This window comes from Pseudomonas sp. SH10-3B (genome assembly GCF_019891415.1).
Classification (GTDB): domain Bacteria; phylum Pseudomonadota; class Gammaproteobacteria; order Pseudomonadales; family Pseudomonadaceae; genus Aquipseudomonas.
This window is the reverse complement of sequence record NZ_JAFLXD010000010.1, coordinates 113,284-164,960: the sequence shown is the minus strand read 5'-3', so window position 1 is coordinate 164,960 and position 51,677 is coordinate 113,284. Positions and strand designations below refer to the sequence as shown.

Genomic DNA, 51,677 nt, shown 5'->3' with positions numbered 1-51,677 from the left:
CGTTTGTCGCGCTGATCATCATCAGCCTGCTGCTGGATGAGGCCGGGTTCTTTGCCTGGACGGCGCTGCATGTGGCGCGCTGGGGGCGCGGGCGTGGCCGGCGATTGTTTGCCTATATGGTGCTGCTCGGGGCGTTGGTGTCGGCGCTGTTTGCCAACGACGGCGCGGCGCTGATTCTCACGCCCATCGTGATGTCGATGCTGCTGGCGCTGCGTTTTTCCCCGGCGGCGACCCTGGCCTTTGTGATGGGCGCGGGGTTTATCGCCGACACGGCGAGCCTGCCGCTGGTGGTGTCGAACCTGGTGAATATCGTCTCGGCGGACTACTTCAAGATCGGCTTCAACGAATATGCCGCGGTCATGGTGCCGGTCAACTTCGTCAGCGTCGCCGCCACCTTGGCGATATTGCTGTGGTTCTTCCGCCGCGATATTCCGCAGACCTACGACCCGGCCGACCTCGCAGACCCCGCCAGCGCGGTCCACGACCGCGCCACTTTCCGCGCCGGCTGGTGGGTGCTGGGCATCCTGCTGATCGGCTGCTTTGCTTTAGAACCGCTGGGCATTCCCATCAGCGCGATTTCCGCGGTGTGCGCCGTGCTCCTGCTGGTGATCGCCGCCAAGGGCCATAAGATCTCCACGCGCAAGGTGCTGAAGGAAGCGCCGTGGCAGATCGTGATCTTTTCCTTAGGGATGTACCTGGTGGTCTATGGCTTGCGTAACGCCGGCCTCACCACCTACCTGGCGACCTGGCTCGATACCTTCGCCACTTACGGCGTGTGGGGTGCGGCCATGGGCACCGGCGTGCTGACGGCATTGTTGTCGTCGGCGATGAACAACCTGCCGACCGTCTTGATCGGCGCGCTGTCCATCGAGTCCAGCCATGCCGTAGGCGTAGTCAAGGACGCAATGATCTACGCCAACGTGATCGGCAGCGACCTGGGCCCGAAAATCACCCCGATCGGCAGCCTGGCCACCCTGCTGTGGCTGCATATCCTGGCGCGCAAAGGCATCACCATCACCTGGGGTTACTACTTCAAGGTCGGGATCGTGCTGACCCTGCCGGTGCTGCTGATCACCCTCGCCGCCCTCGCGTTGCGCCTGAGCATCTAACGGAGAGACCGCAATGAAAGTCCTGTTCATGTGCACCGCCAACAGCTGTCGCAGCATCTTGTCCGAGGCGATGTTCAACCACCTGGCCCCGCAGGGTTTTGCCGCGGTCAGCTCCGGCAGCTTTCCCAAGGGCCAGGTCCTGCCGCGCAGCCTGAGCACGTTGCAGGCGGCGGGCATCCGCACCGAGGGGTTGTACAGCAAGGGCAATGACGCATTTGAAGGCAGCCCGCCGGATGTGGTCATCACCGTCTGCGACAAGGCGGCGGGTGAAGCCTGCCCGGTGTATTTCGGGCCGGCGGTGAAGGCGCATTGGGGCTTGGAAGATCCTTCGGATGTGCAGGGCGATGAAACCAATATCCAAGCCGCATTCGACGCAACGCTGGCGACCATCGCCACCCGTTGCCGGGCGTTTTTCGCCCTGCCCTTTGCCCACCTCAGCCCTGGCGAGCTGAAGGCCGAGCTCGACCGCATTGCGCGGCTGTAAATGACCACGCCCTGACGGCATGTTGAATCCCCCTGTGGCAAGCGGGCTTGCCACAACAGCGTGTGCAGATATGGATCGCCAACCCTCTGCCAGCGTATGCTCTCGCACTTTCCTGAAAGGACGCGGGCATGCTGACGATCTTCTTTTACGCGCTGGTTTTTGGTTTCGTGTTTTGCCTCTCCCCCGGCGCCGTACTGGCAGAGACGTTGCGCCGTGGCTTGCTCCACGGTTTCACACCCGCCTTGCTGGTGCAGTTTGGCTCGCTGGTAGGCGACGCCGTCTGGGCAGTGATTGGCCTCACCGGCATCGCGCTGTTGATCCAGCATGACGCGGTGCGCGTACCGCTGACGATCATCTGCGCGGTGTACCTCGCCTGGTTGGGCGTGCGCAGCCTGATCGACGCCTGGCACTTGCCCGAGGCGGACAGCGCGCCTGCCAGCACCCGGCAGAATGCGCTGGCCGTGGGCGCGGCGATCTCCCTGGCCAACCCGAAAAACATTGTCTACTGGGGCGCGCTGGGCAGCGCGCTGTCCGGCATCGTCGGCGCCACCCCGAGCCATGGGCAGACGCTGATGTTTTTCGCCGGGTTCATGCTGGCTTCGGTGCTGTCGTGCTTTCTGATCGCATCACTGGTGAACCTGCTGCGCAAGAATGCCTCGCCGACTTGGCAGCGCATCAGTTATGGCACCTGCGGGTTGGTATTGATTTATCTGGCCGTGCTCGCCGCACGCGGCATATGAAGTTATATATCAAGTAACTTTCGAACGCCTCTTGTCTGAATGAACTCTGAACGCCGGGCTATTTAATTAATCATGCGTTGACATTTTGTAACTGTCTGAGTAGATTGCCCGTGCCCGCAACTGGGGCCTTTTTTAACCCTCACAAAAGAAGCCAATGGACACAGTATCTAGTCGCTGTCCGAGCACCGCCCTGGCGGGCATCGGGCGCCCAACCCAGAATATGACAGGACTCGCCTCCCCGGTCCGGTAAGCTGCGCTAGAGCTTGATGCTCCACCGTAACTGCCTCGCCGGTCGCCCGTCCGGTCCCGAGGTGTGTTATGACCTTCACAACCCTTGTTTTACCCGATGTACGTAAGCCCGTCGCAACCCTGCGAACCAGGCTCTACCGTGCCTGCGGCGTTTTTCTGCCGCGACGCACGAGCGTTGTCGCCCCCTCCCCCATAGACCCACAGAGACCGAAGGTTTTGTGCCTGGGATCCTTGTGAGCGCTCGCGCCGTTCATCCCAGCTGAAACAGCAACTTCCTGATTAACGCTCTGGAGTTCCTTTATGAACTTTTCCAGTTGTAGATCGCTGCGCATCTTTTAACTAACGCGCCTGCGGAAGTTATCTAACACCCTATTTAAACCGATCGCGAAGTCAGCGACTCGGCATGCTTTCGCTCGCCTGCATTCAGGTAAGTAACGGGTATGTTTTGTCGAGAATTGGCGACAGGAGTACACACAATGAGCGCCGTAAAAAACACCCCGCTGCACAATAAACACGGCACCGCCACCGACACCCAACTGTCGATGCGTGCCGCCCGCGAAGCCCATAACGGCCTGTCGGCCACCCTGGCCAACGTGCGTGCCACCCAGGATGGCCTGACCGAACTGGACGCCACCGCCCGCCTGCAACGCGAAGGCCACAACGAGGTAGCCCATGACAAGCCGCCTCACGCCATCGTGCAGTTCCTGCAGGCCCTGAACAACCCGTTCATCTACGTGCTGCTGACCCTGGGCGGCATCAGCTTTTTCACCGATTGCTGGCTGCCGATGCAGGCTGGCGAAGAAGCCGACCCCACCAAAGTCGTGATAATCATGACCATGGTCCTGCTCAGCAGCCTGCTGCGCTTCTGGCAGGAACACCGTTCGGCCAAATCCGCCGAAGCGCTCAAAGCCATGGTGCGTACCACCGCCACCGTCCTGCGCCGTGAACAGGTGGGCAGCCAGCCCACCCTGCGCGAAGTGCCGATGCGCGAGCTGGTGGCCGGCGATATCGTGCAACTGTCGGCCGGTGACATGATCCCCGCCGATATCCGCCTGATCGAGTCCCGCGACCTGTTTATCAGCCAGGCCGTGCTCACCGGCGAAGCCTTGCCGGTGGAGAAATACGACACCCTGGGGGATGTAACGCAAAAGTCCGCCAGCGCCCTTGCCGCCGACCGAGACAACCTGCTGGACCTGCCGAACATCTGCTTCATGGGCACCAACGTGGTCAGTGGCCGCGCCAAAGCCGTGGTGGTGGCGACCGGGCCGCGCACCTACTTTGGCTCCCTGGCCAAAGCGATTGTCGGGTCCAGGGTGCAGACGGCGTTTGATCGCGGCGTGAACAGCGTCAGCTGGCTGCTGATCCGCTTCATGCTGGTGATGGTGCCGATCGTGTTCTTCCTCAACGGCTTCTCCAAAGGCGATTGGGGCGATGCCTTCCTGTTCGCCCTGGCGGTCGCCGTGGGCCTGACCCCGGAAATGCTGCCGATGATTGTCAGCGCCAACCTGGCCAAGGGCGCCACCGCCATGGCCAAGCGCAAAGTGGTGGTCAAGCGCCTCAACGCGATCCAGAACTTCGGTTCGATGGACGTGCTGTGCACCGACAAGACCGGCACCCTGACCCAGGACAAGATCATCCTCGAACATCACGTCAACGCCTTCGGCCAGCGTGATGAGGCGGTGCTGTCGCTGGCCTGGCTCAACAGCTACCACCAGAGCGGTATGAAAAACCTGATGGACCAGGCCGTGGTGCAGTTCTCGCAACAGAACCCCAGGTTCCAGGTGCCGTTTGCCTACAGCAAGGTCGATGAATTGCCGTTCGACTTTGTACGCCGTCGCCTGTCCATCGTGGTCAAGGACGCTGCCGACGACCATCTGCTGGTGTGCAAGGGCGCCGTGGAGGAGATGCTGGGTATTTCCACCCACGTGATGGAAGCGGGCGCCGCCGTGCCGCTGGATGAGCGCCGTCGTGAAGAATTGCTGGCCATCGCCAATGACTACAACGAAGACGGCTTCCGCGTGTTGGTCGTGGCCATCCGCAACATTCCCAAGGCCCTGGCCCGCCAGCAATACACCACCGTCGATGAACGCAACCTGGTGATCCAGGGCTTCCTGACGTTCCTCGATCCGCCAAAGGAAACCGCCGGCCCGGCGATTGCCGCGCTGCAAGACATCGGCGTGGCGGTGAAAGTCCTGACCGGCGACAACGCCGTGGTCACCCGCAAGATCTGCCGCCAGGTAGGTCTGGATCCAGGCCAGCCGCTGCTGGGGGTGGAAATCGAATTGATGGATGACGCAACCCTGGCGCGTCACGTGGAAGAGCGCACCGTATTCGCCAAGCTCACGCCGCTGCAGAAGTCCCGGGTGCTCAAGGCGCTGCAAGCCAACGGCCACACCGTCGGTTTCCTCGGCGACGGCATCAACGATGCACCGGCCCTGCGCGATGCTGACGTGGGTATCTCAGTGGACAGCGGCACGGACATCGCCAAGGAATCGGCCGACATCATCCTGCTGGAAAAGAGCCTGATGGTGCTGGAAGAAGGCGTGCTCAAAGGCCGCGAAACCTTCGGCAATATCATGAAGTACCTGAACATGACCGCCAGCTCCAACTTCGGCAACGTGTTCTCGGTGCTGGTGGCCAGTGCCTTCATCCCGTTCCTGCCGATGCTGTCGATTCACCTGCTGCTGCAGAACCTGATGTACGACATCTCCCAGCTGGCCCTGCCGTGGGACAAGATGGACAAGGAGTACCTGGCCAAGCCGCGCAAGTGGGATGCAAAGAACATCGGTCGCTTCATGATCTGGATCGGACCGACTTCGTCGATCTTCGACATCACCACCTTTGCCCTGATGTGGTACGTGTTCTCCGCCAACAGCGTGGAAATGCAGACCCTGTTCCAGTCCGGCTGGTTTATCGAGGGCCTGCTCTCGCAAACCCTGGTGGTGCATATGCTGCGCACCCGCAAGATCCCGTTCTTCCAGAGCACCGCCGCCTGGCCGGTGTTGCTGATGACCGGCGTGGTGATTGGGTTGGGGATCTACGTACCGTTCTCGCCGTTGGGCACCCTGGTGGGCCTGCAACCACTGCCACTGGCGTACTTCCCGTGGCTGGTCGGCACGCTGCTCAGCTACTGCTGCGTGGCCCAACTGATGAAAACGATCTACATCCGCCGCTTCAAGCAGTGGTACTGAGTTCCCCCGCCGTTTAAACGCTGGCGGTCGCCCGGACGCCAGCGTGCCTTACAAGGAATAGGATCATGCGCGTCTTGATCTGTGCAGGTCGTCATTACGCCGACTGCAAAAAGTCCCGCCAAGTGCTGGACGCTTACCACCGCCTGCGCCCGGTGCAGGTGCTGATTCACGGCGGCAACCAGTTCCTCGGCAGCGACATCGAGGACTGGGCGCGGGAGCTCGGCATCGATGTGGTGCGCTATCCGCCCAACTGGCAACGCCACGGCAAGCAGGCGGAACGCCAGCGCAACCATTTCATGCTGACCGACAGCCGCGCGGATGTGGTCATCGCCCTGCCGGGCGGTGATGACACATCCGAACTGGTCTGCCTGGCCAAAGCCAGCGGCATTTCGGTGCTGAGCGTAGAAAACTGAGTTCAAGCGAGGTGCATCATGCACAAAAAACACACCCCCAAGCAGATGGATGGGTTTGCCAAATACCGTGCGCGTCACCATCGCGGCGCGCGCAAGACGTTGTTGCTGTTGCCGCCGGCAAAACAGCGGGCGCTGCGGCGCAACCTGATGTTTATCGGTGTGACCCTGGGGTTGATCCTGCTGATCGCCCTTGTATCGAAGGCCCATGCCGCCGGCGGCGCCTATGGGTCGACGACGGCGCGATCAACGCACCGGGCGCTGGCAATGTCGACACTGGACTTGGCCTATTGCGCCAGGTGCAGTAGCAATTGCGGGTCATCCAGGTAATTGCCTTATGATGGCGGCACCATTGCCAACGAGGGGCGAAGCACGTGGACCGCATCGAACAAATGGCGCTGCTGGCGACCTACAACCAGTGGATGAACCGCAAGGTCTATGCCGCAGCCGCCAGGCTCACGGACGATGAATTGCGCGTGGACCGCCAAGCGTTTTTCGGCTCGATCTTCGGCACACTCAACCACCTCACGTTGGGCGACACCGTCTGGCTCAAACGCTTTGCCCTGCACCCCGTACGCTATGCGGCGCTGGCGCCTCTGAGCGCCATTGCCGCCCCCTCGGACCTCAAGCAGTTGGCGTTCGCCGACCTGGGTGAACTCACGGCCCAGCGCCGTTGGCTGGACCAGTTGATCATCGATTGGGTCCAGACCCTGCGCGAGCCCGACCTCGACCATCATCTGCACTACCACAACATGCTCGGCGCGGCGGCCAGCAAGCCGTTTGGCGGCCTGCTGGTACATTTTTTCAATCACCAGACCCACCATCGAGGCCAGGTCACCACGCTGCTGACCCAGGCCGGGCAGGACGTGGGCGACACAGACCTGCTCGCCTTGATTGACTGAACTCAGCGAGCGCTGAACTCGGCATAGGCCTGCAACAACCGCGCAAAGTCCTGGGGTTGCGGCAACTGCTCGAAGCTTTCGACTGCCGGAGTGGAAGCCCAGGCCAGTTTTTCGCTGGTCCAGGTCTCCATAAAGGGCACGTAATCCGCGGCGTTATCCAACAACGTCGCCCGCACATTGACGAACTCATCGATGCCATGAGGGCGGGTAAACAGCCAGCTCATGCAGTGCGGGCAGCAATAGTGACGATCGACCCCGTGCAGGCCGCCGACCACCGGGCACCCCTGGGTCACGGTGAACGCGCTGGCGGGAATCAGCGCGCTGAGGGAGAACGCGCTGGCGGTCATCTTCTGACAACCGGTGCAGTGGCACGCCATGGTAATCGCCGGCGCCTGGCTCACGCTGAAGCGCACCCGGTTACAACGGCAACTGCCTTCCAGGGGCAGGGTTTCGACGCTCATCACACACTCCTTTTCATGATCAGTGGCGTGGCAGGTTAGCGTCCAGGGGGGGTGTTGAACAGGTCCGAGGGCAAAACCGAACGCTGCTGCACCCACGGTGGTCATAATTTCAGGTGCCCGGATTTTCAATCCCCGCCCTCCCCGCGTGCATCGTGGGTTTACCGATGCGCGCACCCAATAAGAAGGAGACGCTTACATGGTCATTCACTTCAAGGTCGCCGGGCATCTGGCCTGCGGTCATCACGGCAGCAATCTGCCCTCCAGCACTGAGCTGAACCGGGTCAAATGCCGCACCTGCCGCAATACCGATGCGTACAAGGAAGCACGCCGCAACCAGCGCAACGCCGCTCGCCGTTCTTCGCGCCAAGCCAAGACCCACACCAGCACCGACTGGCGCAGTGCCTGGACACAACGCCTGACCGACCTTCCAGGGCGGCAACGCCTGCCACGCGGCTTCGGCGCACAGCCCTTCGTATAAGCCAGAAATGCAGAAGCCCCGGTCAAACCGGGGCTTCGTTTTCAATCAATCATCATTGGGCACCGGCCTGTTGCGTGCCCGGTAGCCCGGCGGCTACTTGACCTTGCTGCTCAAGCTATCCACGCTGCGTTTGAGATCATCCAGGCTGCGCTTCAACCCGTCGATGTCGCTTTTCTGCCGCTCGATCGTACTTTTCTGATCGTCGATCGTGCGCTTGAGGCTCGCCAACTGGCTGTCACTGGAACTGGAGCTTGAACCGTCCTTGCGCTTGAACTCATCGAACGCGCGGTCCTGCCCCTCCAGCTTGCTTTTCAGGCCTTGCACCTCGCTATCGGTACGTTTCTGCGCAGCTTGCAGCTGTTCAATATCGCCCACCGAAATGCTCGACGCCTTCAACGCATACTGGTTGCCCGCCTCCAGCGAAGCCCCCGTCAACCGGTCACCACTTGACGCGCTGAAATCTCCCCACTTCACCGCACTCCCAGCCTGTGCCGTACCGGCCGACAGTGCCATGACACCTACAACCACTAGCCAAGAGCGCTTGCGAACACTGAGCATCAACTGATTCCTTTCCAGACTGCCGGGATGGCATATCGCTATGACTGTCATTTATGCAGCTTGTTCCCGTGGCGTAGGAATCCTCTGGTTCGCCTGTTAAAGCCGATGTAGATCACTGATCTGCCAAGCTTTTTCATGCGCACTCTTATGCAAGAAAGCGGCAGCCCGACCTTGCGTCGAGGCGCCTGGATCTATATATTCCCAACCCTGCTACACCGCGCTACCGCCCGAATGGCGAAACTGGTAGACGCATGGGACTTAAAATCCCCCGCTCGTAAGGGCGTCCCGGTTCGATTCCGGGTTCGGGCACCATAGATATCAAGGGCTTGCATGATGAACTTCATGCAGGCCCTTATCTTTTGTGTTCCGCAATTTAACGATCTGTTCCGCAATTCCCTTCCCTGGCGTTCTGCCGACGCAAATCAAATCCCCAGATTAAGCCCCCTGCTAAGCTGTTCACTTCAAGGAGGAACAGACATGCCGAATACAGACCTACTACCGTCCCTACTCTCCAAGCTCTACGAAAACCAGCTGGCCTTGGAAGCCTCCATCATGGAGTTGTCGAATTGGGTCCAGCAGCGCGGCTCGGCCGAAGTCGCAGAAAACATCCGGGGTGCGTTGCACACCATTGACGACAACGAAGAGTTCATCAAGCTGACGCTCGCAGTTCTCATGGCACCGGAGTAATCGCTACTTGCAGGCAACCGACCAAAGCTGGTCCAGCTTGGTGGTGTAGCTCTGGCTCATCATTTCACGGCGCATGCCCCAGTCAGGGTTCGTCGGCACGCTAGCTGACCGTAGCGTTCCCCGACCCCACCTGTCATTGATCTGGTCCAGCACAGTCATCACCCTGGTAGCCTCCGCAGGCTGCGACACAGCAAATAGATCGTCGGTGTACTCGCCTGGCCGGCAAAGGTTGAGCAGCATCACCTCGGCCTTGCTGTATTTGAAGCCCGGCCTGTAGATATGGTCGACCGCATCAACCGCAGCCTTTGTCAGCAGGCGTACGTCGTCGGTTGGATAAGGCAGGTCAACCACCACCCCGTTCGCATATTTGGCCTCTTCCGGGTTGAACATGCCGGTTCGAATGCAGACACGGACCTTCTTGCACAGCGAACCCTGGGCCCGAAGCTTTTCAGAGGCCCGCATCATGTAGGTGGCCAGCGCCTCCTTGATCGGCGGCAACTCGGTCAGGCGCTTACCGAACATTCGGCTGCAGCAGATCTCCTGCTTCGGTGGGTCGGGCTCGTCCAGTTCCAGGCACGACGTGCCGGCCAACTCCCTGGCGGTCTTCTCAATCACGATGCTGAACTTCTTGCGCAGCGTCCACGGATCCGCCTTGGCCAGGTCCATTGCCGACTTGATGCCCAGGGCGTCGAGGTGGAGCTTCATTTTTCGGCCAACTCCCCAGACCTCGGACACATCGGTATTGCGCAGTACCCAGTCTCGTTTAATCGGATCAGTGATATTCACCACCCCGCCGGTCTGCGCTTGCAGGCGCTTCGCGGTGTGGTTTGCAAGCTTGGCGAGCGTCTTCGTGCTCGCGATGCCGACGCCGACGGGAATGCCGGTGCACCGCAGCACCTGGGCACGGATCTGCCGGCCGAGCGCGTCGAGCCCGCCTATTCCGGTGAGGTCGGCGAAGGCTTCGTCGATGCTGTAGATCTCGACGGCGGGCACCATTGATTCAATAAGCGTCATCACGCGCTCGCTCATGTCGCCGTAGAGTGCGTAGTTCGAGGAAAACGGGATGATGCCGTGCTGCTTGAGCTTGTGCTTGATCTGAAAATACGGCTCGCCCATCTTGATGAAGGGCTTAGCATCGTAGCTGCGGGCGATCACGCAGCCGTCGTTGTTGCTGAGCACCACGATTGGCACCTTGGCCAAATCGGGCCGGAACACTCGCTCACAGCTGGCGTAGAAACTGTTGCAGTCGATCAGGGCAAAGACTGGCTGATTAGACATGGCTGCGCACAGTGCTGGTTATCACTCCCCAGATCGATAGTTCGTCGCCCTCCAGCACGTAGCGCGCGGGATACTTTGGGTTTTCGGAAAGCAGAATCACCTCCTTGCCACGCTTGCAAAGACGTTTGCACATCGGGTCATTGTTGAGCAGCGCAACTACAATATGTCCGTGGGCCGGCTCTATAGATCTATCCACCACCGCCAGGTCCCCTTCGAAAATCCCAGCACCCTGCATGCTCTCCCCGGTGATCATCACCAGGTAGACGTGGGGCGCTCTGATGTTGAGGACCTCATCCAGAGAGATGTGCTGCTCGATGTGGTCAGCAGCGGGCGAAGGGAAGCCGGCCGGCACGTGAAACGAGCAAAGAGGCAGCTTTGCGCCGCCATTAGCTATCTGGCCGAGGATGTTGAAGCTCATGGCAACGCCTTATGCAAATACTGTACGAATGTACAGTTAACTTTGTAAGGGGCTTGCGGTCAATTTCTCTGTAGGGGATTTCGACAGGCGGAGAATTGCGTATGTGCGGGAGATTGTCTCAATACAGCGGCATTCATGACTTCGTTGCGGCCCTGAGCATGCCGAACGCCATGGTGAATTCCGTAGGCGAGTTACCGCTGGAGCGATACAACGTCGCACCTACCACCCAGGTCGCCCTGCTCCATGTCCAGGGAGAACTGCTACTGGCTGATCCGGTGCGCTGGGGGTGGAGGCCGCACTGGGCCAAGGACCGCGCCGCGCCGATCAACGCCCGCGTCGAGAAGGTGGCCCACGGCCCGTTCTTCCGCGCGATCTGGCCGCACCGGGCAATCACGCCTATCGATAACTGGTTTGAGTGGGTGGACGAAGGCGGCCCGAAGAAGCAGCCCTACCTGATCCGCCGGCGGGACGGCGCGCCGGTGCTGTGCGCCGCCATTGGCCAACTGCCCGATAGCGACGAGGGCCCGGGCGAGCATGACGGCTTCGTGATAATCACCGCCGACAGCGCCGGCGGCATGGTGGATATTCACGACCGGCGGCCCGTGGTATTGACTCCAGACCTAGCCAGGGAATGGTTGGACCCGGCCACGCCCAAGGAGCGCGCCGAACATATGGTGCTGCACCAGGGCGAGCCATCCGAGGCCTTCGAATGGTTCAGGGTCGGCGTTGCTGTAGGCAATGTACGCAATCAGGACTCAGACCTGATACTGTCACTGAGTAAAAAAATGTACATCCAGTCTGAGAGCTAAACTCGAAATCCATTCCTCTCCAAGACTTAGAGTACTCTTCATATAGCGGCCAAGAGCCAGAAACTACAGAGTCAAAGATAAAGCGGATTAATTTATGAGCAAAAAAAATCGATACGTAAAATACATCAATCCTTTAGAACATAAAAAAACAAAAACCTTATTTTCCTATTTTCTAGAATCCTGTAAAGCCAATGGAAATGGGATAATCATCCACCCTCAAGTCGGGCACTTTCGACATGATGATTTTGGTAACGCGATAGGAGAGGACTTCGCTAGAAAACTGGCCAACGGTGGACTAAAGCTAACTGATTACTCAGTTGAGGTTTGCGCCGCACGAACTATTAATAAGCATTCTAGAGCTTCAGTTTATTTTGCTTGGTGGCCATTAGGCAGTGATTTAGAGATAATAGAAAAACACTCATGGGCAGACGGATTCATCGCATGCAGGGATAAGAAAGACCTCGAACTTTTGACACATAAATTTGATTTCATTGAGGTTTAATCAAACTTAATTCATCGCAAAAAAAGCTCCAGCACCCAACTCGGCGCTGGAGCTAAACCATCAAGAGCATATTAATCTAGCCCTAACGAAATATAAGCGCGCTCGCACGTCACTCCCCTGGCCCCGCGTTGATCAGCAGTTGCTGCCAGGTCTTCCGCTCTTTGATCAGCGCGCTTGAACACGTCGGCAAGCACCAGGACGGCGCGGGAAGCTGCCTCGCTTGCGGCGGCAGTGCAGGAATTGCTGCGGGCCTGGGCTGCGAGACGGCCGGCGAGGTCGTCGACTGACCGCTGCAGGCTCCCAGCAGCAGCGCGAGCGGAAGCAGCATCAGCAGTTGCTTGGTCGATAATCTGTTGTCCATCTTGAACCACCTTATTGATTGCGTTCTGTCGGGCCTGTTCCTTATCGCGCTCGGCGACGTCGTCCAGAGCCCTGGCCTGTTTGTCTCCAGCATCACGGGCATTCCATCGTGACTGCCACTCGGCATCTTTGACCGACTTGCCGTGGTCATATGCGACGTACAGCGCGCCGAACACCACGCCCAGAAACAACAGGGCCGCCAGGGCAATGCCTCCAACCTTCAGTGCCAAGGCGTTCATGCCAGCACCTTCGCGGCCAGGTCACGCAGGGCCAACCGATCAGTCTGGCCGGTCAATCCGCCGTTGATCACTCGGGTGATCTTGGCGAACTGCCCTGAGTCGGCCAGCTCATTGAGGCCGTTCGACTGCCAAAACCACCCGGCGACCAGGGCGGCAGTCTCGGGCTGCTCCACCAGTTCAGGGTGATTCACCAGGTCCAGGCCCAGGGCGGCGCCGGCGGCGCGGTAGTTGTTCGCACCGGTCAGCTGGATCAGGCCCCGGCCTCGATACTTCCACCCGTCGCCGGACAACGTGTTACCCATTCGTCCGCCGTACGCAATGTTCGCGATCTGCTCCGGTTTGCGTGCCACCTGCGCGGCCAGGGCGGCGTCGAAGCGATTCGGCCAGACGGCCTGGAGCCGATCGGCGCTGTAGTTCAGGTTCTCGACCATCCGCGTCAACTGACCCGACTCATGCCCGACCTGGGCAATGAATGCAGCGGTACGCGCAACGCCAACGATGCCGTAATGATTCATGGCCGTGTTAAGGGCGGGAACAAAAAAGCCGGCTTGGCGGCCGGCGTTCGGGAGGATCTGCAGCAACTGCTGCTCGGTAATAGACATACTTTTCTCCAGACAAAAAGAGACCGCATAACAGCGGGAATTAGAGGTGAAATAAACTCTGTTGAGTTCGTTTTAGGCAGTGCTGCACTCAAACGAATGGGGCCAGAAAACCCATGGAGATAAGAAGTTCCGCCCCGTTATTAATTGACAGCCTTTGCGGTGGGGCACATCGCTATGATCTGCGCCAAATTTCGCCAAGAAGGAACGCGTTAATGGTTCAAAGGCCCGCCAAAACTACCAATCGCCACGGATGGGGTTGGGTCTACAAAAAAATCAGACGTCTTGGATTCTCTCGATTCACTGCTTGTTATAGAGCAAGCCTTTACGCTCTCAGAGGAGACACCGGAACTTTCAGATTCAAAAATGGATGGGAAAAATTCCGCTTCCGCCGGTAATCACGGACGGCGGTGGAGTTTAAGTTTTAGGTATTGGCATTCGTAGCCCACCTCGCCCATCCCTGAGTGCTTAACCGGATGATAAATCCAGACTTGCCCATCGCAGCATTCATCAGATGTCGGCTGCGGATCAGCTTGGCGCGATGGGGCGCTTGCTGCTGTCGGGGAAGTCAGGGTTTGTATCGGTCCATTTACGCAAGGCGAGCCAAAATTTCTTCCACTCCTGCGCAGTACCCGGTATTCCTTCTTCGCCGAATTCAATGGCGGTGACGTTATTAAGGGCAATGGGCATTTGCTCTATTCGCCACTCACTTTCAGATTCTGCAACCTGTTGCGAGTCTGGAGGTGGATTTAAATGGAGTTCAATATCCGCTTCCGACATCTCAACCATTGTTTGGGTTATTGCATCATCTTGAGAGCCGTCTTCGTTGAACGCCCACACTGAGCCGTCTTCGTCTCTGAAATACTTCATTGCCATGCGAATAATTCCACTTGGGTGGTGTAACTGTTTGAGGCGATACCTAACGCTAGACCGGTAGTCGAACCTATAATTAACCCGCCATTAAGCACGCTGACTGTGAATGACGACGCGGTAATGTTCGCTATTTGAAAGCCATAGTTTGCGGCGCCGCTGCCCCCGTATGAGGCGCCGTGCGAGGGCACTTTGAATACGGTGCCGATCGGCCACCCTCCGACCGCCGCTGTCAGAGTTACTTGAACTGACGCGATAAGTGGAACGGCTCCCAAAGAGTGAGAAAAACTCGTTGGTGTGCTAGATATAGCGATGCTCGCAGATTGCCAGCGCTTTATTTTTATTGCGTCCAGCGCCGACTGCAAATCAGCCTGCGATGAAAGCGTTCCGCTAATTGCCCCCCATGCACTAGAAGGGGGTGATTTGTACGCTCCGTCCCCCGCCAAAAACTTCGCCTGATCACCAGCGGAGGGGGCTGGAACAAGTCCTTTCACGCCAGCGACAGACGCTGTTGCGCCCACCATATTTGGAACGCCCGTTGCCGAGCCGGTGCCCCCTTGACTGATGTCTAGAACCGTCTTGCCTGTTGGGTAAACGACGATGTAATCGTCCGGCTGAACAACTCCGCTGCTCATCCTGCGATAAGCAATGTTGTTAGAAGTCCGGTCGAAGATCAGCATTTGCCAGTGTTTTGAACTGGCAAAGTTCCCCCACTGCGAAACAATGCCCGTGGATCCCGCATCAAATCGAACAGTGGTACTGCCCCGCCTGAAAGGAATGTTTGCGGTCCCTGCGTCGTCACTAATGTCAAACTTCTGGCTTATCGATACCGCGTTTATATCTGCCACAGTCTGCTTCGATACTGCCCAGCCACCCAGATTGGCTTGGCCTTGCGCCTTACCAAACGCTGTCAGGATCGTATCCGAAGCAACAATCGGCGCGGCATTGGCTGCACTGAACCCAGTAAGCGGTGTGGACAGCGGGATCGACGCTGATGCGGCCGCCTGATCCGCATAGGTCTTCGCGGTTGTCTCTGATGCCTTGGCGGCATTTTGACTTGCCAGCGCGGCAGCGGCACGGCTGGTGGCATTGGATGAAGATGCAGAGGCCTCTGACGCTTTGGTTGTCGCCGTGCCAGCGGAAGCGGTAGCGGAATCCGCTGACGCTTTGGCCTGATTGACCTGGGCTGACATATCAGTGGCTGTGCCGGCGATTGTCTTGGTGGCTGCGTTCAGCTGGTCAGCCGACTCCTTGACGTAGCCCTGCATCGGAGCGAGCGAGTAACTGCCAGCGGCCAGGGTCGCGCCCTGGTAATCTGGAGAGATCGACAGCGCTGTGTCGCTCGCGGCGTTGGTGACTTCATACCATCTACCGTCAGGCCCACGAAAAGCATCACCCACCCGGGCATTTTTGATGAAAGATGTTCCAGTTCCGATAACAGCATTGCTGCCAGCTGTTACAGAAACTGTCCCTGTTTTATACCAGGCCATTTAATTCCCCTATGAAATAGGCTTCGCGAAAACCACGGGCGTATACAAAGTGTTTTGGATATCTACGCCAATAACCTGCATCACCAGCCTATCGTTTGCGTAGTCCCAAACCGCGTACATATTCCCCTGCCGGGTTGTTCCGCCAGCAACATCCATTGCAATATTATTCAAAAGCATATAATCACCGGTATTTAGCGGCGAATATGCCGTCCAACTTAATCTGTAAACACCCTGGCCCGTCTGCTCAGCGCCCAGATAGCTCCAGCCGGTAATTGTCCTAGTAAACTGCGCGGCGGGAGTGCCACTATCAAATAGTAGCTTTGATGATCCATCCCAAACCCGAAATCCATAACTCGCTGTTGGATTGGACTTGAATGCTGCCGCAAACCAACTTCCAGACGTTCCTGAACCAGCAATACCGCTAAAGGAAAAACCTGTCCAATTACCGGAGCTACCCGTGATCACGCAAAAGCACAACGTGTTCGACTGATTAAGCCTGACGAACACAAGCGGAGGCTCTTCAGAGGTTATGGTGCTTGCAAATTGCACGAACACGCCTGAGCCGTTACCGTTCCATACTCCCCGATCTAGAACCACCAGCCTTGAGAACTCCGAATCAATAATTACAACATCATTATTATTCGAGAACTGAACCCCGTAGGACATTATCTGTACCTCATAACTAACAGTCTTTGAGGGCTAAGTCCGATCGGCCCGGCAGAAGTCGCAGGATGCCCAAAGAAAACGGTTACACCACCAACAGAAACTATTGGAGTGTATTGAATTGCATAGTTGCTTTGAGCGGACGTGTCATAAGCCGCGATTGGTATGCAGACGGCTGAATGTGTAGCGGGATCAACTCCGGGAATTGATATAAATCTGGAACGCCCAGGAGCCGGGACACCTGCTTGAACTATCGCCGAGTAAATAATCCGAACAGTGAATGAGTTCTCATCCAGCTCAAGGAGGCCGGTCGGCCCCCATACCCTTACCCCGTAGCTCATGCGGAAAGGTCTCCCCACTGGTAGCGCTTGGTTCCGTTCTCGTCGAAAACCTTGCCGCCGGCGTTATTGATGACCTGCCGCGCCTGGCCGCCGAAAGCACTGTTGATTTCAAAGGTCCCGTCGAAGAACAGCTTCCAGCCGGAAACGCCCGCCACGTAGTTGTTGGACGCAATGTAGTTGCCGATCTTGGCGTTGGTGATCGTGCCGTCCTGGATGAATGCCGAACGCATGAAGACCTGGCCGTTCTGCACCGTGAACGGCGTGAACACCTGCCCCCCCGCTAACGTGGTGACGATAGAGAAGCGATCAGCACTCACCAGGAACTGGCTTTGCAACTGACCATCTACGTTCTCGATACCAAGCCCGATGCCCGCTGCCACGTACTGCCCGTTCGCATTCAGCTGCATCTTCACCGACCACATCGTGGACAGCTTGCCGTTGGTGTCGACCTGGGCGCGGCTTACCGTCTGGATGTCAGCCGAGTTTCCGTCGATCTTGACGCCGATTTGCTGAATGGCTTGGGCCGTCGCTTGCCGGTCCTCGACCACCACGCTTTCCAGTTCCGTCACGGTGCCGGCGACGTCGCCAACAGATGCAGTGAGTTCCGCCTGTCGCTGCACCATAGCCGAGTTCTGCGAGGCGCGCGTCTTCACCTCCTCCGCGAAAATCGCCGCGGCGTTGTAGCCCTGGAGTGCACCCGCCAGATCACCCTCGCCAGTGTCATCCCGATAGGCCGACTGCAAGGACTGAAGGCTCGACGCCTGGACCGTGACCACACCATCCAACTCGGTGATGCTGGTGGTGTTGATCTCCACCTGGCGCGCGAGCCCATTGGCGGTAACCAGCACCTGGCCCACGTCAACCCAGTAACCGGCGTTCGGTGGCGCGGTGTTTACCGGTACCGGGCCGGTGGCCTGATAGATCCTCTTGCCCACCACCACCAGATCGCCTTCGATGTAGGTTTGCTCAGGGTCGTAGGCCGACAGCCCGTCGAGCGCATCAATCTGCGCCTGCAGCCCTGGGATTTTGTCGATCTCGTCGATGATCTCCTGTCCAAGCTCTGTGCGGCCGATCTGTCCGGCGATCAGCTCCAGTACTGGCGCAGCATTGGCGCTGGCCTGGCCCATCACGCCGTTGCCGACGGGATAGAACGGCCCGACGTTGCCGGTACGGTCCACCAGGCGGGCCCAGAAGAAGAACTGCGCGCCAGCCTGGAGCGCCTGCATGCTGTAATTCGCCTGAGGGTGCGCCAGGTCGGCCAGCTTGGTCGCCGCCGACAAGTCATTGGCCTGGCCATACCACAGCTCGGTGCGCTGGGTGTCCTCGGCACCAGCAGGGAAGCCCCACTTGATGCCGATGCCGAACAGCTCACTGGTGGTGGTCAGGAACGATACCGCCGGCGGAAGGCCGACCTTCCCTTCCAGATTGGTCAGGTTGGAGTTTTTCCAGATCGACGAGATCTCGAAGGCGCTCACCGAACGCACCCGGGCCAGGTAGGCGCCCGAGTAAATGCCGGTGACGTCCACGCTTGTTGCGCCCGTGCGCTGCAGCTTGATCCAGTTGCCGCTGTCCTTGCGCCACTCCACGTCATACGCGACAGCGCCTGCTACGACAGGCCACGAGATGTTCATGGTGCTGATCGCCAGGCCCTGGTCAACGGAGTAGTTCGACGTGATGTCGACGCTCGCCGGCGCCGGTACCACGGTAATTGGCACAACGCTGATTGGGCGCTCTTCCAGCCGGGCGCCAGTGTCGATGTGATCGAACTTGCTCGGGTCGTACTGCACCGCCGAGATTTCAAACACGCCTGGCTCTGGCCGCGCCACGCTGACCACGCGATAAAGCGGGATGGCCAGGTCATCAGCATCCAGCGCCCACACCAGTTCACGCTCTGGCGGCACGGAATAAGCCACGGTCACGGTGACCTGCCGGCCACTGACCAGCTGCACGGTGCGGCCCTCGCACTTGCCGTCTGGCAGGTTGAGGATCAGGCGGTCGCCAGGCTTGGCCTGCGTGTCGCGGTCCAGGGTGATGACCTTGCCGTTCACCGCCGAGATACGCCCGCCAACCGGCCGACCGGCCAGGAGTTCGTCGGCGATCGGGATTACGTAGCCAGGCAGCGGGATGCGCCCATCAAGCCCGACCTTGAAAGTGACGGCGCGGTCTTTGGAGTTGGTGAGCAGCGCCCACTTGCCGCGGCGCTGCGCCTCGGATTCGCGGGTGCAGCCAATAGCGCTGATCTCCAGCGGGTTGTCGCCGTAGCGCCGCTGCAGCTTGGCATCGGTCACAGCTGTGACGTCGGTGTCGAAGTTGTTCAGCGGATTGTCGTAGCTGATCAGCGCCCGGGTGTAGCGGGTGCGCTCCGACGCACTGGAGTAAGTGAACTTGCCGTCGATGACGTTCGCCCGGGTGTAGGCGAAGTCGAAGTCGGTAGCACGCGGCATATCCGCCAGGGTGAACACCTGGCCCTGGGCCCAGTAAGTCATGCCACGGTAGATGGCTGAGATATCACGCAGCAGCGACCATGCGTCAGCCTTGCTCTGCAGGTTCAAGTTGCAGAGGAAGCGAGGTTGCAAGCCGCCTTTGCCGTCCGGCACCAGTTGGTCGCAATACTGCGAGATTCGGTACAGCTCCCACTTGTCCACCATCCATGGCTTGATGCGACGGCCCAGGCCGAAACGGTCGTTCGTGGTGATTCCGTAAGTGTGCCAAACAGGGTTGTCGGTCCAGGCCTCTTTGAACGTTCCGTCCCAGACGCCCGTGTAGGTGCGCGACCTGGTGTCGTAGTTGCTCGGCACCTGCCATTTACGCCCATCGCATTCGATGGTCACAGCAGGGATGCTTCGGAACTGCTCGGCAGAAAACTCGATGTAAAGCAGCGCGGTGTTCGGGTATCGAATCTTCGCGTCGATCACCTCAGTGAAGCCGGCAATCTGCATGGTATCGGAGATTTTGTTGTTGTTCTGGTTGGCCGTCAGTCGAGTGATGCGCAGCAGCCACCCGGTTGTCGCGCGCGGCAGATTGATACGGCGGGTCCGCTCGTACAGGCTGGTGGTCTTGCCGGACACGGCCTCGTTCAAAACCTCCTGATACGTGCCCCCATCCGTTGCCAGCTCGACCTTATACCCGATCGTGTAACCGTTGATGTTGCCGCCGGAGTCGACCGATTGGAGCGCAGGCCAAGCAAAGCGCACACGGACAGCCGAGAGCTGGGTATTGGTGATCGCTCGAACCCAAGGCGTGCCGCTGCGCAGCTCGGTGCTGATGGTTGTTTCGTTCTCGACCGATGGGATGCCCTGGATGTAGGACTGGTCAACAGCCCCGCTACGCCACTCCCACTTCACGTTTGGGAAGTTCATGTTCCCCTGCGGGTCTTGCAGCGGCGTGTTGTCTAGAAAGATGTCCTTGGCGGTAGGAGCACCATCAAACTCGCCCTCTCCCACAGCAATAAGCATTTTCGCAATGGCGACGGAGCGCAGGCTGTCTGGTGCCTCGGTTGGCGTTTTAGGCTTCTCGGAACCGCCCTTGGCGCCATAAACATCGATCTTGCGTGCTGCGCTCATGCTTTTCTCCAGGCATAAAAAAACCGCCTCTTGGGCGGCTTCAGTTTTCGAGTGTTGGCTACATCTGGTCTTCGGCGTAAATAGCGGCACTGATGATCGCGCCCCCCCAGCGCCGGCGGCCGGCACACAGCGACACAGGATTGCCGGAGGCCGTTGTGTTCTTGGCGCTGCCGAAGGCGTAGCCGGGTGTGTTCTCGGGCGCCGCGCTGGTCTTGAGGCCGCCAGCCTGCGGACTGAGCATCTGTATAACGCCGCCAGCGACAAGGCCGATGCCCGCGCCAATGAGCGGAGTACCGAAAGGGGTTGCCGAAAAGATCACACCCACAACAATCAGGATAGCGCCGACGATAGTTTGGAGAATGCCACTGCGCTTGCTGCCTACCACCACGGGGGCAATCCGGATATCACCGGCACCGATGTAGTTGAGCTCCTTTTCGCCTATGTTGCGCTTGTCGCGAAACACCGCGAACTCAAGCCCGCGCGACTTGGCGTTAGACAGGAACCGCTCGAACCCAGGGATCTGCACGCATAGTGCCTTGATCGCCTCGGCCGGCGAGTTTACCGCGAGCCTGAAGGACTTCCCGAACTGCCGGAGTTGCCCATGCAGACGAATGGTGGTCATCGGTTGGTAATTGATGGCTGAGATATGCACGACTTTCTCCAGGCATAAAAAAACCGCCCGGAGGCGGCTTCATGGTTTTCGTTTTTTCAGTTGTAGTCGACGTAGGGACCAATGTAAAAGCCGGACATGTCGCCACTGATACGGTACAGGCTTTCCTTGCCAGGCTGCACCGTAGCCGCGATGGTTCGGATTGCGGCGCCTGCGCACAAGCCTGAGCCCGCCAGGCCGGCGCCTAGATTTGGCGATCCCGGCGGAAGATAGAATGTAGCTCGCTGACCAGTACCGATTTTTGCAGCCCTGCGGCCGTCGACATAAACAACAATGTCGCAGCCAGAGCCCACAGCGCCCGAGTCGCGTACCACGGTGATTTTTCCGCTCTCGCCAGCCGGTTTAGTCTGGAAGGCATAGACCTCATCCGAAGGTACCGGCTTCGCATCCCGCACTGAGATCGCCGATGAGGCGCACCCCGCCAGCATCGCCACCGCTACCGCCGCTATCAAAATCCGCATGTCGTTCCCTCTTTGGGTTATTTAAAGCTCGCGGGAATGGTTGGGACTTCCACAACCTTACCGTCTACCAGGCGAAAAGAGATCACGCGGCTCGCGCCGGTCATGCCGTTCGCGTGGCTCCAGATCCACATTTGGCCATCGGCGCGGGAGACCACTGAGTACGGTGGCCCCATGATCTGAGTTATTTGCTCTTCAGTCATGCCGACCTGAACCTTCCTGGCGTCATCGTAGGAAAAGCTTGTGCCCGCACACCCTGAAAGAACAAGCGCCAGAACAGCAGCTGCGGCGAAACTAAAAAATCTCATGATCATCCCTCATCTGAAGTCGCGACTAAGCGCAGCAGCGGTCGCGGGCTAGGAAGCCAACGCCTCAAGCTTTGGCCAGTTAAATTTGTAGTTGAGCGGAGGGAGCTCGAAATGTTGAGCCAAATAGAGAGCCAACATTTCCCCTTCTTTTGCGTAGGCGGCAGCTTTATCGAGAGTCGGATACCAGCTCACCCAGAGAGTGTCCAACGGGAACACGGTTTCGAATGAAGCGTAATTAAATCTCCAGCCCGCCATATGTCCGGAAACTCCAGGCTTCCTCGCGCAACGTACAAATGCCGCTAGTCTCCGCCGTAAATTTTCCGATTCGCCAATAGTCAAAATACCGTGTTCATCGATACCCACCGCTCGATGAATTTTTTTATTCGCGCAGATAATGTACGCGCCCGGCAAGGCCGGCGCTCTGAGGAAGTGCTCAGTCAGCTTAAGCCACTCAGGTTCCCAACCTTCCCAATTATCGTTTTGCATCCTTAGCCTCCGTTGCTGAATAGCACAACGATATCACGGGATTTGCCAGCTTTAGGCGCGGTCCTAATGTTTCGGAACATCAAGCCCCTTCAGCCACACAGCTAGGACGTAAATCCACTGATGCTCACTCTTTTAGGACAGCGCAAAGCTCAGCACCTAGTCTAGTTTTACCAATCACATGGATGTCCAGTAAGCTGCTCACTCAAACAGGACAAGGACGACTCACGTGATCACCTGCCATCTGAAGTATCAGATTGATCCTTACCAAATCGATGCCTTTGAAAACTATTCGAGACTGTGGATTGGCATAGTCAACCGCATGGGAGGCACCCACCACGGTTACTTCCTTCCCGCCGAGGGGGCCAATAACGTCGCCTATTGCCTTTTCAGCTTTCCGAGCCTTTCGGATTACGAGCGCTATCGCACAGAATCAGAGACTGATCCGGAATGCATCAGCACATTCGCACTGGCATCAGAGAAGCGATTCATTGTGAGCTCCGAAAGAACCTTCTTGCGGCCGGTGCTTAACTGACCCAAGCCCGGCCCGCAGTTTTTTCCAGTCACCCACATGGAGTAGTCGTTATGAAATTTCTCAAGGCTGTATGGAACAATCGTAAGAAAAAGAAGACCTGGGCAGAGCTCAACGACTGGGCGCTCTCGTTCATCGGCATCCCAAGCTTTCTCGTAGGCACTTTTTATTTGTCGGTTGTTTGGAAGGTCACGCCTGATCTGGTCGATCTGTCACAGACTCATGGCCTGCCACTTGAAGCCATTCTGGCGTTCGCCTTCTTGGGTGGCTTGGCGTTGAGTGGTCTGTTCTTTATGACCGTAGCGAAGCGCTGCTACGGATTGATCGTTGAGCGGAATTTCAAGTAACTACCAGACCAAGCCAGGCCCCCACGATCTGTTACTGACTGACCAAAAAACTCCCTCGCCAAGGAATGACATGAACGACGCAAAATTCACTCTTGAGAAAGCTCGAGAGCTTTTGAAGGCATCCGAGACCGCCGAAGGCCTGATCGAGCAGGCGGCAATCTTCGGGGCAATCTCTGTGCTGATCCGCCAGCTGGACGTATTCTTTAAAGATCATGCCCCGCATATGTCAGAGAACATGGAGCGCCTGCGCTGGCACTCTGCGGCAGTGCTCGGCTACGAAACTACCAATGGTAAGAGCTCCCAGGATCACTACGTTTGGGCTCTCGGCGCCCTGGGCGATCTTGAAGCGGCATTAGATGACGTAGACCTCTAAATCTCAGGCACGGTCCGGAGGGCTTTTTAGCCCTTGCAACCATACATACCTAACAAGGAGTGAGGAATGCCCCTGCAATCTAACGTCGATAAAGCAAACACTTTGCGCGCGCACGCAATTGGCAAAAATGCCAATATGCGCAAGAAGCGGAACCTTAGAACGAAAATTCACGTAGCCCTATATGGCACCAAGCTCCCCTACGAGGAAGTAAAGGATTACTGCGCTCCTAAGACTGTGCGCATTGAGGACTGTCACATCGGAAGATTGAACTTGCTAATTGAGTACATCGAACAGTCGGATGAAGCAGACCTGAGCCAAGCTGCCGATTACTGGAAGATGCATCCTTACTGAGGTGCAGCCCACGCCCTATACTGAACATAGGTGTAAATTAACATTAGATCGCTAAGAAGAAAGGTATTGCCACTATCAAGACCCCTTCCCCAAACCCAGTCAAGCACTACTCACTTAAGGAGATGCAATGCATAAGGTTTTGCTCGCTGTCAGAGTCGTCCAAAAGGGCGAGCTACTTGGTTACTGCAGCCATCAGGTAACCCTTCCCTTCGCCCCCTTCCTTGGCCTTCGTTTTGAGCAAGGAACCAGCTGCACGTTATGGGAAACGATGACAGGATCGGAGCTTGCGCCAGCTGTTGAGCAAGTCATCTATGATCTGGATGAGGAGCAATTTGTTTGCCTATTCAATGTGGACGTCCCACTGAAGGCTTCCTTTTGGACAGACGACGTAGATCTAAGGCCTGGATCAGTCAGCGCTATCGGCGAATACTTCCGTCACATGCCAATTCGTGACCGAATCCTAGGCGGCTCCACCGGCAGAGTATTTTACGAGTGAGTTTATGAGCGCACAACTATGACACCACATACCAACTAACCGCCACCAAGGGTGGACTGTCACTGACATGGAATTAATATGGACATATCAACCACAATGCCACCCACTTTATATATTGCGATCGGTGCAATTTTAGCTGCCGTCATCGCGGGATTCTTCTCTTTCGCAAACCTAGTAAGCTCAAAAGAAAACAAAATATCTGAGTTCCGACTCTCATGGATTGATGGTCTGCGGAACGAGATTGCTGAATATAGTGCAGCACTACAAGAATTGATCAGAGTAGAAAACCTTCGAGAGTACTACAATGAGTCACAAAAAACCCAAGTCGAGCTGGAACAACAATGGTTTGAAAACAGTAAAGAGGCCTTCCAGCAGGCAATAAAAACATTGTCTTGTATACAGATGAGATTGAACCCAGAGAGCGTAAAAAATGATCCTGAGAGCTATGAAGCCATTTTAATGCGACACATCACAAATGCACGCAACGAGTTCAACAAAGAAAACTATGAAAACGCTAGCAAATGCTGCATTGATATACGAGACACAGCATCTCACTTACTAAAATCCACATGGGATACTGTGAAAATAGGAGAGCCGGAGTATCGAAATATACGAAAAAAAGCTTGGATCGCTATTAAATATGGAGTAACTCTATCTGCCGTTTCAAGCATAGTTTTGATCGGCTTGGCCGCAGCCCATTAATTACAAAGTAGATGAGCTACTAGCCTCCCCACTTAGGGGCCTATAAGCTAAAAAATCAACTTGAGAGCATCCAATGCAAAAAGCCCAGCACGGTGCTGGGCGTGGAGCAAGGATCGTGGCGCCAAAGAGCTTTTTAGATATAAAATCTGTGACGACTACTCCATTCGTTCTGACTTTCGAAGCCACGAAAAGCCGCATACCAAAATGGTTCTGATCCGGGAGTCATGTTCACAATAACATGATCAACTCCTTGCCCCCTCAACTCCAAAATCAGCTGCCCTAACGCTTGCGTTCCGATTCCCTTTTTTCGCCAAGCCGGGGCGACGAAGAAGTAAAAAATCTGGCTACTAACCCAGCGAAATGAATAGAACCCCACCACCTCTTTACCATAAAGTATGACGTAGCAGCGTTCATCCTCATCTAATGCATCACTTCTGATCTCGCTAAACGAACAGTCAGGATCGAGCCGTAAAATCTTCTGGGCAGCTAGTTCCTGCTCCCGGCCGGCTTCGGTAAAAGTCAAAATGGCCATGTGAATACCCCACATAAAAATAGCTGCGGCTACTCTCATATTTCAGGGAGCAAATAGTAGTCAGATGCAAAAACTTACTTTAACAAGGTTTGAGGGAAGACTTTACGACTCATCTTCACCTACTCTGAATAGGCTTCCGTCCTCTCTGTAGCTCACCTCAGACAGCGCTTTCTTCCAAAAATGTGAAGCCTTTTCATTTAGGGAGTGCAGTACGTAGTGCTCATGTCCACGTTTTTTAAGCAAAGACAAAACCTCTCGCGCAGCAGCAATTGAAATCCCATCCTCCCCGCGACACTCAGGCTTAACGAAGAACTTAGAAACCTCAACAGCTACTCCGTCGTCTCCTTGCCAATAACCAAGAAGAACAAAACCGGATTCTTTCCCGTCTGCTTCGATCGTCAAGAGCTCGCTTCGATGAGCGCAGCATTTAGCGTCTTTAAACGAATCTGGATCGCTAGATAGCATCTGCTCTGCACGTGATGCATTCATACTCTCCTTGAGCTCTATACACTTCGGCATTCCAATAGCTCCCTAGTCCCAACAAAACCACAATCTTAGACCGTTCAGTATCTTTGATATAGCTGGATGAAATGCCAGTAACTCGCCTGACGATTGCCGTAGTAGCGTTGCGCCTTAAAATACCAAGGAATGGCCATGTCAGTCAGAAGTCTCGTGAAAAATCTACCAGCAGACCCGGATATGTCTGGGTGGGTGCTGGGATGGGCCGTGGGTCGTAATGATCCATGGAGCTTTGTTGACATCTACGCAGACAAGAATGTCGCAGAGATCGAGGCTGAGCGACTGGGTGATGGCCAGACTGTGAAATATGGGTCGCATAGGCTAGGAACCGATGAGTTTATGGGTGGCGGCGAAGAACCTAGATAGCGACCGCCTGCTTCAAACCAAAATCAATTCTTCCAGGCCCAGATACAAGCGCTGCTTTAAGCCCTGACTTACCGTGGTAGCTGCGGCTGTAGCCTCCTTTGCTCTGGCACTTGCCGGAGAATTTCACGCGATCAATCTCGACACCTTCATCCAGAATGGCGACTTCGATTTCAGCGCCGCAGATATCGCCGTCGGTGATGGTGAAGAGGTCGTGAATGGTCAACGTGTAGCGCTGCAAGGCTTGCATGATCTTCTCCTACGGCCCTGCCGCTTCATGTTGGTTGTTTTGAATCTCTGTGCCTTAGGATAAGGCGTGTTCGATCATGCCAAGGCCCGCCGTAGACGATGATCTCGGACGGCCTACCGTAAAGGTGGTGTAACAAGAATGGACCAGGGCCGAACGCGCCCGACTCTTCGCCAGGTAACGCTGGATCAGTGCCCAGATAGATCCCGGCATGGTTCGGGTGAACGGTGCGTCCAACCTGCATAACGATCATGTCACCACGCTGCGGTCGGTCGACGCGCAGAAACCCGGCCGCCTCGTAGTGCTGCTCGTAGAGGCTTGCGTTCTCCGCACTCTCCCACCAGCCGTCAGTGCGCTGGAAGGCTTCGAATTCCAGGCCCCACTCGCGAGCATACCAATCAGCGCACACCTGCCAGCAGTCCCAGGCCCCATGTACGAACGGGCGCTTGAGCAGCGGCGTGCTGCCCGTTGGCGTGATCGTGCGCATGTCGCCCTCGGGCCACGACAAAATGTGCCAGGGCAAGGCCGTGGTCTCGCACATGGCCAAGTCATGCGGTGACGGCCTGCTGGTGGCGTCCGGGTGCGAGTGAACGATGCCGATCACTTCGCCAAGGTCTTCCGCCGCAGCGTAGTCCTCAGGATCGAGCCGGAACTCTTCGTTCGGCTCCGTGGCGATGTTCCGGCACGGGACGTACTTCTGCTTGCGGCCGATGGCCAGCAGCAGGCCGCAACATTCTTTCGGATACTGGGCCGCCGCGTGCGCCCGGATGGCCGCAATGATGTGCTTACGCATGGTCAGCTCCTCGCGATCAAGCTGACAGCAGGGAATCCGCCGAAACTGAGCTCGTTGTTCTCGCCGAAGCGCAACTTGCAGGACGACAAGCAGCCCTTGCACTGGTCCAGGGCCGGGTCATCCGTGGGGTTGTCCTCATCGTCGAACATGGCCGCGCCGGTGTAGCCGCAGTCCGGCCCCCGGTAACCATTAGTCATGGCCCAGTGGCAGAACGTGGTCATCTGCCGCCCGGGCAGGCCGTGGTTATCGATCTCGCCCGGGGAGGACAGCTCCCAGACCACCGCCTCGCCGTCCTCGCTGGTTTTCTGGTCGATGTACCAGATCTCCAGCGCCTCCTGGGTAGGGTCGGCGGTTGGGTTCCCCTCGGGGAAGTTAGCCGCATCGAGGTACTGCGCCAGGGTCTCTCGGACTGTCAGCTTGAACTTGAGCATGTCCTCGAAGGCCAGGCACAAAGCTGTAACCCGTCCATTCACGTTGCCCGCGGCGAACGTCGGCCGAGAGGCGGTGCCGTCGCTGCTCGAGGAGATGCCCTCAATCTGCACCGGCCAGGCCGCGTACTCCTGGCCCTGCCAGATAATCGACTTGGCGGGTAGATCATCTTCGGAGCCCTCATAGGCCAGCAATTCCTCTGGCGTGTGCGGGATGGCATGGCCGTGGAAGCGCAGGTAATCGGCGCCGTACTCCGTCCCGTCAATTTCAAACAGGCGAATCTCGCCGCCGGGCTCCAGTTTCTGGATCTCCGTAATCAGTGCCATGGGCAGTTATCTCAGGGATGAAAGGTTTGCTGGAAAGTCGCAGTGATGGCGTAGACCTGGCCGCCGCGATGGACTGGCTTGTAGCCGTTGCACTTGTAGAGGCCAAGCTCACCCAGGGGCGGTTCCCAGAGGAAGCCCTTCGCCCCTTTGTGCCGGTCGAGGAAGTCCATGATTTCCTTAATGCGCGGCTTCAGGCCGGTAAAGGTCACCGGCCAGGATTGCGACCGGTTGTTGATCCCATCCTCGACTGACTGCTCGTACCCGTCGCCGAACTTCTTGGAGCGGACGCGCTGGGCAATATCGCCCTCAGCGCCCTTCTCCGTCGCCCAGGTGAATCGTTCGATAGCCATCATCGCCCCTTGATTGCGTTGTTGATGACGCCGCCCTGGCGCATGTCCCTGCTCCGCAGCTCCTGATACTTCTGTTCTACGAACGTCGCCAGTTCCTTGCCGAAGAGGTCATAGCCAGGTGCATCAGCCGAGGAGGTAGCGTTGCCGTCGCCATCGATATGCACCTCGACATTGATCTGCGTTCCGCCAGCCCCGCCGCCGCCCATGGCCATAACCCCAAGCTTGCCGCTCGACGTCCGGGTCAGCGGCATGATTGCTTCCTCACCAGCTTCACCCATGACGCCGGTCTTGCCGTTGGCCATGCCAAACGCCGTGGGCTTGCTGACGATGGAGTTCGTGAAGGCGCCGCCGTCGGCGAACATCTGCACACCGCTCGACCACGCGCCGCCCAAAGCCTGGGGAAAGTAGGTGCTGGAGTAGCCGGCCGATGACGCCCCGAGGTTTGACGACGTGGCACCGGCAGACCCGGCGGCCATGCCATTGCCGCCGCCGGCCGCGCTGCCACCGAAGTAACTCGCCGCCGCGCCAACCAGACTGCCCAGCAGTGCCGAACTTGCCTGTCGTGTCGCAATGCGCGCCATGTCCGCCAGGATCGATTTGGCGAAGTCCGAGAACGACGCCTTACCGGTCATGGCAAAGTTGACGATGGAATCCTCCATGGAACTGAAGGCGTTGCCGAACAGGCTTTTGGTCTGGCCGGCGATGTTGCGCGCCGAATCCAGGTAGTTATCCCAGGCTGCCGTTGCGCCCTTCGTCCAATCGCCCTGGGCATTCTCCACATCCGCATAGTTCTGCCGGATCTGGTCCGTCGCGGCCTTGTTCGCGTCTGCGAGAGCCTGCGATTTGCGCTTAAACTCTTCCTCCGACATGTTCCGCGACGGGTCGGATTTCTGGCTGGCAAGCTCCAGCGACTGCTGAGCAAACCGGTCCTGCTGGCTGTTCAGTTCGCCGCTGAGCGCGTTCCGGCGATCGCCCTGCCCCACGCCGAGCACTGCACGCTGACCTGCAAGCTCCAAGGCCCTCTGTTGCTGCCCCAGCGCCTGCACGTAAGTGCTGATCGCTCGCTCCTGCTTTGCCAGGCGCCCGGTTTCGTTGGTGGCGAGCACTTCAAGCTGGCTGTCGGCATCCTTCTGCGCTTTAACCATTCCTGCGCGCGCGTCGGCGATCTTCTGGTCCAGCTGGATGCTTTGCGCAGCCGACGTGGACTTCTTGCCCTTGGCTGCCTCAAGCGCTGCAATCTCTGCCTCGTAGGCTGCCGTCGTCTGGTCGAGCTGATTGCCGATCAGCGCCTGGCGCCTGAGCAGATAGTCTTCCTCGGACAGCAGGCCGGCCTTCTGCGCTGCTTCCAATTCCTTCTGGTAGTTCTTGTAGGTGTCGGTGATCGCCGCCAAGTCGTTTTTGGCGTTGTTGAAGCTGGTCAGATCAACTTGGGTGCCGGCGGTTTTCGGATCCTTGTTTTTATCCTCAAGGCCTTTCAAAAGAATGTCGTACGCACCACCGGAAAACTTTTTGCCGTCGTAGCTCACACCGTCAAGCAGTGGCGACTTCTGCCCTGCCTTTTCTGCATTCTCGTAAAGCGCTTTGAACTGATTGTTCAGCTTCTCCAGTCCCACTTTGCGCTTGTTCAGAGGGTTGACGTTGTCGAGTTGCGCATCCAGCGCTTTCTGAGCCTCGATTGCCTTCTGGTTTGCGTCGGCGTTCTCACCGGTGACAATTGCCAGGTTAGAGCTGGCAGTTTGTCTGGCCTTCAGGTCGGCAAGTTTTTTCTCAAGCGCCTCAGTTGAGTCGTCATGCTCACCGGTGCCCAGACCAAGAGCCGAGTTCAAGGAACTGAGACCGTTAGAGATAGCGCCCGCAATTCCGCCGCCCTTGCGGGTATCCAGAACGCGCTGGGTGATCTCGATCTGCTTGGCCAGGTCAGGGAATATCTCCGACCGGACTTCTGCGTACGCCCCTTTGATGGCGTTCTTGATCCTGTCCCAGTCGCGCTCTACGTCGGATAACGACTCGCGGTAAGTCTTCAGGCGCGTCAAGGCGGCCTGATTCAAATCTTCGCTGAGCACATCCAGGGCACGCTGGCTGTCGCCCTGGTCATCCAGCCCCTTGATCACCTGGTACTGCTCGAGGGTGATCAATCCGTACTGCCTGCTGATCTTGCTGGCAGCTTCAGTTGCTGTATCGCCAGCGGTGGCAAAGGACTTGGCGAGTTCACCCGCCCCCTGACCGGTAACTTCACTGACTGCGGCTGCAGCTTCAGCCAGATTGCGCATCTGTGTGCCGCTGGTGGCCGCGCCAGACGCGAGCGAAACAACGGCCTCTCGCGCACCAGACAGGTTCCCGGTGACACGCCCAGCGCCGTCGGCCATGTCCTTCAGGCTGGCGATGGTCTGCCCGGCACCATTCGTACCGCCATTAATAGCGGCATTGAACTCGCGCGCCTGCTTCATTGCATCGAAGTACGCATAGCCAAGCGAGCCGAGTACAGCGACCAGCAGGCCGGCCGGAATCAGCATCCCTGCCAGGCTTTTCGCCGATTCGCCGGCGCCAGCCCCGAGCTGAGCGATCGCACGCGCCCCACTCCCCAGATCGCCTGCCTGGATGGCGTTAGCCAACTGCATGACGTTTTCTTGAGCTTGGCGGGTGCCGAGCTTCAGCTTGTCGAAAGCGCTAGCGGCTTCAGTCAGCCCCGACCGGTCCTTCCCGATCTTAGCCAGAGCCTCGTTGTAGCGCTCAGCATCGATCTGACCAGCTTTATGCAGGTTGTTGAGCGCCTTCTCCTGAGCCTCAAGCTTCGCCAACTTGGCGGTCACCGGGTCAATCCCGTTGACGGTACGCTTCAGCGCCTCAACCTGACGATTTTCCGCTTCGATCAGCTTCTGCTTCTGCGCCAGCTCTTTGGCTTCTGCCTTTTCAATCTTGTCGTAGGCCTTTCCCAGCTGATCCTGGTATTTCGCCTGCTCTTCGATGGTGACCAAGCCGCCCTTGCGGGCGCGCTCCAGCAAACCCTCGGCTTGAACCAGCGATTCCATGCTCGAGATATTGCCCGTCATGGCCTTGTCGAGCTGACTGATGACGGAGATTTCTGCTACTGCGCTGTCAGTGGCTTTGCGACTTGCCCCGGCTTGACGGTCCCTCGCTGCCGTTGATTTATCGATGCTTTGCGCAACATCCGCTTCGGCCTGGGAAACCTTTTTACCGGTGTTGGCCAGGCCTTCGCCCGTTTTGCCCAGGTCATCAATGGCCTTCTGGGCGCCCTCAGCGGAATCGACTAGCTTATCCAGATCATCAGCAGCCTTTGCGGCCTGTGACGACTCGACCGCAATACCCAGGGAAGCGAAGTTGGTGCTCATTTGTTTTCTCTCTGTTCCGCCATCACCTGCAGGGCTTCAGCCTCCATACGGCGGAAGTCGCTGAAAATGGTTTGTCGCTGGCTGATCGGTACGCCACACATCCGAATAACCCCGGAGAGAACGCTGTAGTCCATGCCTGTTGCGCCGCACGCACCTGTGCGCCACTGGGTGCTCATGGCCTCGAAGACTCTGAAGGCGTCCCAGTTGTCGGGCCAGATGCCCACTTCCTTGTCGGGAATGTCCTGGCGAGACAAGCCGAAGGCCAACAGATCTGCATCTGACGGCCCTGGCTCATACAGCGCGCGGGAGGCGCTTAGGAGTTTCCCAGGCGGGCCTCACTGAATGCTTCGGCGTAAGCGTTCAGCACGGCCTTAGGCGCCGAGTTGATCGAGTTGACGAGGATGCGCACATTTTCAGGCGTGAACTCCTCTTCGATGTCCCAGCCTACAACCACATCCAGCAGTTGATCGGCTTGCAGTGCGATCTGGGCGGCGGTGAAAGCTTTGAGGTCCATGTCGCCGACCTGCTTGCCCAGTTCGTCGTGCCGCTCGTTCCAGCCGGTGTACAGCTCGGCGAGAGCAGTACGGTCCAAGTACTTAAACTCGAACTCCACCTTTTCGGCGTTATAGCCGGCGCGCTGGATCATCACCGGCGCCTTGAAGGTCGGTTTCTGGATCAACTTGAACTTGGCCATGGATTACACCGCAGCCGCGTAACGGGTTGGGCGACCGGTCAGCGCCAGGCTGATAACACGGGTCATCAGGTTGTTGCGGGACATGGTCGGGGTCGATGTGATGGACACGTAGCCGTTGTAGATAATGCTGCTACCGCCCGGCAGGTTCAGGCGAAGCAAGCGAGCCTGCTTATCATCGTCCGCCGCCTCACAGACGGCCACATACGGCTTGGACGGATCGTCGGCGACGGTGAAGGTCAGCGTGATCGGGTTCTTTGTGGTCGGCATCTGGCGATCATCATCGTCAGCCAGGAAGCCGAAGGTTAGGAACTGCTGATCACCACCACTGGAATTCATCTCAGTAATCTGCGAGATCTCGGTGAAGGCCGTCACCTCACGAACGGAACCAATCCCCGAGCCCGCGGGATACTGTTGAATACTGGTCGTATTGACGCTCTCCAGCGCGAACGTGCCGCTGGCGATCTCCCCGACTCGAACGCCGCGACCATCCAGGCGGGTCCAGCCAGAATTTACGGCAATGATGTCGCCCTCGGCCAGGCCGTGCGCCGCAGCAGTCGCGACGGCTGGATTGGCGTTGGTCAGAGCGGTGAATGGGATCGCCGTGCCGTAGATGGACGCGATCTCAAGAGTGGCGCCGTTGGGCATTTGCATAGGTGTTTCCTCTTTTCAGAAATGACAAAACCCGCACAGAGGCGGGTTCATTGGTAAACCGTAGGAGCGGTGGATGCCGATACAGCTGACTAGCTATTCTTCGTAAGGCAACATCCCGGAAGCTGAATGTTCTATGTAGGAGTAGCACTCATTGAGTGAAGGGCGCAGGTGTCTCAGTTTATCCATCAATCTGGTTTGTCGAGTTTGGAAGCTAACTCGACGTTTATCTCGAACTGCTCACCGACATCGATCAGCGTGCGGCTGCTTTCGTTGATTGAGCCTTCCTTAGTCCAGAGAAACGGAAAGAATGAAAAGCACTGATCTGCTCTCAATCCCCGCAGGTCATGACGCCAGCCATCCCAGCGCAGGCCGTCGTAAAAAGTAGCGAGCCGATCACTTAAGGCCCAACCAAAAAAGTCGGTATAACCAATATCCAACTGCTCCCACCGCAATGTATCGGGTGCCCAGTAATACATCGCTCCTACATCATCGCCCAGACCGCCGCCGTTGATGGAAAAGAACCCTCCAGCAGCATCGTCGGCGACCAGTAAATAACCATCGGCACGGCCCTTGTTCCAATCAACAAGATTTCGGGGCAATTGCGGATGGCCGGAGCCGATCAAGCGTAACCAGCCGTGATCAATGAGCAGACCACCAGTCTCGTAGGCTATCGCCCCCAGCGGAGATCTAGTTGTAATCTGCAGGCCGGAAAGAACACGAGCTCTATCAGTGGACGGAGGGAGCAACTGATAACTCAAGGTGGCTTCTCCCAACATTTTTTCAATGAGGGGTAGCGCGGGGTCTCGGCTGTCTATCAGGTCTTCCAAACTTGTCATCTGCCGGTCCTTGGGAAAAAGGAACCGATTATAGCCGCATAGGCAATATCGCGGATTGAGGCTCAGTGGGTACTAACAAACCAGCTATGAGCCGGTATCTGCTCGATACTCGAAAGAGACCGAAACCATGTATGTCGCTGCGTCTGTGATCCCTGGCCCCTGCTCTACCGGCGACATGGTGACCACTGTGACGCCGCTCTTCGTGTCTCGGGCATACAGCCGGAACAGACCAGTCAACTCGACCACAAGTGGGTTTGTCTTGGCCTTGCCGGTGCCGGCCGGGGCCACAATGCTGACCTGGTACACGCCGATGAACGCCCGATGGTCGCCAGCAAGAGTACTACTGGCGGTATCGCCTGGTAGCGCGAATGCTCGAATGTAGGTCTCGCCGTCCGCAGGGTCATACTGGATATTCTCAAACACGACCTTGATGGGCTCTGCCCGCGCCTTGCTCCAGGCAAGCAACTTGGCCTCGTAGATCGACGCGATAATGGCGTGGCTCATACCTGGTTGTTCCTTGTGGCTTCGTCGACGATCTGCTGGAAGCGGGCCAGAGTGATTCGGATCATCCCCCCGGGCGCTTGCTTGGAGTGCCCATATTCCAATGGAACGCCATAGGGTAGGTTGTTGACGATGTAGGCAGTTTGGCCGGCAGTGAGTGATTCCACCTGCAACTTCAGCTTGGCCAGCGTTACGCCGCCCGCCGGGTCGACCTGGTCAAGGGTGCCTTCTGCCGGCACGCCGATGGAAAACTGCCAGTTCCCGCGAAACCGCCCGCCCACGTAATCCTTGCCGGCCACCAGGCCGTTCACGTTGAAGTTCTGGTCGCGCTCAGTCTTGGTCAGGGGCTTGGCGTACTTCACCCCGCGCCGCAGTTTCCCGGCTTTGGTGAAGTTTGATTCGTTGAGGTTGATGACGGTATTGCGCACGGCGACCTTGAAGTCGTAGTCGTCGGCTGCCCGGGTGTTCGCCTGGCGGTGTGCAACGTTCGCCGCCCAGATCTCTGGATTGCCCACGGGCGACATGCGGATCACGCTGCTGCCGATCTCGATAACGATCTCTCGGATGGTTGCGTCGATACCGCCCTTCGCTCGCTCGGCGAAATCGCGAATGTTCTCGGCAAAACTTCCGTTCATGCTCGCGTACTTGTTGGTCACGACCGCACCTGCAGCTCATACAGGATCGGAGTGCCGGCCGGGTTGACCTCTTTCAGCGGGGGCACGATTGACCAGGTGCGCCCCTGAGCGACCACTTTGTCGAGCAGATCAGGCACCCAGGACAATCCCTGCGCTGCAATCTTGAGCTTCTTGTCGCCCTGCTTGATGAGGCTGTTGTTCTGCAATTCTTGGCCGGTGAAGTCGAGCAGGATGCCTTGGGCGGTTTGCTCGACGGTCGCGCCTTGCGACTCGCCGCCAGTCTCTGGGTCGTACTCGCCCGGCTCCGTCTTGCTGATGGTCACGGGCTGGCCGAACTCTGTGATCATCTCCAGAGCCATCACGGCCATTTCGTCGTAAAAGGCCATGATGGTCTCCATTACAGCTATGCGCGAACTGCGAACAGCCCGCGCTTTTGTAGGTAGTCGGCAAACTGCGTTGCGCTCGGTCGGTCGGGAGCAGCCGGCAACAGCCGGTTGCTGGTCGACGGGATCGCCGCATACTGCCGCGTCACCGCCCCCTCAACACGATCCAGCAAGACGGCACCTTTGCGCATCTCCACCGGGTCAATATCGTCCTGATGGATCTCGGCAGCCAGGGCCATCTGCCCGTACTGGATGCGCGCCGGCAGGTAGTTGTTCGGCTTGATCTCGTGGTCCAACAGCACTTCCCGGCGCGGCCAGGACAAGGCCTGCTCGCTGTTGCTCTTACGCCCCTTCCAGGTCATGCCATCCATCGCCAAGGCAGCCCGGCGCAGCAACGCTTCTTGCTCGGGAACTCCTACGGGGATGACCGTGCCGAACTTCACGGCATACATGGCCAGGTCCTCGGCGCTCGCGTAGCTTTCGGCGTCAGGCTTGCCGGTGCCGTCCTCGATGATGAGTGTCATGCGTCAACTCGCTGGAATGGTTTGTAGATTGGCCGCCAGGTCACCGGCAGCCAGCAGTATCACTCCTTGGCCAGCTCAGCGACGAGCCTTTCCAGGGATTCTTTCGAGGCATTGGCCCGGTACGGCACTTTCGCTTCGTCCAGCTTAGCTTTCAACGCCACGATTTCACTGGCCTCGTCAGCCGGCGGTGCGATGGTCGCCGTCTTCAGCACCTCCAACTCTTCACGCAGCGCCTTAACGGTAGAGAGCAGGCCGTCGCGTTCAGTGGTCAGGGTGCCAACCGAGGTATGGATGGTTCCGAGCTGATCAAACAAGCGCGACGCCAGTTCGCCCGACTCGGGACGTTGCATCTCGCCAGCTTCCAGGCCACCAATCAGGATCTCGATCGATCCATGCTCAGCACGCAAAGCCGCAATGACTTTTTCGAGTTCGGCCTGGTTGGTGGCGCCAACCATCTGCACCCGCTTAGCCTCTCTCACCGACACGTCAATACCGGCCGCTTCGTATGCGCCGACCACGTTTGGCCAATCGCCAATCACCAGCACGCTGGTAACACCGGCTTCAGGCTTATCGAAGTGCTCCGGATTGCGGTAGCGCTTCTCCGGGTCGAAGCCGTTGAGCTGGTTGCTGTAAGTCAATTCCATGTGTTTCTCCAAGGCGGCCATCGCTGACCGCGCGTTGAGTTTTTGGCTTAGCCGCCAGTTGTTGAAGGCGTTGCAGTCAGCTGGATCATCACGCCAGCGGTGACTTTGTTGCTGCCTGCATGCTTGACCCAGTTGGCAGCGGAGCCGACGGCAGCCAGGGTCGGGTTGGAGCCGCCAGTGGTGGCTTTCCAGCTGTAACCCAGCACATCAATGTTGACGGTGCCTTCAGCGCGGTAGCCAATGCTCAGGTTCTCTTCGTCGTTCACTTCGTAGGAACGGAAGCCTGGGGCCTGCGATTCGGTAATGGTCACGGCGTTTGGCAGCAGGCCGAAAATCACGTCCGCCGGCGCGGTGTCGGTCACCAGTACAGGCTTGCCCAGCGTGCCCGGCAAGCCGCCGTAGATCACGACACCCGCCTCTTCGTAGATCTTGTTGGTGATAGCTTCGTCGACGATGTCGAAGTAGGCGCTGGAGTGCATGACCCACAGAGCGATCCGGCCGAATTTGTCGCCGAACTTGCGCATGCCGCGGGTCAGCGTCTTCTTGCCGTCGGTTTCGATGTTGGCCGAAACCACCATGTCAGCGTTGGAGCCGATGGCGGCACGAAGGCCAGCAGTTGCGTACTGGATGAAGCCTTCCAAGGTCGCATCAGCGACGTCGGCGCCGACGATCTGGGAGAACTCCTCGACCGGACGACCGCGGCGCTTGAATGCCTCTTCGGTGGTCTGGTACGGACCGTACTTCCACGGAGCCTTGACGCCGACAGCTTCGCCGGCGCTGATCTTCTTGGCAGTCACCTTGCCTTCAGAGTTGACGTCGCGGTGTTCCAGCGAACCGTTCAGCTTGTAGAGGGCACGCTTGCGGAAGTCACCTTCGATCAGCTCGTTGTCGAGCACCATCGCGCCGTTGGACGATGCGTTGAACACATCCAGGTTGTCCTGGACACGCTCCAGGTATGCAGTTTGCGCCTCATCGTTATAGATGATCAGGTCGCTGTTGACAGTCGTAGCCATGAGTATTTCCCCTTACTTGGGCAATGCGAGGTATGCGGTTTGGCCGTGCTTGCGCTGGAAATCGCGCTTCTGCTCGGAGGTCATTTCGGAGCGCTTGAATGCAGCCTTGCCGCCACCCCCGCCCGGGGCAAATGTCCCTGAAGCCCTTGGCCACAGGTGGGGTGCGCTTTCGCGCAGAGATTCCGCCCATTCGAGCGGAGTCAGAGGGGTCTTGCCGTCTTTACCGAGGATGACCTGGCCAGATTCATCAACGGCGACCGCATCGCCATCTTCGTTAAGGGTGAACACGCCTTTGGCGCGCAGGATGATGTCGTCCGTTGCTTCCGGCAGAGCGCCGGCCTTCAATGCTGCACCGCGTACCGAATCCCCCAGGACTTTGCCCTGGAACTTGGCAGCGAACGACTCAGCCTTCTCGGCGCGCTCGCTGATGGCTTTCAACTGCTTGTCGTAGTCACCGCGCAGGCGCTCGGTGCGACGGTTGAAGACCTCGTCGACCTTGCCCTCGGTCAGCAGCTTGGTTTCTTCGTCCTGGCCCGCACGACTGAGCAGGCCTTTGACAGCGTCGATGTCGATGCCGTCAAACTGGGTTTCGAACTGGGTCAGCTTGCCGGACGTTTCCTTCAGCTTACCGAGCAATTCCGAGTTCTTGGTTTTCAAACCCGAAACGGATGCTTCAACGGCAGTCGCGATAGCGGCCTTGATTGCCGGGTTTTCCAGGTCGATTTCGTTTTCTTCTGCCACGTTGATGCACCCCTTGGGTTGGACGCCCGCTTTGCAGGCACAAAAAAACCGCCGAAGCGGTGGGAATTTTCAAACTGATCGTTAGGCTGTATGAACTGCCCGAGCGCAGATCTCTTTACAACACAGGAAATGATATGAGACGGATATTTCGACTTAATACAAGCGGCAGTACAGGTGAGAAAAGCAAAACCTCTGAAGTTATTTATGCAGCAATCATAACGGGTTTAGTCGCATCTGCTGGAGCAGTGCTTACTTGGTATTCAAGCCAAGAATCCACCAAGCAGGCTATTGCTCAAAACTGTATTCAACGAATCGACAATCAAGAAATGAAAATTCGAGAAAAAACCGAAGCATTCCTAGGCAACATTGCTGATCTCATCAGTAGAGGATCTAACAAGAAGCTGTCCTTTGACGAGTCGAGAGCTGACGCAGAAAAAGTCATCCGTTCGGGATTTGAGCTAATTGCATATGCACCTCCGGAAATGGGGCACTCTGCGCTAAAGGTGACAATTGCAGTCCAAGCTATGCTGAATGTAGAAAGCAAAACAGATGTTGATCTGGTCGCACTGCAAAGCCAAAACGCAATGACCGAATGGCCAAACCGATTCTTTAGCCTCATGGAAAAGTATCGTGACGAGAAGGCAAAGTGCCAAGGATGAATCGCTTATAAGATTGACGCCCGCTCGAAGGCTAGCGGCTCCAAGCTCTTCATCTGCACCAGGGTCAGCGGTGCAAAGTTGCGGTCAAGCTGCAGTTCTGAGAAGCGCTTGATGGTCAATCCGCCATCGCGAAACAGTTTGGCGCGAACAGGACCGATTGCCACGTCCTGGAACGCCGCCGGCTGCTGCTGGAGCCAGTGGTAGTAATCGAGGTCAGCACTTACCTGCTGACCGCCATTGGCACCCACCGAAGCGCGGGTAGCGCCCTTGGCGAACATATCGCTGAGCTTGGTCAACAGTACGAATGTTGTGCGGCAATTCGGATGAAACGGCGGCCTTGGCCCTGAATCAACTGGGAACCGGCGCTTATCCATCGATCGACACTGCTGGCTGGTCTTTCTATCCAGGGTGGCGACCATCTCGACCTCGGAAACGATGTCCGTGTTGGCCTTGGCCACCTCCATCCGTGCCTGGGACGACACATGCTGAATCGCGGTGTGTACGACCGTGCTGGCATTGCGGTTGGTGGTGGCCAGGATGCCGTCTTTGTACCCTGCTGCGTTGGTGCCGCGAATGTTGCGGATGATCTGGAAGTTCGTCTGCCCTTCAAAGAAGCCTTGTCGGATGGTACCGGTGACGCGCTCTCGCTCGGCGCCGGTCCAGCCCTTGATGAATGCCTTCAGCAGCTTCCCGCCACCGGTGCCGCGCACGCTGAGCGGATTGGTCAGTACTGCTGTACGGATTGCAGCAGCCGTCGGCGCGACCACATCCAGCGACACGCCAACCGGTGCCGACCTGGCAAGGCTGGTCGCCTCAAATTCGGCCTCGTAGTTGGCGATGTCCACCAGGTCCAGGTTCAGTTGCGCGCTGTAGCGGTCGAAGATGCCCAGCAGCAGGCTATCTACCTCCTTCAGCAGCGCCTCCAGACGCTTGACGTTGTACTCGGTCAGGTCCGACTGGGTCAGCCGACCCCTTATAGACCGGTCAATCTCCTTAAGGAAAGGAGCAAACTTGCCGACCTCCCCAGCCTTGAGCTTTTCGAGGAAGACCGCGTGCCGGATCGTGGCATCAAGTACTGCCGGATTTACCGCCATTTGGTTTGTCCTCGTCGTCCAGGTCCAGGCCGTCGCCCTGCTCTTCCAGCTCGCCGTCGATTTGCAGGTCTGTTCGCTCTGGCGCAATCAACCCAAGCTTGCGTAGGTACGCCCGAAGATCCGCCTTCGCGAAGCCGCCGTTCTGCCACAAGCCAACCAAGGCTGTGATCATCTGCGGATCCGCCGTCAGCTCGACGAATTCCTGATTCACCTGGTAGGCGACCTTCTTTTCGGCAATCCCCATGTAAGCGCAGCACCACATGATCGCTCGCGTGTATGCCTCGCTGACGTTTGCCACACAGCCAGCGAGCACCGATGTGGATGCCGACTGATCGCCGCGCGACTCGGTAGCGGTCTTGGTGGCAAGTGACGCCACCACCATCCGTGCGCCGAGCTCAATCATCATCTGGTTCTTATCGGCCATCGCCTCCTTGACCAGCGTGTTAGGCGCCGGCTGTGCGTAACCGAACTGGCCGCCGGCCGGCAGCATCATTGGCGCCCTGGAGCCGACATAGACACCGTGCTTCTCCATCCAGTCGCGCCACTGCTCGTCCAAACCCGAGATCCACGGCTGGGCCTGGCCACACCAGAAGACGCTGTCTTCGTAGTCGGCGCTGTTCCGGTAATGGCCCAGGTTGATCATGGCGATGTCATAGAGCGGTGATTCGTCGATACTTGGGTCGTTGTTCTGAGCACCGACGAATGTAAACGGGATCTCCTTGAGGCGCCCCGTAACGCCTTCCGGCTTGAATTCGTCAATGACTGCTAGTGGCCCGCCACCTTTCGGACCGGACCGGCGCCAGACCCGACAGACAAAGCCGTCATCCTCCAACGCCAGTTCGCGGTACTGCTCAGCTGTCTTATAGCCAAACCCGTCCGGTATCTCAGGCGACTCGCGCAGCACCACCAGCGTCAGCACGCTGTGTCCGTTCACCATACCAGTGCGCCAATTGATGATGTCTTCTGCGCAATAGGAAAGGATCACCGAGTGACCGCCAATGCCGTCGTCTTGGTGATAGTCGACGTACAGACCGTGTCGACCAGCCTCAAGCACCTTCTCCAGCGTGCCCTGGGAGTGCTGATAAATGCTGACACCAGAGCCGTTTGCATTGTCCTGCAGGTATTCCAGCTTCTTCGGCACCGTAAGTGTCGGGTCTTTATGGAAGGCCAGGCCCAGCAGCCCGTTGCGGGTGTGCCCGGTAGCGTTCTTAAACACCGCTCGCTCGCGGTAAGCCCGATTCCGATCTTCGTTCTCCGGAGACTTGTCGTGCGCGTTGATGTACGGCAACCGATCGACAACCCGGTGCTGGCCGGCGCAGACGTCACGAACGGTCGCCCAACGGTCAAGCGCTGCTGTGTATTCCGCCCGCTTGAAGGAGACGTCGTTGCTCATCGGGCGTATCCCATTTTGATAGCGGTGACCGGTTTGATGATCGGGTACTCGCGGTGGATGAAGTATCCGCTGGCGTCGTTCGCGTGATCGATGCCTGCGGTTTTATCCGGCTCCCCGTTTGCGCCCCACACCTGCTGCTCCAGGCCATCGGCGTAGGTTGGGCAGGTGAACGGGTTAACCAGGTAGCGGCGCTCGCCCTGCGCATTGCAGAAGACGGCGTTCATTGCGTTGATTCGGTCCTTCACCGGCGGGTTTGCCGCTGGAGCGATGACCGCGAACCCGGCCTGCTTGAGCATGGCCAAGTCGGTGATGCTGGCGTTCACGGATTTGCGTGAATCGCCCGAGGCATCCGGGTAGATCCTGATCTCGCACGTCTTCTTGAAGTCGTTGCCGTCATGCTGCCAGTACCGCTCTTTGATGCGGCGGATCATGTCGGGCGTGTCGTAGCCATCGATCAGCTCATCTACTGCCCTGGGCAGCCCCTGGTCACGTTTGACGTGGGTGATCGCCGCCATCTTGCCGACGTTGAAGTCCATCCCAATAAACAGCGGCTCGCCGGGCTGCACGGTGTCGAAGCATCCGTTGAGCTTGCGGTCGTAGGCCGTGTAGATCGTGCCGGACGTCAGGTTGACGAACTGGCCCTTGAGGTACGCCATGATCAGCTGCGGTGGATACGACTCCATTAGGGAGGCGATGTAGTCATCCGGCAGGTTCAGCTCGTTGTCGAACGTGCTGGCCTGCACCAGGCCGTACATCTCTTTCAGTGACGGCTTATCACGCAGCTGTTTCACGAACTGCAGGAAGACGAACTTGAAGCCTTCCGGTGTCGTGGTGACATCCACCCCGTTCTTCAGCCCTGGCAGGTTGTAACGCATCCGGGCGATGATCTTGCGCCAGGCCTGCTGAGCCTTGACGGCAGTCAGCACGTCCAGCTCATCCACCAGGGCTTGGCCGATCTTGAAACCAACAATCGTCTGCGGCTTCTCCATCGACCGGCAGATCACAGTGCCGCGGTACTGCCGGCCGCTGTAGATGTGAACCTCGTGGTTCGCCTGGTTGATCTTGGTCTTCAGCCCCCAGTCGTAGGCCACCTCATCCATGGTCGGATAGAAGATGTCCCGGATTTGCGGGTAAGTCGGTGCGAAGTAGCCAGCGTTAATGCCGGGCCACTCCATGAAGTGCTTGCTCAGTGCCGAGCATCCCACCCAGGTCTTGCCTGAGCCGAACCCGGCAACGAACGCACGGAATTTGTGGGGCAGCGTGAGGAACTGAGCCTGCGGAACGTTAAGGCTCGGCATTCGGCTTCCTCGCATCCACCACGTCGACCTGGATACGGGTCGGGATCACTGGCTCGTCGCCCGCCTCTTCCTTCCTGGCCCGGTTGACGTAGATGTCGCCGGTTTCCTTCGCAGCCTGCTCGAGAATCTGCATGGCCAATCCGATGTTCTTCATCGTCTCGGCCTTCTCCACAAAACGGTTCATGACGCGGAGCCGGAAGGCACGGTTGGCGATCGGGATGTCAGCTGTCTCTTCACGGAATCGCTTTCGCGTGTCCTGAAACAAGGTCGCCCACTTAACTGCTAACCCCTTCCCCGCAGCCTTGGTTGGGTCGTGCGTCTCCACCTGCTGGCGGCTCACTACAACCCCGTATTCGTTCTTGACGGCTTCCACCACCTGGGACGGTGTGTCAAAGCACGCCAGCGCCTGAACGATGAAGCTCTTCACCTCATTTTTCAGGGCTGCCATAAGTTCTCATCCGTCTAGAGCCTGTCAAGAATCAGGCCGATCTCAGCAGACAGGTTCCGCAGGCCCTCGCAATGTTCAATTTCCCCACCTCAGCAGGACTGTTTGCAGCATCCACCAACGCTTGAACGTCAGGGCTTGCACCATAACGGCGGACGACACCGACGAACTCTTCAACGTCGTGGCCCTGCAGCTTGATCTTCGGTGCGCCGTCTTGGGTGAATGCTGGTTGACCGTACTTGTCGGTCGCATGAGCCAGGTGATACAGCTCGTGTTCGATCAGGGCGCAGAACTCAAGGTCGCTGCACTGGGCGCAGTAGTCAGCAGCCAGAGTGATGATGAAGGCCGGCACATCACCGAACCAATCACGCATCTGTTGCTCCATCCGGGCTTTCTGCCAACCACCGGCGCGGAACGCTACTTGCTCGGCCTGGCCAACGACTGTCCTACCTTGTTTCTCGAAGCTCGACGACGCCCACATGACCCGGATGCCTGCATCCAGTAGATGGGCATGGTCTTCGTTGTGAATGCTTCCGGTGTCAGCAAGCACCTCGGCTTGGAGCCACTCCCACACTTCTGGGGCTGGGGTCAGGCGAATATTGTGAGAAGACAGATCTAAGGGATCGAGCAACGAAGCAACAGGCATCGGCCTTTTCACGACTCCCCCATAACGTCTTTGAGATGTTAGGTTCTCGTGCGTAACGAACAACCTAGAGCTTAATGAAATGAAAGACCTGAGCCATCAAGAACCTAAGCCCCCAAGATTCAAACTTCTTAGCTTGCTAAAGGACGGGACGTGGTTTGCAAGCCTCACAGCACTGTTAATTTTTGCGATCAATGTTGTAGATGAACGAAGTCAACTTAGAAGCGACGTCAAACACCTGACTGACACCTTGGCTGAGGTGAGAAAGGACCTTGAGTCAGCTCACCTCGAAAACAAGCAGCTCAACGATTCATTGCGCCAAAGCCAAATCGATCTCGCCACGAAAGAGGTTCGTCTCGAAGAGTTCGAAAAACAACTCGCCTCCGTCAATCGGGACGCTTTGAACTCTAAGGCAGAGGCTGAAACCTACAAGGCACTCACGGCATCTGATAAACGCTGCGAACCCTACAGGCAAGAAATTTCACGACTGGAGAGTAAACTCGCTATATCGGCACTGGATGTATTCTCGGCTCGAGCAGAGCAGCGCAAAGAGACGCTGGCGGCGCTGGAACGGAGCAAAGACTCACTGGATGCTTGCATGGGGATAAAACGTTAACAGCCTGATCTCACCCCAGCTCCTTAACGGCTATTCAACTCACCATGATGTGGGTTTGAGCATGGGCGTGGCCGTGGAGCAGTCCAACGATCAGTCCCTGGGGCAGCCCGGCAGCCTTTGCGGCATCCACGGCATCGGCAATGGCCTTGTCGAGCCCATTTACAGCAGCGCTAATGTCCGGGCTCATCGGTAGCGCGTGGTGCAGTCGGGTGACGTTGCTCATCTGCAATACCTCGCGCCACGATTTGGCGCATTCGAAAACGTGGCGCGGATTACTGCTTGCGCCGCTCGGCACCACCAGGCGCTTTGTCACAGTGCAAGCAGTGCTCGCAGTTCAGCGTCCGACAAAGCCAGGCTTTAACCGGCTGCCAGTACGTGACCATGAAGATGTGGCGCGCACCGGCCAGGGCCAGGGATACATGCAAAGTGAGGCCGGCACTGCTCGGGCCAAAGAAGATGTTCTGGCTGCGCGCCATAACGACGAATCCGCTGATGGCGATAGCCGAGTAGATCAGCTTCCCGAGGATGCCGTCCCTCACCTTCCCGCTCAGTACGCACCAGGCCGCCCACAGCGCGATAAGGCCGCAGGCGATGGAGTTGATCAGTTCAAGATTCATGGTGGATTGCCTCCCCCGAACCGCTGGCGAATGAGTGCCCAGAGGTCAGCGGATTTGATGGCTCGATTGATGGCCGCCAGGAGCGAACCGCCGAAGGCACCCAGCAGGAAGCCGATACCGGCGACGATCTTCGGCTCAGTCACGCCCAGGTAGGTGCTGACCATGCTCGTCAGGTAGATCGAACAGGCCATACCGGTGATGAGGAAGATCATCCAGGCACGCCAGTCGTTCAAGTCGTCCTTGTGCCACCAGCTGGCGATCACAGCCCCAACGAGGCCCGCAATCAACAATTCGAACCTGTCGATCTTGTCGAGCAGGCGCTGTAGATACTCCATGCGCTCGACTCCGTGGGGCATGTTTAAAATAGGTCAGCCCCAGCAGCACTCCCAGCCATAGCGATGGGTGTGGTGGAGCCGAAAACGAAAAAGCCCCGCACGATGGCGAGGCATTGAATGGAAGCGCGGCCGGGGCCGCGCGGTATAACTTGAAAGCCCGCCTTGATGCGAAGCTACGTACCTCAATCCGCGTTAAGCGACAGTGCCGTCGGCGTTAAGCACGTCCCAAGACATTTCTACTTTGATGCTGTAGTCCACAGTTGTGTACATGAATACCCCATTCCCTGCTGGCACCAAAATCTCCTGGACCGTATAAATTTCCTTCGGAACTCGGACGTAACCTGGATCAGACTTCACGGTCGGCTTCGTGGCTCCCATCACGATGCCACCAGAGCTCACGAAAAGGGACCGGAGAACAGTACCATTCGGGTTATTTTCCGGAGCAATTAGAGTGGCCACATCAATCAAGGCGCCATTGATGCTAATGTTTTGAAATTTTTTACCCAGTACTCGCGCAGTCATATTGTCACCTATTGAGTCGAATGATTTGTCGCGGAGGATTCCGCTTTCATGTCGCTCAAAGGCGATTGCTCGAGGCTCGTGGCCTTCACATGATTCAACGTCCCGCATCGGGAGCATTTGATCTGGAGCTCTGTAAACCCACCCGTACGGGCGAGAAGTCTTTTGCAGTTACCGCATCTGAATTCTTTCAACATCTGCAATCTCCTTTTGCTGATTCGCTCTTTCCATGAGCAATAAAAAACCCGACTCAATGGCCGGGTTTAAGAACTGATCTTGGTCAGTTGTCAGGATGCTCGCTTGCTACTGAATCCGCTGCCTCGACATCCGACATGTCCTCCTCAAGAGGTGCGTCGTCGTCCGCTGGCAGATGGACTTTATCCTCATCACGCCTCGGATCGTGACCTGTCTCGTTATCCGTACCACGCGTCACTTCCTGTTGAGAAATGTTGCCTGGCGCACTCTTATCAATGTCCATGCTGACTCTCCGTTTTTACGCTCGGGATATCCGCGCTTAAAGATGGGAGTCGGCAGGTCGCAGTGAGTGCCAAACACTGGATGAACGGCAGAAAGCAAAAAGCCCCGCAAGTTAGCGAGGCTTCTAGTGTCAATCCCTAACGCGCAAGATCGACAGGATGGATAAATAATCTCTCACTTTCTCACTCATTGCAACGGCTATTTGCTATGCCGCGCAACTTTCAATTAAACCCTCGGCGTCGAGCAGTTCCTGAGCGGCAGTGAGAGCCTCGTTCACTTGGTCATCCAGCGCCTTGCGGATCCCTGAGCGCCACCGGTACCGGGTAGATTCAGGCTTACCGTCGTTATCCCAATTTGTGATGTCGTACCAGGCGGCCGGCAGCACCGCGGCGGAGCGCTTGCCCTCGGCGCCGGCAACCTGCGGAATGGCCCAAGTCAACACAGCGCATTCCCGGAAGCGTTTCGGCGCAGGCGTCTTCACCGAATTGAGCAATTCTAAAATGGCGCCGTGCTTGCGCTCCTGGTGCGTCGAGTACTTCGCCACAAGTGCCCGCCAGTGCGCCGGGGTCAACGCCTTGTGCAGCCGACCGAACACCCAGCAGTCCTGGAGAAGCGCCGCCTCCTTGCCGACGATCTCACCCTTCTGCTTGGCGCACTGCACCTTGGGCTCGAAGTCGCAGCCGCCGGCGGAACTGATGGTCTCGGCCGCAAGGGCGCGAACTACTGCTGAAACAACGTTGCGATAGGTCATGCGGCTTCCCCTTTTTTCATCTCTCTGGTCATTGCGCGGTATTTGGCTTTGATCGCCTTGATCTCTTCCACGGTGTACTTGCAGGCCGGGTGCAGTCCCTCCAGCCAGGCCACTTTCTCGGCGCCGATCCGTTGCACCAGGCGGATGCGGTACTCGACCGCGTTACCGGACAGGTTGCGGTTGCACTTCACGCACTGGCGGTGGATGTTCAGAGGCTCGAAGCGCAGCTCCGGGCAGGCGCCGACGGATCGATAGTGCCCGGCGTCCCACCGGCTGCCAGTCATGAGGTCGTTATCGTTCGGCGTGGAGTCGCAGCTGATGCAGGGCAGGTGCGCGTCACGGAGACGCACGTATTCATTCACCACCGCCTGGGCTTCGCGCAGGTGATCCGCCCTGCTCTTCAGCTTCTCCTTGCGGACCTTGATCTCGCGGCGCCCTACTTCTGCCAAGGCCTTCCCGGCGATCGCCCGGCCTTTCTCCGACTGCCCATGAGCAATGGCGCACTCGATCTCCCCGCATACGGCCTGGGAGGCGCGGACGGGGACGAACATCACTCGGCACGCTGGGCAGCGCCGGCGGCGTGGACCGCCGGACGCGAGCGGGGTTTTGCGCTGTAGTGGGGTGCGCTTCATACAGCCTCCTTGGCTTTATGCAACTCTGGGGTAAAGTCGCCCCTTAATGGCATCAGGTCTGCTGCCCTGAAGAATCCGTAGCCGTCCTCATCATCACGTTCAACGACCCATCCTGCGTGCGGAGCGAACCACAAACAGCCATCCGGCTCGATCGCACCCTCCCCGGCAGGAATGAACACGACCAGCGACACAGTGGCCATAGCCGGAATCTGGTATTTCGAAACCAGCGTCAACGCCAGGTCGCCCGACTTAAAGTTATGGCTCATGCGGCCTCCTTGAATGCTTCAAATTCTGCCATTTCGGTCAGTCGCTCTTCCGTGAGCGTTGGCCAGTCATGCAGCACCAGGTACGCGCAGCACTGGCGCCAGAAGTCTTGGAATGTCTCCTCCCCCATTGAGTCGTAGGAAAGGCTGCGGGGTGTCTTGCGGGTGAGCTGGCCCAGGCCCGGGATGTCGAACAGTTCCTCATCGCAGTACACGCCCGACTCCAGCTGCAGGGCCTTGATAGCGTCGTGGGAATGCTTGCCAGAGAACCGGTCGATGTTCTGGCTCAGCACTCGGCCCAGTCCATGGACCAAACCGTTGAACCGCGGATTGCGCGGCTGCTTGAGATCGGCGCGGATCTTCGCGTTCATCTTGAATTCACGTTCACGCAGGATCGACCGGTCGGCGTCGGAGGAAGGCACGAAGGCGGCAACCTCTTTACCGGTGGCTGGATCGACCAGGCGGTGCAGCACCAGGTACACAGGCATTGGGCGTGGCTTGGCTGGCTTGGTCATGGCTTCACCCGAAAGAATTCAATTTCGAATGGACCGGCATAAACCCGGACTGCGGGCTTGGAGGCGAGTTTCGTGAAATAGAAATGCCAGTTGCGTGGGCGGAACCCGAAGAGCAGCCATCCCCGCTTGAACCCGAAGCTGACCATGTAGCCGTTACCACGGTAGTCGTCGCTAAACCTGCCGTAGTTGGTTTTCATGACTGCTCTCCCTTGCCCATGGCGGCGCGTCGACCTTCGTGGAACGCCATTACCTCCTGCATTCCGTCATCCACGGCGAGAATCTCCCGATCGAAGTAGGCCTGGCTGTCGGTCTCGCCTTCTGGAGGCAGCTCGCCCGGTCCGGCCAGCGAGTTGTAGATCCACTCCATCGCGGCGGCAGGTCCCTTGCCATGCTCTTCCTCGATGAGAGCCGAACGCATGGCGAGGATGTAGCGGCCAAACAGCAGATCCAGTTCCTTGATGCGCATGCGGGCCAATTCGTTCTCGGCTTTGAGCTGGTCGCGCTCGGTGATCAGGGCCAGGACCGCGGCTGGCGTTGCTACGGGTGCGAATTCAAGAAACGCCACTTCTGCTTGGCAATAGCTACGGTCCTCTTCCCATGCTTCGCCCGGCAGGTATTCGCCGGCAGCGACGCAGGCCTCGGCCAGCCGCTTCAGTTCGGTGTTGTCGGTCATTGCGCTGCCCTCTCCGCTTCCAGTTCCTGAGCCTGCCGGATCAGCAGCGCCCGGCGATCCGCCAACTCATTGGCCGCTTCAATCCGCATTTCGGTTTTTCGTTCGGCGCTGGCCTTGCGCATCTCCAACATCGAGTTTTTGACCAGTTCCAGCTTCTGGCGCAGCACTGGCGCAGGCTGTGTGACGGCACCGGTGAGCAAACCAGCAATGGCGCGGCCATCCTCGGTAACTGGAACAATGCTCAGGTCAGCCAAGTACTTCTGGCCGTGCTCTTGGGGAATGCGTTTCAGCTCCAAAGCCTTGGTGACTGCCTGGATGCGGCGGTTGGAGTCGAAGCCCACGGACACGTGCCAGTTGACCGGTTTCGCATCCTCGCGGGCCTGGCTCACGAACCGCTGGTAGGCGTCGATGAATGCCATGCGCGCGCCGATTTTGTCGCCGCCATCCAAGATGGGTTTCGCAGCGGCCAGGGCCAGTTGGATTTCATCGGTCAGCACCACCGTTTCAAACTCGTCGTTGGTGGTCATGGCGATGGCCCAGGCCTCGTCCTTCCCTGGACGGCCGTCAGATGTTTGGACACGCTGCAGGATGTCGGCCATAGCCAGCTTGCCCTTCACTTCGAAGCGGCACGCCTTCAATGCGGCTTTGACGACGGGCACCGGGTAGGCACAGAGGTCTTCGGCCATCATCGCGGCGGTACCGGGGTTCATCTCCTGGCCCATGGCCTCGGCCGTTGCACAGATGGCGGCGGCCAGACCGGCAACCTGCTGGTCGTTCATTTCAGAGGTATTCATTGCGGTCACCTGCTTGGCGCTTGGCCAGAACCATCTGGGCGGCCTGCTCGGCTGCGGAGAGGTTTGCCTCGGTTCTTTCCATCTGGCGGGCGGTTGTTCCGTTGATGCGCTGACCGGTGACCCACTGGGTGTGGTAGCTCTCGGCGTTGGCCAGCAGCTCGTTGAGGCTGTGGCATTTGCGCAGAACGGCGGCATCGCTGGTTTTCAGGAAGTGAGCGGCGACGTGGTGGGCAACGTCGGCGCCGAGACGGTCTACCAACTGTCCGAGCTGGCCACCGACCTTGGCATTCCACACAGGCCAGGCGCTGTAGCGCTTGCGGTAAGCCATGGCGTAGTTCGCCCAGACCTTGAAGGTTTTGCAGGTCTGGTCTTTGGGGCCAGGCATGTCGGCGGGGATCTCGACCCGTGGGGTGTCGGTGCGATCAACCACCAGCACCAGACCGCGGGACTGAGCCGGCTTGCCGGTGGCGTCCTGCAAGTCCTGACTGGTGTCCTGATTGGTACCCTGATGATTGGTATCCTGATTTGTCGGAGATTTTTCCGACCCTTGTTCGGATTTTTTTCCGACCTTGCTCGGAGATTTATCCGAGGTAGATCGGATTTTTTTCCGACCCTTGTTTTTTGGTGGGGTCGGATATTTTTCCGACCCATCCAGCTTCTGGTTCCACTCGACGGCCTTCTCCGTGAGGCGGAAAAGCGTGATGTTCGAAGTACTGGAAAGCTCAATCAAGCCGGCCTCTTCCAGGGCCTTCAGCATGCGATAAGCAGTGTCCGGCTTATCAGTGAGCAGCGGCAGCTCCTCGATGATCTTGGCCTTGCTCAGCGCGAAGAAGATCCCGTCATCGGTCTTGATTGGCTTGGTCCAGCTCGGGCAGCCGTAGACGAAAGCGAACAGCAGGGCTTGCTGAGAATTCAGCCCCCACTCCAACGCCTTCACCTGGTTAATCGTGACGGTGTATTGCATGTCAGGCCTTCCCGACCTTTGCAGCCAATTCAAGGAAGCGATCCACGTACCAGTGAGGCGGCGTCTCGCGGGGGCATTGAGGGCTGGTGAGGTTCTTGCCGTAGGCCATGCCCTTCTCGGTCACAGACCAGAAGTCCACCATTTCCTGCTTGGAGTTTTTGCGCTGGATGACCTTGAGGAAGCCGTGGGCCTCCAGTGCAATGTTAAAGGCGCGCGCGGTGCTGGCGATGGCGTGTTCTTTGATAAGGGCGGTAATTGCCTTGGTCGGCATGGAAGAGCCGCCAGCGGCATCGGGCACGGCGTCCACGGCATAGCCTGGGAGGAACTTGGCGTCCAG

The 51,677-nt window shown here is 57.9% G+C and carries 71 protein-coding genes, 1 tRNA gene and 1 pseudogene (2 of these 73 only partly in view); 21 read left to right on the top strand and 52 right to left on the bottom strand.

Going from position 1 to position 51,677, the window contains the following annotated elements; all coding sequences use genetic code 11:
- The 7 genes and pseudogenes from J1G35_RS10980 to J1G35_RS10950 form a co-directional block, all read left to right on the top strand.
- Positions 1–1,109, top strand: the 3' portion of a protein-coding gene (locus tag J1G35_RS10980; RefSeq protein ID WP_053129652.1) for an arsenic transporter. Its footprint begins 175 nt before the window's first position; 1,109 of the gene's 1,284 nt are visible here — the last part of the coding sequence; its start codon lies off the left edge, out of view; it ends in the stop codon at positions 1,107–1,109.
- Positions 1,110–1,122: 13 nt separating this feature from the next.
- Positions 1,123–1,593 carry an arsenate reductase ArsC gene (locus J1G35_RS10975; RefSeq protein ID WP_223014967.1) on the top strand — a complete coding sequence of 157 codons (471 nt, stop codon included), beginning with the start codon at positions 1,123–1,125 and terminating at the stop codon, positions 1,591–1,593.
- A gap of 128 nt (positions 1,594–1,721) precedes the next feature.
- Positions 1,722–2,333, top strand: a complete 612-nt coding sequence (locus J1G35_RS10970) for a LysE family transporter (RefSeq protein ID WP_223014966.1) — start codon at positions 1,722–1,724, stop codon at positions 2,331–2,333.
- Positions 2,334–3,058: 725 nt separating this feature from the next.
- Positions 3,059–5,773, top strand: a complete 2,715-nt coding sequence (gene mgtA / locus J1G35_RS10965) for a magnesium-translocating P-type ATPase (protein ID WP_223014965.1) — start codon at positions 3,059–3,061, stop codon at positions 5,771–5,773.
- Positions 5,774–5,838: 65 nt separating this feature from the next.
- Complete coding sequence (locus J1G35_RS10960) at positions 5,839–6,186, top strand: DUF2493 domain-containing protein (protein WP_223014964.1); 348 nt, start codon at positions 5,839–5,841, stop codon at positions 6,184–6,186.
- 18 nt (positions 6,187–6,204) lie between these two features.
- Positions 6,205–6,458 (top strand): annotated as a pseudogene (locus tag J1G35_RS10955) (hypothetical protein); the annotation flags it as partial.
- 99 nt (positions 6,459–6,557) lie between these two features.
- Positions 6,558–7,085, top strand: coding sequence for a DinB family protein (locus tag J1G35_RS10950; protein ID WP_223014963.1), 528 nt, complete (start codon positions 6,558–6,560; stop codon positions 7,083–7,085).
- Positions 7,086–7,087: 2 nt separating this feature from the next.
- On the opposite strand, the gene J1G35_RS10945 is transcribed toward J1G35_RS10950, so the two are convergent.
- Positions 7,088–7,546 carry a GFA family protein gene (locus J1G35_RS10945; protein ID WP_223014962.1) on the bottom strand — a complete coding sequence of 153 codons (459 nt, stop codon included), beginning with the start codon at positions 7,544–7,546 and terminating at the stop codon, positions 7,088–7,090.
- A 196-nt stretch (positions 7,547–7,742) separates the two neighbouring features.
- Here J1G35_RS10945 and J1G35_RS10940 point away from each other — a divergent pair, with 196 nt between their 5' ends.
- On the top strand, positions 7,743–8,024 hold the full coding sequence (locus J1G35_RS10940) for a hypothetical protein (protein WP_053129634.1): 282 nt from the start codon (positions 7,743–7,745) through the stop codon (positions 8,022–8,024).
- A 93-nt stretch (positions 8,025–8,117) separates the two neighbouring features.
- Here the strand turns inward: J1G35_RS10940 and J1G35_RS10935 are convergent, their stop codons facing one another.
- Positions 8,118–8,582, bottom strand: a complete 465-nt coding sequence (locus tag J1G35_RS10935) for a hypothetical protein (protein ID WP_223014961.1) — start codon at positions 8,580–8,582, stop codon at positions 8,118–8,120.
- Between the two features lie 225 nt (positions 8,583–8,807).
- Between J1G35_RS10935 and J1G35_RS10930 the strand changes: the two genes are divergently transcribed.
- Together J1G35_RS10930 and J1G35_RS10925 are read left to right on the top strand one after the other, a co-directional pair.
- Positions 8,808–8,894: transfer RNA gene (locus J1G35_RS10930), tRNA-Leu, on the top strand.
- A gap of 165 nt (positions 8,895–9,059) precedes the next feature.
- A complete protein-coding gene (locus tag J1G35_RS10925) occupies positions 9,060–9,269 on the top strand; it encodes a hypothetical protein (RefSeq protein WP_223014960.1) in 210 nt (69 codons plus the stop codon).
- Between the two features lie 3 nt (positions 9,270–9,272).
- Here J1G35_RS10925 and umuC read toward each other — a convergent pair whose 3' ends face one another.
- Both umuC and J1G35_RS10915 read right to left on the bottom strand, forming a co-directional pair.
- Positions 9,273–10,547 carry a translesion error-prone DNA polymerase V subunit UmuC gene (umuC, locus tag J1G35_RS10920; protein WP_223014959.1) on the bottom strand — a complete coding sequence of 425 codons (1,275 nt, stop codon included), beginning with the start codon at positions 10,545–10,547 and terminating at the stop codon, positions 9,273–9,275.
- Positions 10,540–10,965, bottom strand: a complete 426-nt coding sequence (locus J1G35_RS10915; protein ID WP_223014958.1) for a S24 family peptidase — start codon at positions 10,963–10,965, stop codon at positions 10,540–10,542. The genes umuC and J1G35_RS10915 overlap by 8 nt, the downstream gene beginning before the upstream one ends.
- Positions 10,966–11,066: 101 nt before the next feature.
- Here J1G35_RS10915 and J1G35_RS10910 point away from each other — a divergent pair, with 101 nt between their 5' ends.
- A complete protein-coding gene (locus J1G35_RS10910; RefSeq protein WP_223014957.1) occupies positions 11,067–11,774 on the top strand; it encodes an SOS response-associated peptidase family protein in 708 nt (235 codons plus the stop codon).
- A gap of 94 nt (positions 11,775–11,868) precedes the next feature.
- Complete coding sequence (locus J1G35_RS10905; RefSeq protein WP_223014956.1) at positions 11,869–12,276, top strand: hypothetical protein; 408 nt, start codon at positions 11,869–11,871, stop codon at positions 12,274–12,276.
- A 71-nt stretch (positions 12,277–12,347) separates the two neighbouring features.
- Here J1G35_RS10905 and J1G35_RS10900 read toward each other — a convergent pair whose 3' ends face one another.
- From J1G35_RS10900 to J1G35_RS10855, 10 genes are all read right to left on the bottom strand, one after another.
- Positions 12,348–12,875: a DUF2514 family protein gene (locus J1G35_RS10900; protein WP_223014955.1), complete on the bottom strand. Its 528-nt coding sequence runs from the start codon at positions 12,873–12,875 to the stop codon at positions 12,348–12,350.
- Positions 12,872–13,477 carry a glycoside hydrolase family 19 protein gene (locus J1G35_RS10895; RefSeq protein ID WP_223014954.1) on the bottom strand — a complete coding sequence of 202 codons (606 nt, stop codon included), beginning with the start codon at positions 13,475–13,477 and terminating at the stop codon, positions 12,872–12,874. Before J1G35_RS10895 ends, J1G35_RS10900 begins: the two co-directional genes overlap by 4 nt.
- 525 nt (positions 13,478–14,002) lie before the next feature.
- Complete coding sequence (locus tag J1G35_RS10890; protein WP_223014953.1) at positions 14,003–14,350, bottom strand: hypothetical protein; 348 nt, start codon at positions 14,348–14,350, stop codon at positions 14,003–14,005.
- A complete protein-coding gene (locus J1G35_RS30905) occupies positions 14,341–15,834 on the bottom strand; it encodes a hypothetical protein (RefSeq protein WP_262417234.1) in 1,494 nt (497 codons plus the stop codon). The genes J1G35_RS10890 and J1G35_RS30905 overlap by 10 nt, the downstream gene beginning before the upstream one ends.
- A 9-nt stretch (positions 15,835–15,843) precedes the next feature.
- A complete protein-coding gene (locus tag J1G35_RS10880; RefSeq protein ID WP_223014952.1) occupies positions 15,844–16,500 on the bottom strand; it encodes a hypothetical protein in 657 nt (218 codons plus the stop codon).
- A 334-nt stretch (positions 16,501–16,834) separates the two neighbouring features.
- Positions 16,835–20,401 carry a phage tail protein gene (locus J1G35_RS10875; protein ID WP_223014951.1) on the bottom strand — a complete coding sequence of 1,189 codons (3,567 nt, stop codon included), beginning with the start codon at positions 20,399–20,401 and terminating at the stop codon, positions 16,835–16,837.
- Positions 20,402–20,459: 58 nt separating this feature from the next.
- Entirely contained in the window at positions 20,460–21,053 is a 594-nt protein-coding gene (locus J1G35_RS10870; RefSeq protein ID WP_223014950.1) for a tail assembly protein, read from the bottom strand.
- Positions 21,054–21,109: 56 nt separating this feature from the next.
- The gene (locus J1G35_RS10865) at positions 21,110–21,532 is read right to left on the bottom strand and encodes a hypothetical protein (protein ID WP_223014949.1); all 423 of its coding nucleotides are present in this window, start codon (positions 21,530–21,532) and stop codon (positions 21,110–21,112) included.
- Positions 21,533–21,549: 17 nt separating this feature from the next.
- The gene (gene bamE, locus J1G35_RS10860; protein WP_223014948.1) at positions 21,550–21,837 is read right to left on the bottom strand and encodes an outer membrane protein assembly factor BamE; all 288 of its coding nucleotides are present in this window, start codon (positions 21,835–21,837) and stop codon (positions 21,550–21,552) included.
- 48 nt (positions 21,838–21,885) lie between these two features.
- Positions 21,886–22,323, bottom strand: a complete 438-nt coding sequence (locus J1G35_RS10855) for a hypothetical protein (protein ID WP_223014947.1) — start codon at positions 22,321–22,323, stop codon at positions 21,886–21,888.
- A gap of 226 nt (positions 22,324–22,549) precedes the next feature.
- Here J1G35_RS10855 and J1G35_RS10850 point away from each other — a divergent pair, with 226 nt between their 5' ends.
- The 6 genes from J1G35_RS10850 to J1G35_RS10825 all read left to right on the top strand — a co-directional run bounded on the left by J1G35_RS10850 (position 22,550) and on the right by J1G35_RS10825 (position 25,121).
- Complete coding sequence (locus tag J1G35_RS10850) at positions 22,550–22,855, top strand: NIPSNAP family protein (RefSeq protein ID WP_223014946.1); 306 nt, start codon at positions 22,550–22,552, stop codon at positions 22,853–22,855.
- A 50-nt stretch (positions 22,856–22,905) separates the two neighbouring features.
- Complete coding sequence (locus J1G35_RS10845; protein ID WP_223014945.1) at positions 22,906–23,199, top strand: hypothetical protein; 294 nt, start codon at positions 22,906–22,908, stop codon at positions 23,197–23,199.
- Positions 23,200–23,269: 70 nt separating this feature from the next.
- Positions 23,270–23,572, top strand: coding sequence for a hypothetical protein (locus J1G35_RS10840; RefSeq protein WP_223014944.1), 303 nt, complete (start codon positions 23,270–23,272; stop codon positions 23,570–23,572).
- Between the two features lie 66 nt (positions 23,573–23,638).
- Positions 23,639–23,923 carry a hypothetical protein gene (locus J1G35_RS10835; RefSeq protein ID WP_223014943.1) on the top strand — a complete coding sequence of 95 codons (285 nt, stop codon included), beginning with the start codon at positions 23,639–23,641 and terminating at the stop codon, positions 23,921–23,923.
- A 127-nt stretch (positions 23,924–24,050) separates the two neighbouring features.
- A complete protein-coding gene (locus J1G35_RS10830; protein ID WP_223014942.1) occupies positions 24,051–24,419 on the top strand; it encodes a hypothetical protein in 369 nt (122 codons plus the stop codon).
- A gap of 78 nt (positions 24,420–24,497) precedes the next feature.
- Complete coding sequence (locus J1G35_RS10825; RefSeq protein ID WP_223014941.1) at positions 24,498–25,121, top strand: hypothetical protein; 624 nt, start codon at positions 24,498–24,500, stop codon at positions 25,119–25,121.
- A 133-nt stretch (positions 25,122–25,254) separates the two neighbouring features.
- Here the strand turns inward: J1G35_RS10825 and J1G35_RS10820 are convergent, their stop codons facing one another.
- The gene (locus tag J1G35_RS10820; protein WP_223014940.1) at positions 25,255–25,653 is read right to left on the bottom strand and encodes a GNAT family N-acetyltransferase; all 399 of its coding nucleotides are present in this window, start codon (positions 25,651–25,653) and stop codon (positions 25,255–25,257) included.
- Positions 25,654–25,755: 102 nt separating this feature from the next.
- The gene (locus tag J1G35_RS10815) at positions 25,756–26,142 is read right to left on the bottom strand and encodes a GNAT family N-acetyltransferase (RefSeq protein ID WP_223014939.1); all 387 of its coding nucleotides are present in this window, start codon (positions 26,140–26,142) and stop codon (positions 25,756–25,758) included.
- Between the two features lie 165 nt (positions 26,143–26,307).
- Between J1G35_RS10815 and J1G35_RS30900 the strand changes: the two genes are divergently transcribed.
- Entirely contained in the window at positions 26,308–26,538 is a 231-nt protein-coding gene (locus tag J1G35_RS30900; protein ID WP_262417233.1) for a hypothetical protein, read from the top strand.
- Here J1G35_RS30900 and J1G35_RS10810 read toward each other — a convergent pair.
- From J1G35_RS10810 to J1G35_RS10735, 16 genes are all read right to left on the bottom strand, one after another.
- Positions 26,531–26,785: a hypothetical protein gene (locus J1G35_RS10810; protein ID WP_223014938.1), complete on the bottom strand. Its 255-nt coding sequence runs from the start codon at positions 26,783–26,785 to the stop codon at positions 26,531–26,533. The genes J1G35_RS30900 and J1G35_RS10810 overlap by 8 nt on opposite strands.
- Before the next feature lie 25 nt (positions 26,786–26,810).
- Positions 26,811–27,575: a C40 family peptidase gene (locus J1G35_RS10805; protein WP_223014937.1), complete on the bottom strand. Its 765-nt coding sequence runs from the start codon at positions 27,573–27,575 to the stop codon at positions 26,811–26,813.
- 2 nt (positions 27,576–27,577) lie between these two features.
- Positions 27,578–28,330 (bottom strand): phage minor tail protein L, encoded by a 753-nt coding sequence (locus J1G35_RS10800; RefSeq protein WP_223014936.1) that lies wholly within the window; start codon positions 28,328–28,330, stop codon positions 27,578–27,580.
- 11 nt (positions 28,331–28,341) lie between these two features.
- The gene (locus tag J1G35_RS10795; RefSeq protein ID WP_223014935.1) at positions 28,342–28,680 is read right to left on the bottom strand and encodes a phage tail protein; all 339 of its coding nucleotides are present in this window, start codon (positions 28,678–28,680) and stop codon (positions 28,342–28,344) included.
- The gene (locus J1G35_RS10790) at positions 28,680–32,030 is read right to left on the bottom strand and encodes a phage tail tape measure protein (protein ID WP_223014934.1); all 3,351 of its coding nucleotides are present in this window, start codon (positions 32,028–32,030) and stop codon (positions 28,680–28,682) included. The genes J1G35_RS10795 and J1G35_RS10790 overlap by 1 nt, the downstream gene beginning before the upstream one ends.
- On the bottom strand, positions 32,027–32,296 hold the full coding sequence (locus J1G35_RS10785; RefSeq protein ID WP_021491132.1) for a DUF1799 domain-containing protein: 270 nt from the start codon (positions 32,294–32,296) through the stop codon (positions 32,027–32,029). Before J1G35_RS10785 ends, J1G35_RS10790 begins: the two co-directional genes overlap by 4 nt.
- A 47-nt stretch (positions 32,297–32,343) precedes the next feature.
- Complete coding sequence (locus tag J1G35_RS10780) at positions 32,344–32,724, bottom strand: phage tail assembly chaperone (protein ID WP_032877397.1); 381 nt, start codon at positions 32,722–32,724, stop codon at positions 32,344–32,346.
- 3 nt (positions 32,725–32,727) lie between these two features.
- Entirely contained in the window at positions 32,728–33,375 is a 648-nt protein-coding gene (locus tag J1G35_RS10775; protein ID WP_068931884.1) for a phage tail protein, read from the bottom strand.
- Between the two features lie 185 nt (positions 33,376–33,560).
- Positions 33,561–34,211 carry a DUF2625 domain-containing protein gene (locus J1G35_RS10770; RefSeq protein ID WP_223014933.1) on the bottom strand — a complete coding sequence of 217 codons (651 nt, stop codon included), beginning with the start codon at positions 34,209–34,211 and terminating at the stop codon, positions 33,561–33,563.
- 84 nt (positions 34,212–34,295) lie between these two features.
- The gene (locus J1G35_RS10765) at positions 34,296–34,715 is read right to left on the bottom strand and encodes a phage tail terminator-like protein (protein WP_223014932.1); all 420 of its coding nucleotides are present in this window, start codon (positions 34,713–34,715) and stop codon (positions 34,296–34,298) included.
- Entirely contained in the window at positions 34,712–35,347 is a 636-nt protein-coding gene (locus J1G35_RS10760; protein WP_223014973.1) for a hypothetical protein, read from the bottom strand. Before J1G35_RS10760 ends, J1G35_RS10765 begins: the two co-directional genes overlap by 4 nt.
- A gap of 17 nt (positions 35,348–35,364) precedes the next feature.
- Positions 35,365–35,733 (bottom strand): hypothetical protein, encoded by a 369-nt coding sequence (locus tag J1G35_RS10755; protein WP_223014931.1) that lies wholly within the window; start codon positions 35,731–35,733, stop codon positions 35,365–35,367.
- A 17-nt stretch (positions 35,734–35,750) separates the two neighbouring features.
- Entirely contained in the window at positions 35,751–36,254 is a 504-nt protein-coding gene (locus tag J1G35_RS10750; protein WP_223014930.1) for a DnaT-like ssDNA-binding protein, read from the bottom strand.
- 59 nt (positions 36,255–36,313) lie between these two features.
- On the bottom strand, positions 36,314–36,898 hold the full coding sequence (locus tag J1G35_RS10745; RefSeq protein ID WP_223014929.1) for a hypothetical protein: 585 nt from the start codon (positions 36,896–36,898) through the stop codon (positions 36,314–36,316).
- Between the two features lie 47 nt (positions 36,899–36,945).
- A complete protein-coding gene (locus J1G35_RS10740; protein WP_223014928.1) occupies positions 36,946–37,911 on the bottom strand; it encodes a major capsid protein in 966 nt (321 codons plus the stop codon).
- Positions 37,912–37,923: 12 nt separating this feature from the next.
- Positions 37,924–38,652: a hypothetical protein gene (locus tag J1G35_RS10735; RefSeq protein ID WP_223014927.1), complete on the bottom strand. Its 729-nt coding sequence runs from the start codon at positions 38,650–38,652 to the stop codon at positions 37,924–37,926.
- 134 nt (positions 38,653–38,786) lie between these two features.
- Here J1G35_RS10735 and J1G35_RS10730 point away from each other — a divergent pair, with 134 nt between their 5' ends.
- Positions 38,787–39,311: a hypothetical protein gene (locus J1G35_RS10730; RefSeq protein ID WP_223014926.1), complete on the top strand. Its 525-nt coding sequence runs from the start codon at positions 38,787–38,789 to the stop codon at positions 39,309–39,311.
- A gap of 5 nt (positions 39,312–39,316) precedes the next feature.
- Here J1G35_RS10730 and J1G35_RS10725 read toward each other — a convergent pair whose 3' ends face one another.
- The 5 genes from J1G35_RS10725 to J1G35_RS10705 are packed head-to-tail and all read right to left on the bottom strand — an operon-like array spanning position 39,317 to position 44,199.
- Positions 39,317–40,405, bottom strand: a complete 1,089-nt coding sequence (locus J1G35_RS10725) for a minor capsid protein (protein ID WP_223014925.1) — start codon at positions 40,403–40,405, stop codon at positions 39,317–39,319.
- A complete protein-coding gene (locus J1G35_RS10720) occupies positions 40,380–41,798 on the bottom strand; it encodes a DUF4055 domain-containing protein (RefSeq protein ID WP_223014924.1) in 1,419 nt (472 codons plus the stop codon). The genes J1G35_RS10725 and J1G35_RS10720 overlap by 26 nt, the downstream gene beginning before the upstream one ends.
- Positions 41,795–43,096 carry a terminase family protein gene (locus tag J1G35_RS10715; protein ID WP_223014923.1) on the bottom strand — a complete coding sequence of 434 codons (1,302 nt, stop codon included), beginning with the start codon at positions 43,094–43,096 and terminating at the stop codon, positions 41,795–41,797. The genes J1G35_RS10720 and J1G35_RS10715 overlap by 4 nt, the downstream gene beginning before the upstream one ends.
- Positions 43,083–43,544, bottom strand: coding sequence for a DUF2280 domain-containing protein (locus tag J1G35_RS10710; RefSeq protein WP_223014922.1), 462 nt, complete (start codon positions 43,542–43,544; stop codon positions 43,083–43,085). The genes J1G35_RS10715 and J1G35_RS10710 overlap by 14 nt, the downstream gene beginning before the upstream one ends.
- Positions 43,545–43,575: 31 nt before the next feature.
- On the bottom strand, positions 43,576–44,199 hold the full coding sequence (locus tag J1G35_RS10705) for a putative metallopeptidase (RefSeq protein WP_223014921.1): 624 nt from the start codon (positions 44,197–44,199) through the stop codon (positions 43,576–43,578).
- A 67-nt stretch (positions 44,200–44,266) separates the two neighbouring features.
- Here J1G35_RS10705 and J1G35_RS10700 point away from each other — a divergent pair, with 67 nt between their 5' ends.
- Positions 44,267–44,800, top strand: a complete 534-nt coding sequence (locus tag J1G35_RS10700; protein ID WP_223014920.1) for a hypothetical protein — start codon at positions 44,267–44,269, stop codon at positions 44,798–44,800.
- Positions 44,801–44,834: 34 nt separating this feature from the next.
- Here J1G35_RS10700 and J1G35_RS10695 read toward each other — a convergent pair whose 3' ends face one another.
- The 15 genes from J1G35_RS10695 to J1G35_RS10625 form a co-directional block, all read right to left on the bottom strand.
- On the bottom strand, positions 44,835–45,023 hold the full coding sequence (locus J1G35_RS10695) for a hypothetical protein (RefSeq protein WP_223014919.1): 189 nt from the start codon (positions 45,021–45,023) through the stop codon (positions 44,835–44,837).
- 49 nt (positions 45,024–45,072) lie between these two features.
- Complete coding sequence (locus J1G35_RS10690; RefSeq protein WP_223014918.1) at positions 45,073–45,417, bottom strand: hypothetical protein; 345 nt, start codon at positions 45,415–45,417, stop codon at positions 45,073–45,075.
- Positions 45,414–45,752: a hypothetical protein gene (locus J1G35_RS10685; RefSeq protein WP_003218335.1), complete on the bottom strand. Its 339-nt coding sequence runs from the start codon at positions 45,750–45,752 to the stop codon at positions 45,414–45,416. The genes J1G35_RS10690 and J1G35_RS10685 overlap by 4 nt, the downstream gene beginning before the upstream one ends.
- A gap of 192 nt (positions 45,753–45,944) precedes the next feature.
- A complete protein-coding gene (locus J1G35_RS10680) occupies positions 45,945–46,274 on the bottom strand; it encodes a 3-methyladenine DNA glycosylase (RefSeq protein WP_223014917.1) in 330 nt (109 codons plus the stop codon).
- Between the two features lie 8 nt (positions 46,275–46,282).
- On the bottom strand, positions 46,283–46,468 hold the full coding sequence (locus tag J1G35_RS10675) for a Com family DNA-binding transcriptional regulator (protein WP_081044268.1): 186 nt from the start codon (positions 46,466–46,468) through the stop codon (positions 46,283–46,285).
- Between the two features lie 83 nt (positions 46,469–46,551).
- A complete protein-coding gene (locus J1G35_RS10670) occupies positions 46,552–46,749 on the bottom strand; it encodes a hypothetical protein (RefSeq protein ID WP_223014916.1) in 198 nt (65 codons plus the stop codon).
- Positions 46,750–46,953: 204 nt separating this feature from the next.
- Positions 46,954–47,499: a hypothetical protein gene (locus J1G35_RS10665; RefSeq protein ID WP_223014915.1), complete on the bottom strand. Its 546-nt coding sequence runs from the start codon at positions 47,497–47,499 to the stop codon at positions 46,954–46,956.
- Entirely contained in the window at positions 47,496–48,131 is a 636-nt protein-coding gene (locus J1G35_RS10660; protein WP_223014914.1) for a recombination protein NinG, read from the bottom strand. Before J1G35_RS10660 ends, J1G35_RS10665 begins: the two co-directional genes overlap by 4 nt.
- Positions 48,128–48,397: a hypothetical protein gene (locus J1G35_RS10655; RefSeq protein ID WP_223014913.1), complete on the bottom strand. Its 270-nt coding sequence runs from the start codon at positions 48,395–48,397 to the stop codon at positions 48,128–48,130. Before J1G35_RS10655 ends, J1G35_RS10660 begins: the two co-directional genes overlap by 4 nt.
- On the bottom strand, positions 48,394–48,909 hold the full coding sequence (locus J1G35_RS10650; RefSeq protein ID WP_223014912.1) for a hypothetical protein: 516 nt from the start codon (positions 48,907–48,909) through the stop codon (positions 48,394–48,396). The genes J1G35_RS10655 and J1G35_RS10650 overlap by 4 nt, the downstream gene beginning before the upstream one ends.
- The gene (locus J1G35_RS10645) at positions 48,906–49,106 is read right to left on the bottom strand and encodes a hypothetical protein (RefSeq protein ID WP_223014911.1); all 201 of its coding nucleotides are present in this window, start codon (positions 49,104–49,106) and stop codon (positions 48,906–48,908) included. Before J1G35_RS10645 ends, J1G35_RS10650 begins: the two co-directional genes overlap by 4 nt.
- The gene (locus tag J1G35_RS10640; RefSeq protein WP_223014910.1) at positions 49,103–49,582 is read right to left on the bottom strand and encodes a hypothetical protein; all 480 of its coding nucleotides are present in this window, start codon (positions 49,580–49,582) and stop codon (positions 49,103–49,105) included. The genes J1G35_RS10645 and J1G35_RS10640 overlap by 4 nt, the downstream gene beginning before the upstream one ends.
- Entirely contained in the window at positions 49,579–50,376 is a 798-nt protein-coding gene (locus J1G35_RS10635; RefSeq protein WP_223014909.1) for a hypothetical protein, read from the bottom strand. Before J1G35_RS10635 ends, J1G35_RS10640 begins: the two co-directional genes overlap by 4 nt.
- Complete coding sequence (locus tag J1G35_RS10630; protein WP_223014908.1) at positions 50,363–51,340, bottom strand: phage replication protein; 978 nt, start codon at positions 51,338–51,340, stop codon at positions 50,363–50,365. The genes J1G35_RS10635 and J1G35_RS10630 overlap by 14 nt, the downstream gene beginning before the upstream one ends.
- Position 51,341: 1 nt before the next feature.
- On the bottom strand, positions 51,342–51,677 hold the final stretch of the coding sequence (locus J1G35_RS10625; RefSeq protein WP_223014907.1) for a BRO family protein. The gene runs 513 nt beyond the window's last position; 336 of the gene's 849 nt are visible here — the last part of the coding sequence; the start codon falls outside the window, past its right edge — the gene reads right to left on this strand; its stop codon occupies positions 51,342–51,344.

Excerpts from the sequence above, each read along its gene's own strand:
- J1G35_RS10845 (WP_223014945.1), top strand. The coding sequence starts at position 22,906 with ATGAAATTTCTCAAGGCTGTATGGAACAATCGTAAGAAAAAGAAGACC.
- J1G35_RS10630 (WP_223014908.1), bottom strand. The coding sequence starts at position 51,340 with ATGCAATACACCGTCACGATTAACCAGGTGAAGGCGTTGGAGTGGGGG.
- J1G35_RS10840 (WP_223014944.1), top strand. The coding sequence starts at position 23,270 with ATGAACGACGCAAAATTCACTCTTGAGAAAGCTCGAGAGCTTTTGAAG.
- J1G35_RS10880 (WP_223014952.1), bottom strand. The coding sequence starts at position 16,500 with ATGTCCTACGGGGTTCAGTTCTCGAATAATAATGATGTTGTAATTATT.
- J1G35_RS10970 (WP_223014966.1), top strand. The coding sequence starts at position 1,722 with ATGCTGACGATCTTCTTTTACGCGCTGGTTTTTGGTTTCGTGTTTTGC.
- J1G35_RS10770 (WP_223014933.1), bottom strand. The coding sequence starts at position 34,211 with ATGACAAGTTTGGAAGACCTGATAGACAGCCGAGACCCCGCGCTACCC.
- J1G35_RS10900 (WP_223014955.1), bottom strand. The coding sequence starts at position 12,875 with ATGAACGCCTTGGCACTGAAGGTTGGAGGCATTGCCCTGGCGGCCCTG.
- J1G35_RS10690 (WP_223014918.1), bottom strand. The coding sequence starts at position 45,417 with ATGAATCTTGAACTGATCAACTCCATCGCCTGCGGCCTTATCGCGCTG.
- J1G35_RS10830 (WP_223014942.1), top strand. The coding sequence starts at position 24,051 with ATGCATAAGGTTTTGCTCGCTGTCAGAGTCGTCCAAAAGGGCGAGCTA.
- J1G35_RS10905 (WP_223014956.1), top strand. The coding sequence starts at position 11,869 with ATGAGCAAAAAAAATCGATACGTAAAATACATCAATCCTTTAGAACAT.
- J1G35_RS10800 (WP_223014936.1), bottom strand. The coding sequence starts at position 28,330 with ATGGCACTGATTACGGAGATCCAGAAACTGGAGCCCGGCGGCGAGATT.
- J1G35_RS10755 (WP_223014931.1), bottom strand. The coding sequence starts at position 35,733 with ATGGCCTTTTACGACGAAATGGCCGTGATGGCTCTGGAGATGATCACA.
- J1G35_RS10795 (WP_223014935.1), bottom strand. The coding sequence starts at position 28,680 with ATGGCTATCGAACGATTCACCTGGGCGACGGAGAAGGGCGCTGAGGGC.
- J1G35_RS10695 (WP_223014919.1), bottom strand. The coding sequence starts at position 45,023 with ATGAGCAACGTCACCCGACTGCACCACGCGCTACCGATGAGCCCGGAC.
- J1G35_RS10715 (WP_223014923.1), bottom strand. The coding sequence starts at position 43,096 with ATGCCGAGCCTTAACGTTCCGCAGGCTCAGTTCCTCACGCTGCCCCAC.
- J1G35_RS10935 (WP_223014961.1), bottom strand. The coding sequence starts at position 8,582 with ATGCTCAGTGTTCGCAAGCGCTCTTGGCTAGTGGTTGTAGGTGTCATG.
- J1G35_RS10765 (WP_223014932.1), bottom strand. The coding sequence starts at position 34,715 with ATGAGCCACGCCATTATCGCGTCGATCTACGAGGCCAAGTTGCTTGCC.
- J1G35_RS10645 (WP_223014911.1), bottom strand. The coding sequence starts at position 49,106 with ATGAAAACCAACTACGGCAGGTTTAGCGACGACTACCGTGGTAACGGC.
- J1G35_RS10820 (WP_223014940.1), bottom strand. The coding sequence starts at position 25,653 with ATGGCCATTTTGACTTTTACCGAAGCCGGCCGGGAGCAGGAACTAGCT.
- J1G35_RS10710 (WP_223014922.1), bottom strand. The coding sequence starts at position 43,544 with ATGGCAGCCCTGAAAAATGAGGTGAAGAGCTTCATCGTTCAGGCGCTG.
- J1G35_RS10895 (WP_223014954.1), bottom strand. The coding sequence starts at position 13,477 with ATGTCTATTACCGAGCAGCAGTTGCTGCAGATCCTCCCGAACGCCGGC.
- J1G35_RS10740 (WP_223014928.1), bottom strand. The coding sequence starts at position 37,911 with ATGGCTACGACTGTCAACAGCGACCTGATCATCTATAACGATGAGGCG.
- J1G35_RS10805 (WP_223014937.1), bottom strand. The coding sequence starts at position 27,575 with ATGCGTAAGCACATCATTGCGGCCATCCGGGCGCACGCGGCGGCCCAG.
- J1G35_RS10975 (WP_223014967.1), top strand. The coding sequence starts at position 1,123 with ATGAAAGTCCTGTTCATGTGCACCGCCAACAGCTGTCGCAGCATCTTG.
- J1G35_RS10640 (WP_223014910.1), bottom strand. The coding sequence starts at position 49,582 with ATGACCGACAACACCGAACTGAAGCGGCTGGCCGAGGCCTGCGTCGCT.
- J1G35_RS10750 (WP_223014930.1), bottom strand. The coding sequence starts at position 36,254 with ATGACACTCATCATCGAGGACGGCACCGGCAAGCCTGACGCCGAAAGC.
- J1G35_RS10745 (WP_223014929.1), bottom strand. The coding sequence starts at position 36,898 with ATGGAATTGACTTACAGCAACCAGCTCAACGGCTTCGACCCGGAGAAG.
- J1G35_RS10675 (WP_081044268.1), bottom strand. The coding sequence starts at position 46,468 with ATGTTGAAAGAATTCAGATGCGGTAACTGCAAAAGACTTCTCGCCCGT.
- J1G35_RS10855 (WP_223014947.1), bottom strand. The coding sequence starts at position 22,323 with ATGCAAAACGATAATTGGGAAGGTTGGGAACCTGAGTGGCTTAAGCTG.
- J1G35_RS10760 (WP_223014973.1), bottom strand. The coding sequence starts at position 35,347 with ATGAACGGAAGTTTTGCCGAGAACATTCGCGATTTCGCCGAGCGAGCG.
- J1G35_RS10960 (WP_223014964.1), top strand. The coding sequence starts at position 5,839 with ATGCGCGTCTTGATCTGTGCAGGTCGTCATTACGCCGACTGCAAAAAG.
- J1G35_RS10720 (WP_223014924.1), bottom strand. The coding sequence starts at position 41,798 with ATGAGCAACGACGTCTCCTTCAAGCGGGCGGAATACACAGCAGCGCTT.
- J1G35_RS10655 (WP_223014913.1), bottom strand. The coding sequence starts at position 48,397 with ATGAGCCATAACTTTAAGTCGGGCGACCTGGCGTTGACGCTGGTTTCG.
- J1G35_RS10700 (WP_223014920.1), top strand. The coding sequence starts at position 44,267 with ATGAAAGACCTGAGCCATCAAGAACCTAAGCCCCCAAGATTCAAACTT.
- umuC (WP_223014959.1), bottom strand. The coding sequence starts at position 10,547 with ATGTCTAATCAGCCAGTCTTTGCCCTGATCGACTGCAACAGTTTCTAC.
- J1G35_RS10685 (WP_003218335.1), bottom strand. The coding sequence starts at position 45,752 with ATGGAGTATCTACAGCGCCTGCTCGACAAGATCGACAGGTTCGAATTG.
- J1G35_RS10890 (WP_223014953.1), bottom strand. The coding sequence starts at position 14,350 with ATGGCAATGAAGTATTTCAGAGACGAAGACGGCTCAGTGTGGGCGTTC.
- mgtA (WP_223014965.1), top strand. The coding sequence starts at position 3,059 with ATGAGCGCCGTAAAAAACACCCCGCTGCACAATAAACACGGCACCGCC.
- J1G35_RS10835 (WP_223014943.1), top strand. The coding sequence starts at position 23,639 with ATGCCCCTGCAATCTAACGTCGATAAAGCAAACACTTTGCGCGCGCAC.
- bamE (WP_223014948.1), bottom strand. The coding sequence starts at position 21,837 with ATGAGATTTTTTAGTTTCGCCGCAGCTGCTGTTCTGGCGCTTGTTCTT.
- J1G35_RS30900 (WP_262417233.1), top strand. The coding sequence starts at position 26,308 with ATGTCAGTCAGAAGTCTCGTGAAAAATCTACCAGCAGACCCGGATATG.
- J1G35_RS10915 (WP_223014958.1), bottom strand. The coding sequence starts at position 10,965 with ATGAGCTTCAACATCCTCGGCCAGATAGCTAATGGCGGCGCAAAGCTG.
- J1G35_RS10775 (WP_068931884.1), bottom strand. The coding sequence starts at position 33,375 with ATGCAAATGCCCAACGGCGCCACTCTTGAGATCGCGTCCATCTACGGC.
- J1G35_RS10635 (WP_223014909.1), bottom strand. The coding sequence starts at position 50,376 with ATGAATACCTCTGAAATGAACGACCAGCAGGTTGCCGGTCTGGCCGCC.
- J1G35_RS10825 (WP_223014941.1), top strand. The coding sequence starts at position 24,498 with ATGGACATATCAACCACAATGCCACCCACTTTATATATTGCGATCGGT.
- J1G35_RS10945 (WP_223014962.1), bottom strand. The coding sequence starts at position 7,546 with ATGAGCGTCGAAACCCTGCCCCTGGAAGGCAGTTGCCGTTGTAACCGG.
- J1G35_RS10865 (WP_223014949.1), bottom strand. The coding sequence starts at position 21,532 with ATGCGGATTTTGATAGCGGCGGTAGCGGTGGCGATGCTGGCGGGGTGC.
- J1G35_RS10780 (WP_032877397.1), bottom strand. The coding sequence starts at position 32,724 with ATGGCCAAGTTCAAGTTGATCCAGAAACCGACCTTCAAGGCGCCGGTG.
- J1G35_RS10875 (WP_223014951.1), bottom strand. The coding sequence starts at position 20,401 with ATGAGCGCAGCACGCAAGATCGATGTTTATGGCGCCAAGGGCGGTTCC.
- J1G35_RS10650 (WP_223014912.1), bottom strand. The coding sequence starts at position 48,909 with ATGACCAAGCCAGCCAAGCCACGCCCAATGCCTGTGTACCTGGTGCTG.
- J1G35_RS10730 (WP_223014926.1), top strand. The coding sequence starts at position 38,787 with ATGAGACGGATATTTCGACTTAATACAAGCGGCAGTACAGGTGAGAAA.
- J1G35_RS10790 (WP_223014934.1), bottom strand. The coding sequence starts at position 32,030 with ATGAGCACCAACTTCGCTTCCCTGGGTATTGCGGTCGAGTCGTCACAG.
- J1G35_RS10670 (WP_223014916.1), bottom strand. The coding sequence starts at position 46,749 with ATGGACATTGATAAGAGTGCGCCAGGCAACATTTCTCAACAGGAAGTG.
- J1G35_RS10680 (WP_223014917.1), bottom strand. The coding sequence starts at position 46,274 with ATGACTGCGCGAGTACTGGGTAAAAAATTTCAAAACATTAGCATCAAT.
- J1G35_RS10665 (WP_223014915.1), bottom strand. The coding sequence starts at position 47,499 with ATGACCTATCGCAACGTTGTTTCAGCAGTAGTTCGCGCCCTTGCGGCC.
- J1G35_RS10940 (WP_053129634.1), top strand. The coding sequence starts at position 7,743 with ATGGTCATTCACTTCAAGGTCGCCGGGCATCTGGCCTGCGGTCATCAC.
- J1G35_RS10660 (WP_223014914.1), bottom strand. The coding sequence starts at position 48,131 with ATGAAGCGCACCCCACTACAGCGCAAAACCCCGCTCGCGTCCGGCGGT.
- J1G35_RS30905 (WP_262417234.1), bottom strand. The coding sequence starts at position 15,834 with ATGGCCTGGTATAAAACAGGGACAGTTTCTGTAACAGCTGGCAGCAAT.
- J1G35_RS10815 (WP_223014939.1), bottom strand. The coding sequence starts at position 26,142 with ATGAATGCATCACGTGCAGAGCAGATGCTATCTAGCGATCCAGATTCG.
- J1G35_RS10725 (WP_223014925.1), bottom strand. The coding sequence starts at position 40,405 with ATGGCGGTAAATCCGGCAGTACTTGATGCCACGATCCGGCACGCGGTC.
- J1G35_RS10910 (WP_223014957.1), top strand. The coding sequence starts at position 11,067 with ATGTGCGGGAGATTGTCTCAATACAGCGGCATTCATGACTTCGTTGCG.
- J1G35_RS10810 (WP_223014938.1), bottom strand. The coding sequence starts at position 26,785 with ATGCAAGCCTTGCAGCGCTACACGTTGACCATTCACGACCTCTTCACC.
- J1G35_RS10925 (WP_223014960.1), top strand. The coding sequence starts at position 9,060 with ATGCCGAATACAGACCTACTACCGTCCCTACTCTCCAAGCTCTACGAA.